Source organism: Paraburkholderia sp. NPDC080076, assembly GCF_050281145.1.
In the GTDB taxonomy this organism is placed as follows: Bacteria; Pseudomonadota; Gammaproteobacteria; order Burkholderiales; family Burkholderiaceae; genus Paraburkholderia.
The window spans coordinates 470,093-527,763 of the sequence record NZ_JBNNWQ010000002.1; the positions used below are offsets into that span (position 1 = coordinate 470,093).

52 protein-coding genes and 1 pseudogene (2 of these 53 running past the window's edge) are annotated in these 57,671 nt (G+C 59.2%); 23 read left to right on the forward strand and 30 right to left on the reverse strand.

What is annotated here, in order from left to right; all coding sequences use genetic code 11:
• Positions 1-1,017, forward strand: partial view of a PAS domain-containing sensor histidine kinase gene (locus ACQKRQ_RS09465; RefSeq protein WP_427476553.1) — the final stretch only. 1,344 nt of this gene lie to the left of the window's left edge; the window shows 1,017 of its 2,361 coding nt (coding positions 1,345-2,361); its start codon lies beyond the left edge, outside the window; its stop codon occupies positions 1,015-1,017.
• Here ACQKRQ_RS09465 and ACQKRQ_RS09470 read toward each other — a convergent pair.
• Positions 1,014-1,412 (reverse strand): cation:proton antiporter, encoded by a 399-nt coding sequence (locus ACQKRQ_RS09470; protein WP_427476555.1) that lies wholly within the window; start codon positions 1,410-1,412, stop codon positions 1,014-1,016. The two genes, ACQKRQ_RS09465 and ACQKRQ_RS09470, sit on opposite strands and share 4 nt — an antisense overlap.
• On the opposite strand from ACQKRQ_RS09470, the gene ACQKRQ_RS09475 reads away from it, so the two are divergent.
• Positions 1,294-1,947, forward strand: coding sequence for a dienelactone hydrolase family protein (locus ACQKRQ_RS09475; protein WP_427476557.1), 654 nt, complete (start codon positions 1,294-1,296; stop codon positions 1,945-1,947). The two genes, ACQKRQ_RS09470 and ACQKRQ_RS09475, sit on opposite strands and share 119 nt — an antisense overlap.
• A gap of 288 nt (positions 1,948-2,235) precedes the next feature.
• On the opposite strand, the gene ACQKRQ_RS09480 is transcribed toward ACQKRQ_RS09475, so the two are convergent.
• The 3 genes from ACQKRQ_RS09480 to ACQKRQ_RS09490 form a co-directional block, all read right to left on the reverse strand.
• Complete coding sequence (locus ACQKRQ_RS09480) at positions 2,236-2,343, reverse strand: hypothetical protein (protein ID WP_427477160.1); 108 nt, start codon at positions 2,341-2,343, stop codon at positions 2,236-2,238.
• A 23-nt stretch (positions 2,344-2,366) separates the two neighbouring features.
• Complete coding sequence (locus ACQKRQ_RS09485; RefSeq protein ID WP_427477181.1) at positions 2,367-2,621, reverse strand: hypothetical protein; 255 nt, start codon at positions 2,619-2,621, stop codon at positions 2,367-2,369.
• Between the two features lie 1,244 nt (positions 2,622-3,865).
• Complete coding sequence (locus tag ACQKRQ_RS09490) at positions 3,866-4,468, reverse strand: copper-binding protein (protein ID WP_427476559.1); 603 nt, start codon at positions 4,466-4,468, stop codon at positions 3,866-3,868.
• A gap of 562 nt (positions 4,469-5,030) precedes the next feature.
• Here ACQKRQ_RS09490 and ACQKRQ_RS09495 point away from each other — a divergent pair.
• The 3 genes from ACQKRQ_RS09495 (at position 5,031) to ACQKRQ_RS09505 (ending at position 6,872) form a co-directional block, all read left to right on the forward strand.
• Positions 5,031-5,759 (forward strand): CBS domain-containing protein, encoded by a 729-nt coding sequence (locus tag ACQKRQ_RS09495; RefSeq protein WP_427476561.1) that lies wholly within the window; start codon positions 5,031-5,033, stop codon positions 5,757-5,759.
• A 160-nt stretch (positions 5,760-5,919) separates the two neighbouring features.
• On the forward strand, positions 5,920-6,102 hold the full coding sequence (locus ACQKRQ_RS09500; RefSeq protein WP_427476563.1) for a hypothetical protein: 183 nt from the start codon (positions 5,920-5,922) through the stop codon (positions 6,100-6,102).
• 332 nt (positions 6,103-6,434) lie between these two features.
• On the forward strand, positions 6,435-6,872 hold the full coding sequence (locus tag ACQKRQ_RS09505) for a response regulator (RefSeq protein ID WP_427476565.1): 438 nt from the start codon (positions 6,435-6,437) through the stop codon (positions 6,870-6,872).
• Between the two features lie 73 nt (positions 6,873-6,945).
• Here the strand turns inward: ACQKRQ_RS09505 and ACQKRQ_RS09510 are convergent, their stop codons facing one another.
• On the reverse strand, positions 6,946-7,110 hold the full coding sequence (locus ACQKRQ_RS09510; RefSeq protein WP_427476567.1) for a hypothetical protein: 165 nt from the start codon (positions 7,108-7,110) through the stop codon (positions 6,946-6,948).
• Between the two features lie 584 nt (positions 7,111-7,694).
• The gene (locus tag ACQKRQ_RS09515; RefSeq protein WP_427476569.1) at positions 7,695-7,853 is read right to left on the reverse strand and encodes a hypothetical protein; all 159 of its coding nucleotides are present in this window, start codon (positions 7,851-7,853) and stop codon (positions 7,695-7,697) included.
• Between the two features lie 487 nt (positions 7,854-8,340).
• Here ACQKRQ_RS09515 and ACQKRQ_RS09520 point away from each other — a divergent pair, with 487 nt between their 5' ends.
• The gene (locus tag ACQKRQ_RS09520; RefSeq protein ID WP_427477162.1) at positions 8,341-9,075 is read left to right on the forward strand and encodes an alpha/beta fold hydrolase; all 735 of its coding nucleotides are present in this window, start codon (positions 8,341-8,343) and stop codon (positions 9,073-9,075) included.
• A 183-nt stretch (positions 9,076-9,258) separates the two neighbouring features.
• Here ACQKRQ_RS09520 and ACQKRQ_RS09525 read toward each other — a convergent pair whose 3' ends face one another.
• Positions 9,259-10,017 carry an IclR family transcriptional regulator gene (locus tag ACQKRQ_RS09525; protein WP_427476571.1) on the reverse strand — a complete coding sequence of 253 codons (759 nt, stop codon included), beginning with the start codon at positions 10,015-10,017 and terminating at the stop codon, positions 9,259-9,261.
• A 145-nt stretch (positions 10,018-10,162) separates the two neighbouring features.
• Between ACQKRQ_RS09525 and ACQKRQ_RS09530 the strand changes: the two genes are divergently transcribed.
• From ACQKRQ_RS09530 to ACQKRQ_RS09550, 5 genes are all read left to right on the forward strand, one after another.
• Positions 10,163-11,434 carry a Rieske 2Fe-2S domain-containing protein gene (locus tag ACQKRQ_RS09530; protein ID WP_408236832.1) on the forward strand — a complete coding sequence of 424 codons (1,272 nt, stop codon included), beginning with the start codon at positions 10,163-10,165 and terminating at the stop codon, positions 11,432-11,434.
• 60 nt (positions 11,435-11,494) lie between these two features.
• Entirely contained in the window at positions 11,495-12,274 is a 780-nt protein-coding gene (locus ACQKRQ_RS09535) for an SDR family NAD(P)-dependent oxidoreductase (RefSeq protein ID WP_427476572.1), read from the forward strand.
• A gap of 11 nt (positions 12,275-12,285) precedes the next feature.
• A complete protein-coding gene (locus ACQKRQ_RS09540) occupies positions 12,286-13,251 on the forward strand; it encodes a PDR/VanB family oxidoreductase (RefSeq protein ID WP_427476574.1) in 966 nt (321 codons plus the stop codon).
• Between the two features lie 97 nt (positions 13,252-13,348).
• Positions 13,349-14,599: an MFS transporter gene (locus tag ACQKRQ_RS09545; protein WP_427476576.1), complete on the forward strand. Its 1,251-nt coding sequence runs from the start codon at positions 13,349-13,351 to the stop codon at positions 14,597-14,599.
• Between the two features lie 92 nt (positions 14,600-14,691).
• Complete coding sequence (locus ACQKRQ_RS09550) at positions 14,692-15,777, forward strand: porin (RefSeq protein ID WP_427476578.1); 1,086 nt, start codon at positions 14,692-14,694, stop codon at positions 15,775-15,777.
• A 467-nt stretch (positions 15,778-16,244) separates the two neighbouring features.
• Here the strand turns inward: ACQKRQ_RS09550 and ACQKRQ_RS09555 are convergent, their stop codons facing one another.
• The gene (locus ACQKRQ_RS09555) at positions 16,245-16,673 is read right to left on the reverse strand and encodes a hypothetical protein (RefSeq protein WP_427476580.1); all 429 of its coding nucleotides are present in this window, start codon (positions 16,671-16,673) and stop codon (positions 16,245-16,247) included.
• 651 nt (positions 16,674-17,324) lie between these two features.
• The gene (locus ACQKRQ_RS09560) at positions 17,325-18,281 is read right to left on the reverse strand and encodes a DMT family transporter (protein WP_427476582.1); all 957 of its coding nucleotides are present in this window, start codon (positions 18,279-18,281) and stop codon (positions 17,325-17,327) included.
• Positions 18,282-18,642: 361 nt separating this feature from the next.
• On the opposite strand from ACQKRQ_RS09560, the gene ACQKRQ_RS09565 reads away from it, so the two are divergent.
• The 3 genes from ACQKRQ_RS09565 (at position 18,643) to ACQKRQ_RS09575 (ending at position 20,744) form a co-directional block, all read left to right on the forward strand.
• Positions 18,643-19,368: a haloacid dehalogenase type II gene (locus tag ACQKRQ_RS09565; RefSeq protein WP_427476584.1), complete on the forward strand. Its 726-nt coding sequence runs from the start codon at positions 18,643-18,645 to the stop codon at positions 19,366-19,368.
• Between the two features lie 114 nt (positions 19,369-19,482).
• Entirely contained in the window at positions 19,483-20,208 is a 726-nt protein-coding gene (locus ACQKRQ_RS09570) for a haloacid dehalogenase type II (RefSeq protein ID WP_427476586.1), read from the forward strand.
• Positions 20,209-20,255: 47 nt separating this feature from the next.
• On the forward strand, positions 20,256-20,744 hold the full coding sequence (locus ACQKRQ_RS09575; protein WP_427476588.1) for an Lrp/AsnC family transcriptional regulator: 489 nt from the start codon (positions 20,256-20,258) through the stop codon (positions 20,742-20,744).
• A gap of 664 nt (positions 20,745-21,408) precedes the next feature.
• On the opposite strand, the gene ACQKRQ_RS09580 is transcribed toward ACQKRQ_RS09575, so the two are convergent.
• The 6 genes from ACQKRQ_RS09580 to ACQKRQ_RS09605 all read right to left on the reverse strand — a co-directional run bounded on the left by ACQKRQ_RS09580 (position 21,409) and on the right by ACQKRQ_RS09605 (position 31,062).
• Entirely contained in the window at positions 21,409-22,881 is a 1,473-nt protein-coding gene (locus ACQKRQ_RS09580) for an NAD-dependent succinate-semialdehyde dehydrogenase (RefSeq protein ID WP_427476590.1), read from the reverse strand.
• A gap of 58 nt (positions 22,882-22,939) precedes the next feature.
• Positions 22,940-24,322 (reverse strand): aspartate aminotransferase family protein, encoded by a 1,383-nt coding sequence (locus tag ACQKRQ_RS09585; protein ID WP_427476592.1) that lies wholly within the window; start codon positions 24,320-24,322, stop codon positions 22,940-22,942.
• 133 nt (positions 24,323-24,455) lie between these two features.
• Positions 24,456-25,061: a hypothetical protein gene (locus ACQKRQ_RS09590; RefSeq protein ID WP_427476594.1), complete on the reverse strand. Its 606-nt coding sequence runs from the start codon at positions 25,059-25,061 to the stop codon at positions 24,456-24,458.
• On the reverse strand, positions 25,058-28,024 hold the full coding sequence (locus tag ACQKRQ_RS09595) for an FAD-binding and (Fe-S)-binding domain-containing protein (protein ID WP_427476596.1): 2,967 nt from the start codon (positions 28,022-28,024) through the stop codon (positions 25,058-25,060). The genes ACQKRQ_RS09590 and ACQKRQ_RS09595 overlap by 4 nt, the downstream gene beginning before the upstream one ends.
• Before the next feature lie 137 nt (positions 28,025-28,161).
• Positions 28,162-29,724, reverse strand: coding sequence for a PucR family transcriptional regulator (locus tag ACQKRQ_RS09600; protein ID WP_427476598.1), 1,563 nt, complete (start codon positions 29,722-29,724; stop codon positions 28,162-28,164).
• 48 nt (positions 29,725-29,772) lie between these two features.
• Entirely contained in the window at positions 29,773-31,062 is a 1,290-nt protein-coding gene (locus tag ACQKRQ_RS09605) for an MFS transporter (RefSeq protein WP_427476600.1), read from the reverse strand.
• Between the two features lie 257 nt (positions 31,063-31,319).
• Here ACQKRQ_RS09605 and gabT point away from each other — a divergent pair, with 257 nt between their 5' ends.
• The 5 genes from gabT to ACQKRQ_RS09630 are packed head-to-tail and all read left to right on the forward strand — an operon-like array spanning position 31,320 to position 36,887.
• A complete protein-coding gene (gabT, locus tag ACQKRQ_RS09610) occupies positions 31,320-32,618 on the forward strand; it encodes a 4-aminobutyrate--2-oxoglutarate transaminase (RefSeq protein ID WP_427476601.1) in 1,299 nt (432 codons plus the stop codon).
• Between the two features lie 3 nt (positions 32,619-32,621).
• Positions 32,622-33,881, forward strand: coding sequence for an aldehyde dehydrogenase family protein (locus ACQKRQ_RS09615; protein WP_427476603.1), 1,260 nt, complete (start codon positions 32,622-32,624; stop codon positions 33,879-33,881).
• A 28-nt stretch (positions 33,882-33,909) separates the two neighbouring features.
• Positions 33,910-34,248 (forward strand): tRNA-binding protein, encoded by a 339-nt coding sequence (locus tag ACQKRQ_RS09620; RefSeq protein WP_427476604.1) that lies wholly within the window; start codon positions 33,910-33,912, stop codon positions 34,246-34,248.
• 45 nt (positions 34,249-34,293) lie between these two features.
• Positions 34,294-35,898, forward strand: a complete 1,605-nt coding sequence (locus ACQKRQ_RS09625; protein ID WP_427476605.1) for an amidohydrolase family protein — start codon at positions 34,294-34,296, stop codon at positions 35,896-35,898.
• A gap of 8 nt (positions 35,899-35,906) precedes the next feature.
• On the forward strand, positions 35,907-36,887 hold the full coding sequence (locus ACQKRQ_RS09630; protein ID WP_427476607.1) for a CobW family GTP-binding protein: 981 nt from the start codon (positions 35,907-35,909) through the stop codon (positions 36,885-36,887).
• Between the two features lie 166 nt (positions 36,888-37,053).
• Here ACQKRQ_RS09630 and ACQKRQ_RS09635 read toward each other — a convergent pair whose 3' ends face one another.
• From ACQKRQ_RS09635 to ACQKRQ_RS09655, 5 genes are all read right to left on the reverse strand, one after another.
• Complete coding sequence (locus ACQKRQ_RS09635; protein ID WP_427476609.1) at positions 37,054-37,635, reverse strand: DUF2442 domain-containing protein; 582 nt, start codon at positions 37,633-37,635, stop codon at positions 37,054-37,056.
• Between the two features lie 13 nt (positions 37,636-37,648).
• On the reverse strand, positions 37,649-38,662 hold the full coding sequence (locus ACQKRQ_RS09640; RefSeq protein WP_427476610.1) for a hypothetical protein: 1,014 nt from the start codon (positions 38,660-38,662) through the stop codon (positions 37,649-37,651).
• Positions 38,663-39,445: 783 nt separating this feature from the next.
• Positions 39,446-39,727 (reverse strand): hypothetical protein, encoded by a 282-nt coding sequence (locus tag ACQKRQ_RS09645; protein ID WP_427476611.1) that lies wholly within the window; start codon positions 39,725-39,727, stop codon positions 39,446-39,448.
• Positions 39,728-39,756: 29 nt separating this feature from the next.
• Positions 39,757-40,302, reverse strand: a complete 546-nt coding sequence (locus ACQKRQ_RS09650) for an HAD domain-containing protein (RefSeq protein WP_427476612.1) — start codon at positions 40,300-40,302, stop codon at positions 39,757-39,759.
• 417 nt (positions 40,303-40,719) lie between these two features.
• Positions 40,720-41,181: a hypothetical protein gene (locus ACQKRQ_RS09655; RefSeq protein ID WP_427476613.1), complete on the reverse strand. Its 462-nt coding sequence runs from the start codon at positions 41,179-41,181 to the stop codon at positions 40,720-40,722.
• 212 nt (positions 41,182-41,393) lie between these two features.
• On the opposite strand from ACQKRQ_RS09655, the gene ACQKRQ_RS09660 reads away from it, so the two are divergent.
• Together ACQKRQ_RS09660 and ACQKRQ_RS09665 are read left to right on the forward strand one after the other, a co-directional pair.
• A complete protein-coding gene (locus ACQKRQ_RS09660) occupies positions 41,394-41,702 on the forward strand; it encodes a helix-turn-helix domain-containing protein (RefSeq protein ID WP_427476614.1) in 309 nt (102 codons plus the stop codon).
• A gap of 916 nt (positions 41,703-42,618) precedes the next feature.
• Positions 42,619-43,221: pseudogene (locus ACQKRQ_RS09665) on the forward strand (ATP-binding protein); the annotation flags it as partial.
• Positions 43,222-43,564: 343 nt separating this feature from the next.
• On the opposite strand, the gene ACQKRQ_RS09670 reads toward ACQKRQ_RS09665, so the two are convergent.
• On the reverse strand, positions 43,565-44,251 hold the full coding sequence (locus tag ACQKRQ_RS09670) for a hypothetical protein (RefSeq protein WP_427476615.1): 687 nt from the start codon (positions 44,249-44,251) through the stop codon (positions 43,565-43,567).
• A 171-nt stretch (positions 44,252-44,422) separates the two neighbouring features.
• On the opposite strand from ACQKRQ_RS09670, the gene ACQKRQ_RS09675 reads away from it, so the two are divergent.
• Entirely contained in the window at positions 44,423-44,953 is a 531-nt protein-coding gene (locus ACQKRQ_RS09675; RefSeq protein ID WP_132376212.1) for a TlpA disulfide reductase family protein, read from the forward strand.
• 62 nt (positions 44,954-45,015) lie between these two features.
• Here ACQKRQ_RS09675 and ACQKRQ_RS09680 read toward each other — a convergent pair whose 3' ends face one another.
• The 8 genes from ACQKRQ_RS09680 to ugpQ form a co-directional block, all read right to left on the reverse strand.
• A complete protein-coding gene (locus tag ACQKRQ_RS09680) occupies positions 45,016-46,368 on the reverse strand; it encodes a sigma-54-dependent transcriptional regulator (protein WP_207915662.1) in 1,353 nt (450 codons plus the stop codon).
• A 17-nt stretch (positions 46,369-46,385) separates the two neighbouring features.
• The gene (locus tag ACQKRQ_RS09685) at positions 46,386-48,386 is read right to left on the reverse strand and encodes a sensor histidine kinase (RefSeq protein ID WP_427476617.1); all 2,001 of its coding nucleotides are present in this window, start codon (positions 48,384-48,386) and stop codon (positions 46,386-46,388) included.
• A 55-nt stretch (positions 48,387-48,441) separates the two neighbouring features.
• Complete coding sequence (locus ACQKRQ_RS09690) at positions 48,442-49,722, reverse strand: dicarboxylate/amino acid:cation symporter (protein WP_132376214.1); 1,281 nt, start codon at positions 49,720-49,722, stop codon at positions 48,442-48,444.
• A gap of 400 nt (positions 49,723-50,122) precedes the next feature.
• Positions 50,123-51,193 carry an ABC transporter ATP-binding protein gene (locus ACQKRQ_RS09695; RefSeq protein WP_408181180.1) on the reverse strand — a complete coding sequence of 357 codons (1,071 nt, stop codon included), beginning with the start codon at positions 51,191-51,193 and terminating at the stop codon, positions 50,123-50,125.
• Between the two features lie 32 nt (positions 51,194-51,225).
• Entirely contained in the window at positions 51,226-52,017 is a 792-nt protein-coding gene (locus ACQKRQ_RS09700; RefSeq protein WP_427476620.1) for an ABC transporter permease, read from the reverse strand.
• Complete coding sequence (locus tag ACQKRQ_RS09705) at positions 52,014-52,952, reverse strand: ABC transporter permease (protein ID WP_132376216.1); 939 nt, start codon at positions 52,950-52,952, stop codon at positions 52,014-52,016. The genes ACQKRQ_RS09700 and ACQKRQ_RS09705 overlap by 4 nt, the downstream gene beginning before the upstream one ends.
• 146 nt (positions 52,953-53,098) lie before the next feature.
• A complete protein-coding gene (locus ACQKRQ_RS09710; protein ID WP_132376217.1) occupies positions 53,099-54,214 on the reverse strand; it encodes an ABC transporter substrate-binding protein in 1,116 nt (371 codons plus the stop codon).
• Positions 54,215-54,316: 102 nt separating this feature from the next.
• The gene (gene ugpQ / locus ACQKRQ_RS09715; RefSeq protein ID WP_408181177.1) at positions 54,317-55,102 is read right to left on the reverse strand and encodes a glycerophosphodiester phosphodiesterase; all 786 of its coding nucleotides are present in this window, start codon (positions 55,100-55,102) and stop codon (positions 54,317-54,319) included.
• 565 nt (positions 55,103-55,667) lie between these two features.
• On the opposite strand from ugpQ, the gene ACQKRQ_RS09720 reads away from it, so the two are divergent.
• Entirely contained in the window at positions 55,668-56,438 is a 771-nt protein-coding gene (locus ACQKRQ_RS09720) for a DeoR/GlpR family DNA-binding transcription regulator (RefSeq protein WP_408181176.1), read from the forward strand.
• 31 nt (positions 56,439-56,469) lie between these two features.
• Here the strand turns inward: ACQKRQ_RS09720 and ACQKRQ_RS09725 are convergent, their stop codons facing one another.
• Positions 56,470-57,671, reverse strand: partial view of a Na/Pi cotransporter family protein gene (locus ACQKRQ_RS09725; RefSeq protein ID WP_427476623.1) — the 3' portion only. 466 nt of this gene lie beyond the right edge of the window; 1,202 of the gene's 1,668 nt are visible here — the last part of the coding sequence; its start codon lies beyond the right edge, outside the window; its stop codon occupies positions 56,470-56,472.

The window sequence follows — 57,671 nt, forward strand, 5'->3', positions numbered from 1 at the left end:
GGCGTGAACATATCGGAAACTCGTGACTTCGGGTATAAAAAGATGATTCACCCAGATGACTGGGAGAGGGTCATTCAAAAATGGACACACGATGTTCAGACTGGTGAACACCACATCAATGTCTTCCGTATGTGCCATATGCATCGCGAGGACGCGCAATACCGCTGGTATCAGGTACGCGCCGAAGCGATGCGCGATGCGGACGGCAACATCGTTCAATGGTACGGACTGAACATCGACATCGACGAACAAAAATGTGCTGAAGACAGCTTGCGAAAAGTACAAACCCAGCTCGCGCGCGCGACCCAGATTGCAACGGTCGCTGAACTATCGGCGTCGATAGCGCACGAGCTCAATCAACCACTTACGTCCGTTATCGCCAATGCTCACGCAAGTCGGCGCTGGCTTGCGGCCAACCCGCCAAATCTCGATGAGGCGCGCACTTCCGTGGAAGCCATACTCCGAGACGGGCATGCCGCCGACGAAACGATGCAGAGCATCCGTACCCTGTTCAAACGAGAGACCCTCAAGAAGGCCCAATGCCGTATTCCTGACATGGTCCGGGACGCAGTGAGATTATTGAAAGAAGACCCTAGTATGCGAGTCGCCGCCATAACGCTGGAATTTCCTGACAATCTTCCAGACATGGACGTCGACCGGATACAAATTCAGCAGGTCCTTATCAACCTGATGTCGAACGCTATTGAAGCCACAGAAAATACCGGCCGCAAACCAAAAGTCGGCATCACCGGCGGTGTCGTAAATGAGCTGGTGGTTACAATCGAAATTTCTGACAACGGAGAGGGTATCGCTGAGCTCGATACTCTTTTCCAGCCGTTTGTCACCTCAAAGGCAAAAGGCATGGGTATAGGTCTGGCAATTTCACGCTCAATTGTCGAAGCTCATGACGGTACACTGACAGCCAGGAACAACCTCGACCAAGGTGCGACGTTTTCTCTAACGCTACCAATTTTTTCCCTTGCTAGTGAACCACAAACTGTAGCCCCCAGAGCTTAAGCAACATCAGGCGCGAGGCGAATAAAAAACGATAACGTCCCGCCCTGGATGACCAAAGTGGAAATGATAAGCGCGAAGGAGGTGAAGACAGTCAGGTCAGGCGCGGGGAAATGATTGGGTACCGCGAGTGCGGCCACGAGACTGACGACTCCGCGTATACCCGCCCACACGAGAATCACAGACTCGCGAAGCGACCAGGCCCGAACTACATTCGTCTTCTTGAGCAGTTGCCCTGGAACGTACATCGCGACGCCGACCCACACCGGTCGCGGCATTGTGAACTTGTTCAATAACCGCGGGGAGCTGGGCTTGCTTGCGCAGTCCGAGGACGCATACCGCGCGCTCGCACTACTGCAAAAGCACCCTAGAATCGACCCGACGAGAGTCGTGCTCATGGGCTTCTCCCGCGGAGGCAAAGCCGCGCTTTACGCTAGTTTGAAGCGATGGCAGCGCATGCATGGTCCGGCTACGAATGCAGAATTCGCGGGGTATATAGCCTTCTACCCCGGTTGTGACGTCACCTTCCGGGACGAGACCGATATCACCACCGAACCCGTCCGCATCTTCTACGGAGGTGCCGACGATTTATTGCCAGTCGCTGCATGCCGCGCCTACGTCGAAAGATTGAAGGCAAGCGGCAAGAACGTACAACTCACTGAGTACCCAGGGGCACAACACCTGTTCGACTCCCGTTCGTTCAGGCAACCGACGAAGCTTCAGCAGGCGCCAACGACAAGGAACTGTCAGTTGGTGGAAGCGGAGAACGGACAAATCATGAATGCCAAAACGAAACAACCGTTCGCCCTCAGTGACCCCTGCGTCGAATACGGCCCGACCGTAGCCTTTGACGACGAAGCCACAAGGGCGGCGAGGCAAGCCGTCAACGACTTTGTGATGAGCATCCTCAAACCTGAACGGCCCCCTTCGTAAGCAGGGCACTCCCGGAGTCTCAGCGAAGGCATGTCCGCAGTGCTTCTCGACGAGCTTGAGGTACCCGGGATACAGGCACCATTTGCTCATCCTGACAACTTTGAGCGCCTGCCGACCGTGTGAGTAGTCGCAAGCAGCGGCAGTTGCAAGACGCGCTTCCCATCATCCATTTCGGCCACTGCGCAGTACGTCAAGCTCTCTGTCTACCGCGTCATTCTCACGACGTTGGACGGGCCGTGCCCTGGGGACGCTGAAAAGCGGTATGTCGACCGACCACCCTTTTGGGCTTCATCTATCGTTGACGTTTTTGAATCCGTCAATGTCGAGGTACAGCAGGCCGGTTCGCCGTAAATCTTCCGCAGAGGGAGTTGCCAGCGCGTCAATGGCAGCAAGCAACCGGCGGCGATTCGGAAGGCCAGTCAGCGGGTCGTGCGCGGCCTCCCGGTCGAGCGCTGTGGAATAGGAATGAATTTTCGCAAACGCGCGTCGCTCGATGAATAGTGTGGTCGCTCGATGAATAGTGTGTAGACCAGCAAACAGCACACCAGAATTGCAACAACTACCAGCGCAGCTGTGCCGTACATCAGCCGGACGTGCGCATCGCGAGTCGCGACCCGGCGCTTTTCTAGCCAGTCATTCAACAACTGGCCGAGGTCGCCGCGAAGGCCATCCATGTACCGCTTACCTTCGCCGGTCTCCACGAGTGCGATGGCCGCAACGCCGTCGCTTGTGCGAGTGGGTTGCGGCGTACTTCAGTTCGTAATACACGCCATTGCCTCTGCGCGTGGCGGAATATGCTCGCCCTCACCGCAGGTGACCTCGAAGGTGTCCGGTCCTGTCATGAACGACCGAGTAATCGCGGACGTCTCGACGATTTCACCGGGTGTGTGAATTCTCAGTTATACCTTGGCTCTCTATCGACCCGGACATTCCAGCGTCAGCGTGCATCGGCAAATTGAGCTTGGCTACCTCCCTCAGTTACCGAAGCTGACGTCATTGCGCGCCCGATGCAGCCGTATCTGATGCACCTTTAGCGTGCGGGTCATTCTGTGGCATGCGGGTCGGCTCCTTTGAGCCCTTCGAGTTGGAAGTCGTGCCGGTCGTCCCGCCAGCGTTCGGCGTACTCATACCAGCGCCCGCCTGTCCGCCGCCACTACCGCCGCCACCGGCCCCCCCACCGCCGGCGCCTCCCGCGCCTTGTGCTAACGCGGTAGCAGACAAGGCGAGAAGTACAGCAGAACAAACCGCAGCTTTCCTTATTGCTTTCATGATTATCTCCCTGATGTGATGAATTGACCTCGCCGGCAACCAGACGCAGACGTCGTGGCGCAGGACAACTCCAATGCGCAACCGGTATGCCCGGCGTGTCCCGACCCGGCAATGTGAATGGAGGCGTTGTGCTCGAAGGAAGTGGCACCCGGTTGCCAAGCGAGGGGCGCGGACCCGCAGCGGCTGTATGGAATGGCGCTCACCTTCGTTCGCGGAATGCATCTTGCTCGCGACGAGCGATTCCAATCAACCGAACGGCGATGAAAGTCTGAGAGAACGTATAGAGCCGGTTGTTGACCTCAGTGACATCCGCGAGGGCCGGCCAAACGATTGGCCGCCGCACATCCCGCCAAGGTCAGCCTTCGCCATCTTGTCGGCACGCGATTCTCTTCAGACTGTCGCATCGAACAGTCATCTCAAAAAATCGATGCGCCCGATTGATGTCGTTTTGGCTGCCACTGATTCAGTGACTTTGCTGTTGTTGCGTGTCTGGTCCGAGGCACATAGACTTCCTGAGCGGCTTATTAACCGCCAGACGATGCCCAGTCCGGGCGCGTCACCCCCGTTTGTTTCGTTCCGGCGCAGTTCGTTTAATCCGAACGAACCATCCGGGCAATCTGCCGGAGAGACAGTTGCCTTGCGACACTGCTCACTGAGAAGCAGTCCCAACGCGGACAACCGAAGAGGCAACGGGGGGGATAAATTCTGCGCGAACGGCATCGCCCACTTTCAGGCTGTCGAGCGATAACGTCGGGGCAACATCGAACTCCTGTGTCTGAGTCGGGCCGCGCAGTGTGACCTCCCGGTTCTTACGGTCGATTTTTAGCACCGTTGCCACGAACTCTACGCTTCGGGTAGAACTGACTTCTCCATCCGACGCTGGCTGCATGACTTCCGTTTCGATTCGCTCGCGGATGCCACTCGATGCCACCTTGTCCATACGAGTCAGTATTGCGTTTCTATACGCAATATTGACCGTATCGCCGATTTGTAACGTCTTTACGTCGGCGATATCCGGGCTGATTTCAAACACGACCATCTCCCCGCCCGCGTCGCGCAAGGTCACGCTGTTGTGCGAGGGGGCTATCCCGGCGACGCGTGCCTGGATGTGTCGAAAGGCTTTTACACCGGCTGCGTGTCCTGTGCGAGGACCTGGTGCTTGGGCACCAGCCGATTGAACTACCAGCACGCCGACCGAGAAAGCAACAGCAACGACGTGTAAGCGGGCAGCGCCTGTTCTGGTTCCATGCATTTCTGGCTCCCCAAAAAAACGTCCAACGATACAAAACTCGCCAGACCGTCACAATCATAAACATAAACTGGACCGTGGCCCTCTGCTTGCACCGCAAACGCGAGGGGAACCCATTTTCCCTGCCTTCGGGGTGTCGTTGTTCGTCAACAGAGATATCTGCTAGCAGCACACAGCCGCACAGAACATTGCAATGGCTGGCCCGCACTAACGCGGTCACCCAGCGTTAGGACAGTAGAGCGCACCCGAGATATAAGTAGTTTCTGCCTCTCGATAAGGAGTACGCTTAATTATCAGGCCGGTCTCCAGACGACGGCGATAACGCTCCGGGCAAATCTGCCCGACCGCGAACCCAGTTTCTGCACGCACGTCTCCAACTGACACCCCGACTCGATTCGAGCTGGCGCGTTCACGCGCCGGGCTCGCTCGGGGCCACTCGTCCATCGGGGCCATCCGATAAATGGCCAGACCCGTGTCCACTACCGCAATCCGCGAGGTGGTTGCGCGCGTGTACCTATTCGCAATTGACCTTAATAAGGGGCATACCATGCTAGTTAGAGAACGGATGAAAGAGGCGGTCTGTCTGGAGCCGGACCAGACCTTGGCCGCGGCAGCGCGTCTGCTCAAGCGGGACAATATCGGCTGTCTTCCCGTGTGCCAGGACGGCAAAGTTCTGGGAATGATTACCGACCGCGACATCGCGATGCGCGGCGTGGCGGATGACCGTGACCCCAGTCGGATGAAAGTGAGCGAAGTGATGTCGTTGGACGTAATTCGGTGCAGCAAGGACGACTCAGTCGAATCTGCAGTGCTGACCATGCGGGCGGCACATGTACAAAGGCTCGCGGTCATCGACGGCGACGGACGTCTGGTCGGTATCATTTCCATGAGCGATGTGGAGGGTGGTGCCTCGGAGCGGCGCCCCTACGAAGTCATCTTCTACAAGGAAGTACTGGATTATGCGGGCCTGCCGCATCACACTGAGCTGATGCGCGTCTCAGTCGCCCAGGGAACGAAACAGGAGGCGGTGGAAGCGGCCATCGCACAATTTGAAAAAACTCAGCACGTCTCGAACTGGGCCACGGTCGCCAATGGATACGATGTCGTGAGCATTCATGCTGATGCAAATGGCGCGCAAGTCGAAGAACTCGAGTGCACTTCCGAACGCGACGCCCGTATCCGCCCCCGCGCGCGAACATTGTGGGAACAGGCCGGTGCCCCGGAAGGACGCGACGCACAATTTTGGGAACAGGCCGCCGGAGAGACGGATGCGGAGTACCTGCCCGCGAAATGACGGCCACCGGCATTAGCTGCTCGGAAGCCCTCCCTTGCGAGCCCGTACCCACTTCTGGCAGCGTAACGGTTCGACTGTCGGCCGCAATTCGTTCAACCCTGATTGCAGCATCGCGTGCGGGTGGCGCACCGAGTTACTGCTGTCCTCTTCGGAGCATGCGATGACGAACCATCCAAAGGAACAGGCACGCGGTGTCAGCCGCAAAGATGACCAGGACAAGCTCGCGGATGATATCGCAGACAGCGACCGTGACCGAGCGACGCCGGACAATGCTGCCCCTATCCTACAGTCCGAGGACGACGACCAGCACGACGAAATGCGCGACGAAGACGCACCCGAATAAGAGGCGAGAGAGATGGGCGCTGCGCCAAAACGGTCGCCTGGCTGCGCGTCGCTGCACAATCGGGGGAGCGGCGGACGGGGCTCGGCATGGTCCTCCTTTTATGGCGGGTTGCAAGCGACGCGGGGTCAATCCTTCTCCGGTTCAGAATGGGTCTCGGAGGTTGCCGGGGCCAACGTTCAGAGTCCCCGTTTGTCCGGAATTGCGAGCGGCTTTGCCGGGCGCCGTCGACGTTGTGGCGTACATCAGTCGCGCCGTGCGCCGCCGACTGACGTGCATCGTTGAGGCACGGCTGTTGCGGCAGCCAAGGGGATACCTACGCGCGCTCACAAGCCATGTCCACAGTCCTGCTCGTCGACGACGACCTCGATAACCTCTGGGCGCTTCAGTTGGCCCTGGAATGCGGCGGGTATCACGTCGTACTCGCGCAAAACGGCGCGGAAGCGTTGCACAAAGTCCGGCGCGAAATGCCACGGCTCATCGTCACCGACTGGCAGATGCCTGAAATGGACGGAGATGAATTGTGTCGGCGCGTGAGGTGCCAGCCCGCATTTGCTCATCTGCCGATAGTCATGCTGTCGGCCATGCCCGAACCCCACGACGGTCCGCCCTGCTGGTCGGCGTTTTTTCGCAAGCCCGCAAACCTCGCCATGCTACTGCGCACGGTCGACACGTTTGTAGCCGGGCGCCTGGCGGCGGTCTCTGCGCGGCCTGGCGCCGAGGACCGGGCGGCTTCCCGGTGGCGGCCTGTCAATCCGCGCTGTTGGCCGTAGCGCTCTTCGTTCGATTTGTCCAGGAATGGCGAGCGCGCTTGAGGCCAGAGCCAGCCGCACCTCCATTAGTTCTTCAACCGCTGCCACCTGAACCCGGATTGGTGGCCGATGCCGGCATGGCGGCGCCGGACTTCTTATGCATCTTCTTGTGCGAAGTAGTACCCGAGGGTGTCATGCTATTCGCCCCCGACGCACCCGACACCGTGTCAGTCGAACCACCAGCGTTCGGTTTGCTCATCCCCGTGCCTCCTTGCCCCCCGGCGGCCCCGCCACCCGCGCCTTGTGCGTAGATACTCCCAGATATACCGACAGATAGTGCTGCAATCAAAAGTCCTTTCATCACTCTCATGGCAAATCTCCTCGAGGCCGAAGCGTTCGCTGGCACCGGAAGGTGTGCGCCCGCGTCCTGCTTCGCGCAATTCCCGTGCCCCGGCGACGCCGCCGTCGGACATGCAGCTCTTACTTCGGGTGACGTGGGGGCCCCTCAGCTCTTAGTCCATGCAAAACGACGTTGACGCGGGCGCCCGGAGATTGAAGTTGAGGCCGAGCTTCAGTTGAAGAGCTTTTTCGTTGCCGCTCAGGTCGAGAGCCAGCATCGTCGGTTCGCCTCCTTTCCAGGAGAAGATGCTTTTCTCGCCTCCCTGCAACTATTTGATGCCCGATGTAACGGTCAAGCACCGAGGGCGTCATCCATTGACCGTGATGCTGGTCCAGGAACGCTTCCATATGCTGCCGGCAGCAGCATGCGCAGTCTATGTTGCACGTCGAACTCATGGACTTTGCCAGCAAATTGAAACGCCCCGTTTCCGGGGCGTTTCCGTTTCAGGCTTTCGACTTGTTCTTGGGGCGCTGCTTGGTTATTTGGGGGCTTTTCTCGCCCTGCGCCTTTCCGGCGGCCTTCGCCGGCGAGGCTACCTTCTTCTTGCTCGACATCTCAGCTTCAGCCTCGTGAGCAGGCGAGGCCTTTCTGGGCGACGGCATGATGTACTCCTTATGTCTTGTGCCGTTATGGCATTTTCCACAATAGGTGGCGTGCTGGCGAGAATCAAGGAGCGAAAGCAACGTACCCTGTGAACGCTCGGCGAAAAACCCGCCGACACCAAGGCCGCTTTCGGGTCGTCGCTCCCGAGTGGCGCAGCGCGTCCCCTGCCCGGGTGGTCAGAGCGCCATAGAGACGCGTTGCGACGAACTCAAGGGCCGAATAAACTCGCGCTGAAGTGCCATCAACGCATAGGAGGCGACGATTCATTTTTCCAGGAGACGGGTTAGCCCTCGACGGTCGTGGGTCGCACCTCAGGCAAAAGAACGGATGGGCCAACGGTCAACTCTGTCGGCTAATCTGTTCGAGAAATGGTGGACGCAGGTCGATGCGTGTCGCTAGAGGAGTTCCCGCTCGACCGGCGCTTTTACCTCCTCTACAGCAAAGGGGACGACCGCTGTTTCGTCGTCGTGCAAGACATTGGAAACCGTGCTGTCGTTACAGTTCTGCCACTCTGGATGTGGAAGAACGGCGCCCTGTCCGAAAGCTCGTCGCAGGCACACGAAGCGACGTCCCCAGCTTCGGTCGTTTCGCGTTCGCCACCATCTTCCAGATGGCGTCCCTGCTCTGAATGCGCGAGTTCTGAAGGGACTGCCCGACGCTATCGACGTGCAAGGTCCAGTACACATTATCGGCAATTCGATGGGTGGCCGCAGCGCAGTCGCCTTCGCGAAGGCCAATCCATCGCGCGTGGGCAAGCTCATCCTGATGGGCGGCGGCACAGTTGGGCCGAGTCAGTTCGTTCCGATGCCGACCGAAGGCATCAAGCTGCTACGGGGTCTGTATCGTGAGCCGACGATTGAAAACCTGAAGAAGATGATGAACGTCTTCGTGTACGACACGAGCAATTTGACTGAAGAGCTGTTCCAGGCGCGACTCGGCAACATGCTCGCGCAGAAAGAGCATCTTGAAAACTTTACGAAGAGTCCCGCCGCAAATCCCAAGCAGTTTCCTGACGTTGGCCACCGCCTCTCCGAAGTGAAGGCGCCGACTCTAATCGTCTGGGGGCGCGACGACCGCTTCGTCCCAATGGACGTTGGTCTGCGGCTGCTATGGAGCATGCCGAACGCTGAGCTCCATATTTTCAATCGTTGCGGGCACTGGGCGCAGTGGGAACACGCCGACAAGTGCAATCGCATGGTGCTGGCCTTCCTTACGCACTGACGGAACGGTAGCGTGGACTGCGGCACTGAGGTCTAGTGGGAGCGTCCACCGGCAGTCGGTGGGCCTCGTAGCAGTAGTCCGCGTGGCACCGTCTAGTGTCTTTTAACTTAAGCGAAAGGCGCATAGCTTCACTCGACACAGACATGCACTCAGAGGTCGACACCATGTTCGAATATCTCAGGTTCAAGGTTTATGCTGTCCAAGCAGTCGCGATAGGTTGCCAGTCGCCTGCTTGAGCAACTCGCCAAAAAAAACAACACGCTGCTCGTCGACGCGGACGCTGGGACCAAAAATACAAAGCGAGCCCGCAACCTGATTCGCGCCATTGAAGAATGGCGCTGCCACAGCGACTGCACCCTCAATCAGTTCGTGTTGACTCGTGCCGAACCCCTTGGTGCGAATGTGCTCGAAGTCACTCATTAGCGCCGACACATCCTGGTCGGGGTCAACAAGATAGCGCCGCAGTTCGTCTGGCGTGAGACGCATCTGCGAAAGAATCGTGCGCCCACTCGCCCCGCGCACGAGTTTCTCGCGATAGCCGACGCCACGTCGAAAGCTGAGTGGCTGATTGCTCTCTAACTCGGCGACGCAAATTCGATACGTGTCGTCGGGAACAAACAGAGCGACGGTCTCCGACGTGGCTTCCCAAAGATTTCGAAGCACCGGTTGAGCGAGCTCCGCGATTCGGTTGTCACTCAGCCAAACGTGAGCTAACTGTGCTACCGACCTACCCAGCTGGAACCGCTGCGGTTCACCCGACGAGGAAAGAAACCCTGCCTGCTCCAACGTATTAAGTAGCCGATACAGAGTTGGACGGCTGAGATTCACTCGAGTGAGTAGTTCAGCAACCGTCAGCGATTTGTCCCCAGCTTTGAACGCCAAAAGTATCTCCAACGCCCGCTCGACCGCGCGAACGCTCTCGTGCGCCTTCTTTTCTTCCATTTTCCTTATCCCTTTGGGCGTTGCCGTCTGCGTCATTGTAGAGAAATCCCCTATCTCTCCATGCTTGAAGTTTACGCTGTCTGTCCGTAGAATGAAATCACAGTCTCATCAGACGGACAATCTCACAGACGATTTGGAGTTGAGCATGGACAAGAACATGTCAGAAACGCTGGTGCGCACCGGTCCGGGCACCGCGATGGGCAACCTGATGCGGCGCTATTGGGTGCCGATTCTGCTGGCGAGCGAAGTCGCCGAGCCAGACTGTCCGCCCGTGCGGGTACAAATCCTCGGCGAAAAGCTGCTCGCGTTTCGCGACTCAGACGGCAATGCGGCGCTGATTGACGAGTTCTGTTCGCATCGTGGCGTGTCGCTGTATTTCGGCCGCAACGAGGAAAACGGCATCCGGTGCTCGTATCACGGTCTCAAGTTCGACCGAAACGGGAACTGCGTGGAAGTGCCGTCGGCGCCGCAGGCGTGCAAACACATGAGCATCACTGCTTACCCGTGTATCGAGCGCGCCGGCATTGTCTGGGCCTACATGGGGCCCAAGGACAAGCAGCCGGCACCACCAGACCTCGAATGGTGCAATCTGCCGGCGGACCACGTTTTTGTGTCCAAGCGCCTCCAGGAGTCGAACTATCTTCAGGCGATGGAAGGCGGCATCGACACGAGCCACGTATCGTACGTGCATCGTTATGAAGTCGACGAAGACCCGATGCATCAGGGCACCAAGGCGCTCGAGTACATCAAGGCCGACGGCAACGTTATCTTCGAAATCGAGAAGCAGCCGTTCGGGCTCACGCTGTTTGGACGACGCAATGGCGAGCCGAACTCGTTCTATTGGCGCATCACCCAGTGGCTCTTCCCGTGGTACACGCTGATTCCTCCGTTTGGCGACCACTCGTTGGCAGGCCACGTCTGGGTGCCGATTGACGACCACAACTGCTGGTCATGGAGCATCAATTTCCGACCGGACCGGCCGTTGTCCGAGGAAGAAATGAACGACCTGAATGCGGGCAAAGGCATTCACTGCGAATACGAACCGGGAACGTTTCGTCCGAAGGCCAACAAAGACAACGACTACCTCATTGACCGTCAGGCACAGAAGGACAAGCGCGCGTACTCGGGCGTCTTTGGCTTCGCGATGCAAGACGCATCGTTGCAAGAAAGCATGGGAACTATCCAGGACCACAGCAAGGAGAAACTGCTTCCGACGGACCGCGCCATCGTAATGGCTCGACGCATGCTGTACGAGGCCGCCACCGCGCTGACGGACGAGTCCCAACCTCCCGCTATCGATGCCGACCAGCAGCGGGTGCGCGCTGCGGGCGCATTGCTTCCGCGCGACCAGAAGCCGCAGGAGTGGGCTGTTATTCACCTCGCGGACGGGAAAGGCCAGCCGATTTACTCCATCTGAGCGAGCACAACGTTCGTCATTCATCTCTATCAAAGGAGGCCGGCATCACGCCGGCATCAGATGCAAGGTTTAAGACTTAGAGAGAAGGTCGCGCTGATTACAGGCGGCGGAGGTGGCATCGGGGCCGCGACTGCACGCATATTCTGCGACGAAGGCGCAGCAGTTGTCCTCGTGGACGCGAATGCACAAGCGCTGGCCAAGCTTCGCGACGACCTGCTCAGCCGCAACTCCGAAGCAAGGGTTCAAACGTATGTCGCTGACGTCGCCAGCGCTGACCAGGCGGCTGCAGCGGTCGAACTCGCCACGCGTACGTTCGGCCGACTTGACGTGCTCGTCAACAATGCCGCGATGCGTAACTACAGCACGCTCGCCGATGCGACGCCGGAAGAATGGCAAAGCATGGTGTCGGTGAATCTGGTGGGAACATCGAATTACTGCAAGGCCGCGCTGCCGTGTCTGCGAGCTGCGGGCGCCGGGAGCATCGTCAACGTGTCGTCCTGCTACGCGGTGACTGGTCGCAAAGGCATGGGTCTGTATGACGCGACCAAGGCCGGCATGCTCGCAATGACGCGTACTCTCGCATTCGAGGAAGCGGACCAGGGCGTCCGCGTGAACGCCATTTGCCCGGGCTCGACGCTCACCGACTTCCACGTCAATCGTGCAAACGCAGCTGGAAAGAGCGTCGAGGTGCTCAGGACACAAAGGCAGGACACGTCGTTGATAGGTCGATGGGCATCTCCGGAGGAAGTCGCATGGCCAATTCTTTGGCTTGCGAGCGACGAGGCGTCGTTTATCACCGGCACCACGCTGATGGTCGACGGCGGTCTATCGATTATGTGACGGTAAAAGCGATGAACGATTCCACAATGACCCTTCGCGTTGCGCGACGAAATGTCGAGGCTGATGGCATCGTCAGTTTCGAACTCGTGAGCCTCGACGGTCGCGATTTGCCCGCGTTCGATGCCGGTTCACACATTGATGTCCACTTGCCTACGGGACATGTGCGGCAATACTCGCTTTGCAGCGCGCCCCACGACCGGACTCGTTACCAGATTGCCGTGCTGCGTGAGCCTCAGTCTCGGGGTGGTTCCGCAGGCATGCACGAGGCAGTCCAGGAAGGAGCGGAACTACGGGTTAGCAGGCCTCGGAATCACTTTGCGCTCGCGCCCGGTCCAGCTACGCATCTCTTGCTAGCCGGGGGCATCGGGCTCACGCCGCTACTTTGCATGGCCCAGCACCTTGACCGGGCAGGCGGAGACTTCGAACTGCACTACTGTGCGCGCTCACGTTCACGCGCAGCATTCGTAAAGCGACTTGCGAACGAATCCTGGTCCGCGCGGGTGCAGTACCACTTTGACGACGAAAACGAGCAACAACGACTCAACCTGGATTGCCTCCTTAAAGAGGCAGGCTCCAGTACGCACCTTTACGTCTGCGGCCCGCAAGGCTTCATGAACGCCGTGCTGGATGCGGCGCGCGCAGAGCTCTGGCCGGAAAATCGGCTGCACTACGAGTTCTTTTCGGCCCCCGCCGTCGACACGTCATCCGATGAGACGTTTGAAGTGTCCCTCGCACGCACAGGGAAAACGGTGGCGATTCCCGCCGACCGCACAGTGACGCAAGCCCTTGCGGACGCTGGAATTGATGTTCCAGTTTCGTGCGAGCAGGGCATCTGTGGAACCTGTCTCACACGCGTACTCGACGGGGAGCCAGACCATCGGGACCTGTTCCTGTCTCCGGAGGAGCAGGCACGCAACGACCGGTTCCTGCCGTGTTGCTCACGCTCGAAATCCGGGAGACTCGTGCTGGACCTTTAACGCTGCAATCCCGCAATACACGCCCTGCGTTCTTTGAATGCCGGATGTCGAACGAAAGAAAAAGAGGGCGGCAAACGCACGCCCGTCTGGAGGAGTCGTGGAAAAGAATCTGACGTCATCGAGTGACGCCCAGGGCGCGGTCTGGGCCGCGTCAAACACCAGTGAAACGGAGGCAAGCCCTTATCGTTGGGTTGCTCTATTTATCGTGTGGGCAGCATTCCTTCTCAGCTACGTTGACCGCGTCGCATGGAGCACGGTCGCAGCGCCCGTTGGCTCATCGCTTGGCATCCAGGTTTCGCTACTCGGCGCCTTCGTGACCGCGTTCTACGCAGGGTATGTTGTAGCAAACATCATCGGCGGCATGCTGACAGACGTCCTCGGCGGAAGGGTCATGATGACACTTGCCTTGCTGCCGTTGGGCGTCTTCACATTCTGCTTTGGTGAGACGACGTCGTTGACAGTAGGTATCCTGATTCAACTGGCAATGGGTTTTGCCGCCGGCGCAGATTATTCCGCTGGCATGAAAGTGATTCCAGCGTGGTTCACACGAGACCGTGGCCGAGCGATGGGCATCTACACGACGGCGACATCGCTGGCTGTGGTGCTCGCGAACGCAATTGTGCCGTCAATCTCAGCCCAGTACGGTTGGTCCAGCGCTTTCCGCATGCTGGGCATTGCCACATTTGCCTGGGGCATCGTCTCCCTTCTGTTTCTCAAGAATCGTCCAGGAGGCGAGCGAGCCCCGACACGGAACAGTGCAAAGGAGATGCTCAGCCTCTTGCGCAATCGCAACCTGATTTTTCTATCGATTGCTGGGTGCGGCGGACTGTGGGCGACCGTTGGATTTGGCGCTTGGGGAAATGCTCTGATGACGCGGCAATACGGAATATCCCCAGTCGTGGCTGGCTCAATCATCGCGTCCTTCGGCATCGGCGCTGTCATCGCGAAGCCGACGCTCGGATGGATTTCTGACCTGCCCGGAATTTCACGGCGGCTGATGTCCATCCTGGTCCTCGTCGCGTTCGCCATCATGCTGGTGATTTTCGGGATGTGCTCGACGGTCACACAGTTTTATATCGTCGCGCCGGTTCTGGGCGCATTCTCATACGGCTACCTGCCGGTGCTGATGGCTCAGGTGAGCGACGCATCCGGAAAACGTCTGGCAGGAGCGAGCGCCGGTTGGACAAACGCCATCTGGCAGTTGGGTAGTGCTGTGTCTCCTTTGGCCGTCGGGCATGTATACGGCGGGACCCACTCCATCGTGCTCGCGGTTCTCACGCTCGCTATCGGGCCAGTCGTCGGAATGATAGCGATGTTGTTCGTGGGCAAGCGCATCGCCCAGGTCTAAACCGCTACACAAGGTGTGACGCGAGTCGAGCAGTTCGGCCACATGCAAATCCATGAATTAGTACACCTACAAATATATACAAGGAGATAAGCTTGAAATCGAACCACACTACCCAACTGGCAAGGACTGTGCTCGCCGCTACGATATGTTCTTCGGCGAGTATCGCGGTGCACGCTCAGTCCTCGGTAACGCTATACGGCATTGTTGACTCGGGTGTCGAATACGTAACTCATGCTGCCAAGCAAGGCCCCGGCAACGTATTTCGCGTAAACACCGGCAATCGTATCAATTCTCGTTGGGGCTTCACCGGAAAGGAGGACTTAGGAGCAGGCCTGCGCTCGATTTTCACACTCGAATCGGGCTTTGCGACGAATAACGGGACATTGCAGCAAGGGGGTCGGCTGTTTGGCCGCCAGGCGTTTGTCGGACTGGAGAGCGACAAGTTTGGCGCCGTCATGGCTGGCCGGCAAATGACGCCGATGTATCGTTTCTTCTTGACGCTCGACCCGCTCAACTATTCCAGCTATGGACTTTCCGCGCAGGATTCGCAGTTTGTTGGACGCGCAGATAATGCGCTCGAGTATCTGGGGCATGCTGGCCCATTCGAGCTCAACGCGCTTTACAGTTTTGGCTACGATTCGACGATTACCAACGGTGCCCAGGTCCCAGGAGAGTTTCGTGTTGGCAAGCAATTTGATGTCGGTGGCCGGTACCGGCAAGGCCCGTTTAATCTGAGTTTGGTTTATGAGCAGCGCCAAGGCACGACTGGCGCCTCGTCCGGAAACAGCGAACGACGCTATCTCGCGGGCGGTTCGTGGACCATCGGTGACGCGACCTTGTACGCTGGTTACGAACTTCTTTTGAACGACATTGCCGCTACGCTTGCCGCCTCCCCGCCTCAGACGATGGCATTTGGAGGCCTCCGCTATAAGATAACGCCGGCATTTCAAGTATCGGCGGCCTCTTACTATCACGCATTTCGAACAGTTTCTGCGCACGCCGTGAGCTCAGGGGTCAACGCAGACTACCTGTTATCGAAACGCACCATGCTGTACACAGATATAACGTACGTCATCAACAGCGAAAAATCTGCTTTGAGTGCAACAGGGTCGACCACCCCAGTCGCGACCGGTGCGAACCAACTTGCGGTTGTTGTCGGAATCGTGCATTCGTTCTAGGCCGGTCCTGGTCGCCGGGACACCGCGGATTGCAAAAGATTGAATGCGTTGGCGGCACGCGTCCGCGTCTAAAGGTAGCCCGAGCGACCACGAGGCCAATCCATTCCGCGACTCCTGGTCACATGTGCTGACACCGGCCACATCATCAACACCGCACCCGATTTTCATCATCCATCGGCGTATCCCCGACGTCCCGGTAACTTGCGCTCCTGTCTCTTGCGCTGGTACCGGCAGACCTAACTCGTCCAGAAAGACACAGTTTTCGGACAGGTTTGCAGTGAATCACACACTGTTCGGACAAGCTACGTCAGTTCACGCTTTGAATCGCGCAGGTTTCGGTCACGTCGCCTGCTGTAGGCCGCCTCGCTTTCACCGTCGATACAACTGGATTTCGGCCTCTAGGTCACGCTGGCGTCGGCTGCAACATTTGCCGCATCAGTTTCTGTCTCCACGCAATTGCCTGAAAACTACGAAAACGGTTCGCTGATGACAATGTCGTAATGCCACGCGCCCTCGTCGAGACCGGATAGTCGCATGTCTGTCGCCAAATTGGGCACAAAGACGCGGGGGCTGCCTTGGATGCCCACCTTCACGAGATAACCACCACCGAAGTTTCGGACAATTTCGACACGCTCAATGAGGTTCGACAATTCGAACCCAACGTTCACGAGGTCAATCTTCTTTTCCACCTGAATGCTTTGAGTCGCATAGCGCGGTGCCAGTAGTATCCAAGGTGGCCCTCGACGCGCTTGCCGAGAGTGATAACTCATGTTCGCCTGGAGGTAGAAGAGGAACTGCGGCTCGCCCAGTTCATGTCCGAACGTAGCTGTCATTGCTGACAGCCGCATGCCCACCTGCTGAGGATTGTCAAAGTATTTGTCCAGCCATGTCTCCATGATGTGCACCTCCGCGATGAGTTGCTGACAACCAAGTGATTGAGGCAGTATCGTTAGACGCTTCGAATGAACGGTGCCCGGAAATCAAGCCGTGGGTTCTCACAAAACATTGAAGTCGCAGAAGCAGCATCCAGTTCAAACGGCATCGACCCTTCAAGGCGCTGTGCCGACTGCTGCGCCAACTTGAAAGTGAGGCGCGTTGTGACCAGTCGGCGCCGCCGGCGTTTGCTGATAGCCAAACGCGTTCCGACTCTACGACGTGCTCGACGGCCAGCCATTCCCCCGGTAGTCGTCTTCGCAAGAAGCTGGGACGCAACCAGGTAGGTGAGAGGTTCAACTCGCGCGCAAGTCAAGACTTGGTGGTCTGCCCATGCGCTTGTCCTCGGCGGGTTCTGGCTAATTTGGATTGTAGTAACGGAATACGGCTATCGTCGGTTTTTTTCGCGGCAGGGGCGCCTTGACTTCGCTGGCGCTCGACTGATGTCAAACGCACGAGAGGTGCCTCCATGCTAACCAGTTGCACGACTGACCTTCGCGTGCTTTCTTGGCGACAGCAGCATTCTTCGCCGGGGCCTTGTTCGCAGCCGCTGGCTTTCTCGCGGGCTCTTTCGCAGCGGTTTTCGGTTTGTTCGCAGCGCAGTTGTCAGACTCCTAGCGCGAGTCGGCACTGGGTCCGTCCGAGCGGCCAGCCCTACCGCTTGGGTTGGTGCTGCTTTCGGCCTCGCCGTGGCCCTTCTTGACTTCCTTGGTCTGAATGCCGGCCCGAGCAAGAATGATTGAGACAGTGACCATCGCAACGCCCCACCACAAGGTTACTGAGAGCGGTTGCGCGCTATGCAAAGCGAGGAAGATTGTCGAGAGGACAGGCGTCGCGTAGCTCAAGGCGGTCGTCATGCTGGTGTTCCCTTTCTTCATGCCGAAGTCCCAGAGGTAGAACGCCAATCCCATCGGGCCTAAGCCCATGTAGACGAGAACCAGCCAGTCTTGCGCTGCCAATGTGGGCAATTGTCCCGTTGAGAAATGTAGCGCCAAGCACGCCAAGCCTGCAGGAAGAGAAAATGCACCGACCGAATGGCTGGATACAGTGCTGTAGCGCTTGCCGAGAACCGAGTACCCGGCCCAAGCGAACGCCGAAAGCAAGGCGAGCGCGTAGGCAACCACCTGCCAGAGCACGTGCTGGCCGATGGAGCCGGATGCATCCGTTGCCTGCAGCGGCTGCTGAACAGACCAGCATGCGACCGCTGCTCCGCCGAAACCGAGCAGAGCGCTGGCATATAGGGTGTGAGGGCTCTCCTCGCGGGGAGACAGAAAACCAGAAAGGCAGACGGTGAGTATCGGCCACAGGTAATGCAGGAGGCTTACACCAATCGGGTCGCCGAGTTGCAGCGCGTAGAAGTAGATGACGTGATAGACGAACATCAAGCCCGCGCCTACGACCAGGAGACCGAGCGGCAGTTTCCAGTGCCGCGCCCATGGTAAGCCGATGAGTCCACCAATCGTCAGCGCAACGCCATTCACGAACAGGGTCGGCGTCCCGTGCAGGAGGTCGACGCTGGTTGCCAGCGTGCTCCACATCAGGACGGTAATCGCAACACCGAGTACGGCCATCTCGCCTCTCCAAATTGCCTGAATCTGCAGGACTCGCCCGGGGTTGTCTTCCGTCGCCAGATAGAAAACTGTTCGAGGCGTTTCGTATGTCTCGTAGCGTCGGAAGAAGGGGAGCAGGCGAAGAAACTCGTGTCACCTTGCTTGATGTTGGCGCCTAGCAGGCTTTTAAGGGTGGCCGAGGCAGGCAACGTTAGGGGAAAATACCTATCTTGGTCAGTCATTCAAAACGCAGCAGCAGAACCTGCCGGGAAGCGGCCTAAAGTCAGTGAAAGCTGCCGTTCGGTGGCGGGATTAAAGTTCTGCTTGCCGCACTTGCTCAATAGACTGTGGTCTCCATCATGGACATCTGAGAGGAGTAACCGTGGAACTGACCGACTTCGACACCCTGACCTTTGACTGCTACGGCACCTTGATTGACTGGGAGAGTGGCATCTTCCAAGGCCTGAGGCCCCTGCTTGAGCGCGCCAAGACGCCGCTCACGCGCGACCAAGTTCTGGAGGCACATGCTCGTCACGAGTCGTCGCAGCAGAAATACACGCCGGCGAAGCGCTACCAGGAGTTGCTGCCTATCGTCTACAAGCGCCTGGCCGAGGAGTGGGGCCTTCCGTTCACGCATGAGGAATGCGTGGCCTATGGTCGCTCGGTGCAGAACTGGCCGGCGTTCGAGGACAGCGCCGAAGCCCTGCAGTACCTGAAGAAGCACTACAAGCTGGTCATTTTGTCGAACATCGACAACGAAAGCTTCACCTACAGCAATACCAAGCTGAAGGTCGAGTTCGATGCCATCATCACGGCCGAAGACGTCGGCTCCTACAAGCCGTCGCCGCGCAACTTCGAGTACATGCTCGAGAAGCTTGGTGACCGTGGCATCAAGAAGGAAAAAATCCTCCACACGGCTGAAAGCCTCTTTCACGACCACAAACCCGCGAACGAGTTCGGTCTGGCATCGTGCTGGATTTATCGCCGTCATTCGCAGTCTGGTTTCGGTGCGACAATGGACCCGGGTTCGCAGCCGAACATCGACTTCCGCTTCAACAGCATGGCGGACCTCGCGAAGGCGCACCAGGAAGCGCTGGCGAAGAAGTAAGGCAATGTTGTCTCGTCAGCAGTGGCGACGCGGCGGTGCCCGTGACCAGGTGCGGACGAGACTACTGTTGTAGGTCCGATATGCTTTCCAAGCGACTGAAATATAGGGGGCGTTGTGGCTTTGACGGATTTCAAGGCACTCACATTTGACTGCTACGGGACTCTGATTGATTGGGAGTCAGGTATCGCATCGGGTCTGTCGGAGTTGGCGTCTCGAGCCGCTAAACCTCTCGCGCGTGATGAAATTCTTGAAGCACACGCGCGCCATGAGTCGTATCAGCAGAAAGTCACACCGGCCATGCCATATGACCGACTTCTTCAGGTGGTCTTCAAGAGGCTGGCCGAGGAGTGGAGCGCGAGCTACAACTGGGACGAGGCGGTCGCGTATGGAGCATCGGTTGGCGATTGGCCAGCATTTCCCGATTCGGCCAGCACGCTTCAATACCTGAAGAAATACTTCAAGCTGGTAGTTGTATCCAACGTCGACAATCGCAGCTTCAAGACGACGAACGAGAAGCTTGCTGTCGACTTCGACGCAATCGTGACGGCCGAAGATGTCGGTTCATACAAACCGTCTCGAAACAATTTCGAATACCTGTTCTCAACGCTATCATCGATGGGCGTTGAGAAGAGCGATACACTGCACGTCGCGGATAGCGTCTACCACGACCATGAGCCTGCGAGCGAATTGCAACTTCGCTCATGCTGGATTCAGCGCCGCTACGAGCAGCGTGGGTCCGGCGCAAACGTGAAGTATTCCGTCGAACCATCCGTTGACTACAAGTTTACGAGCATGGCTCAACTGGTCAAGGCGCACCACGAGGACTTAGCTGGCGGATAGGAAGGTCGCCTTCGATTGACACACCAGCCAATTCGAACAAGCACGATATGCGACAAAAGCTTGACCGGACTGACATCAAAATCCTTGCCGAACTGCAGAAGAACGGCAACATGACAAACGCCAACCTCGCCAGTGCCGTTGGGTTGTCTGCGAGCCCTTGTCTGCAACGTGTGAAGCGCCTAGAAGCAGCGGGAATCATCTCTGGCTACGGGGCGCACTTGAACCTGGCCAAGCTGACCAGCACGGTGACCGTGTTCACCGAAATCATGCTGCATGACCACCGGCGCGATGACTTCACGCGCTTCGAAGCAAACCTGCGGGACTTCGATGAGATTACAGAGTGTCACTTGGTCAGTGGCGGATACGATTACTTGCTGAAGTCCATCGTCAAGAACATCGGGCACTACCAGGAAGTCATCGAAAAGCTGGTTGACCGCAATATCGGAATCGAGAAGTACTTTAGTTATATCGTGATTCGGTCACCCTTCGTCAAGCAGACAGTGCCGCTCGACAAGCTGCTATCTGACGACGACTAGTGGAGCATGTGCGGGATGACGATGGTTCGGTATATTTGCGCGTCTAGCAGCAGGACAATTCACGGCAAGTTGGATGAAGACACGGCCTGGTTCGAGTTTCATCAGGTCGCAAATCTGTTTGGAACTAGGCCTGACAAGGCGGCTAAAGTGCTTCGCCAAGTCGAAGCTACCGGTGAGATTAACGCTGCGCAGGACGTCGTACGAACTGACCAGAGCCAATGCTACCTTAATCACAAGGCAGTTCTTGCGCTCGGTTATCACATGAACTACGGTCGGGCGACAGCCTTTAGGAGGTGGTGCGCCTCCGCGCTGCCAGCTCGGTGCCACTGAATATTTTCTTTCCCCTCTCTTGACAGACGGATGCATCCCCAGTTGAGCACTTGCTCAACCCCCCGTCGGAGACGGCGAAGTACAGTCAGGTCAACCTGTGCTGAGTAACGACCCTTCGAAGCGTACTTCGCTGTATGCAATCGCAGCCTGGAAACATGCGATTGGCACCGATTCGACTGGCAAGTCTGCAGTGGCGGCCATGGCATTCGCGACGCCATCGAGCACGAGTAACCAGGTCCTTGTGCGCGTCGGCGTTCGCCAGACGTTCTGAGGAAGCAAAGATAAAGGCCATCGTCTTTTTAAGACGATGGCCTCACGGCTGAGCTGAGATAGCTTAGTCGAGACCGCCCTGGCAGATGTACTTTATGGACAGATAATCGTCAAGGCCGTACTTCGAACCTTCGCGACCGTAACCCGACTCCTTGACACCGCCGAACGGCGCCGCTTCGCTGGCTACCGCGCCTTCGTTCAGTCCGATGACTCCTGCCTCGAGCGAGCGTGAGACCCGCTCAGCACGTCGCATATCGCGGGTGTAGAAATATGCGGCGAGACCGAAAGGCGTGTCATTGGCGAGGCGAATCGCCTCATCTTCGGATTCGAAGCGATACAGCGGAGCCACAGGCCCGAAGGTCTCCTCGCAGGTAACGAGCATTTCATCCGTCGCATGCGCGAGCACGGTAGGTGCGTAGTAGTTCGGGCCCATCTCGGTCAAGCGCTTGCCGCCGGTCAAAACGGTCGCACCCTTCGAAACAGCATCCGTAATGTGACGGTCAATCTTGTCGATTGCTTTTGCGTTAATCATCGGCCCGATTTGCGCCTGCGGGTCGGTCGCTGGCGCGACCTTCAGGGCGCCCACGCGCGCGGCGAGGAGCTCAGCGAACTTGTCGAAGACGCCCGCCTGCACATAAATCCGGTTTGGGCAGACGCACGTCTGGCCACCATTGCGGAACTTGGCCGCCATCAGCCCAACCACAGCTGCATCGAGGTCCGCGTCGTCGAAGACGATGAAGGGAGCGTTTCCGCCCAGTTCCAGCGAAAGCTTCTTCAGCGTGCCGGCCGACTCGCGAGCGAGATACTTCCCAACCGCCGTGGAGCCCGTGAACGTAATCTTGCGGACGCGGTCATCGGCAAGCCAGTCTCCGACCGCTTCGATGCCTTGGTCGCGTGACGCGCTGAGCATGTTGAGAACGCCGGCGGGAACACCCGCCTCTTGAGCCAGCGCTGCAAGCGCGAGGGCCGTCAGCGGTGTGTCTTCGGCGGGCTTGCCGACGACCGTGCAGCCTGCTGCCAGAGCAGGAGCAATCTTGCGAGCAATCATCGCGAGCGGGAAGTTCCACGGCGTGATGGCCGCGACAACCCCGACAGGCTCTTTGATGGTGCGCATCTGCTTGCCGCGCTGTTGTTGCGGGATGAGGTCGCCGTAGATGCGAGTTGCCTCATCTGCGAACCAGGCGACGTAGGATGCGCCATAGGCTACTTCACCGCGGCTCTCAGCCATCGGCTTCCCCTGTTCCATGGACATGATTGTCGCAAGGTCCTCGGTGTTAGCGATAATGAGGGCGTGCCAGCAGCGGATAATCTCGGCACGTTCGCGGGGCAGACGTTCACGCCAGTCCTTGGCCGCTTTTGCTGCCGCGTCCGTCGCCGCATGTGCGTCGGCCTTTCCGCTGTTTGCAACTTCGGTGATGAGTTCACCGGTAGCGGGATTCGTAACCGCGTACCGGGCGTTATTGGCCGCATCCGTCCATTCGCCACCAATCAGGTTCTGCCGACGCAGAAGTTCTTCACGTTTCAGTCTCAGTTCCATACTCGATACCCTCAAAGAATACGTTGCTTATCACCCGTGCAACTTACTGAAACGGGCGTTAACTCTTAATCGCGCGGCGCACGTCGGCGCTTTCCAGAACGTCATCGAGCGTTTTGCGAACCCGCTCCACCATCATGTCGACTTCGCCCGCCGTGTAGCAGAGGGCCGGCGCGAAGCCGAGAATATTGTCGCCAAACGCCCTGAAGATAATCTTGTTGCGAGCAGCGGCGTCGAAAATCCGGTCGGCGAGGTGCAGCGCGGGGTCGAAGCGTGCTCGGGTCGCCTTGTCCGCAACCAGCTCCACTGCGCCCAGAAGGCCAGCGTGGCGTGAGTCACCAACAAGTGGGTGGTCGAGAAGACTGTCGAGGCCATTCGCGAAACGCAGCGCCTGCGCTTGCCCATTCGCCAGAAGGCCGCCTTCGGTGTAAAGGCGCAGCACTTCGAGTCCGATGGCTGCACTCACGGGGTGCGCGGAGTACGTTTGGCCGTGACCGATTGCTTCGCCGGGCTTGCTGCCGTCGGCGATGCCTTGGTACACGGCGTCAGACATCAGGACAGCGCCCATCGGAGCGTAACCAGCCGTCAGGCCCTTCGCGATGGTCATGAGGTCGGGCTCCACTCCTTCGGTCTCGCACGCGAACATCGGACCTGTACGGCCGAAGGCAGTAATGACCTCGTCCGCGACGAAGAGGATGTCCAGGCGCCGACACGCGTCGCGCATCGCCTTGAGCCATCCCTTCGGCGGCACGATGACGCCACCCGAACCCTGGACAGGCTCACAGAAAAATGCCGCCACATTGTCAGCGCCGAGTTGAGCGACTTTGTCTTCAAGCGCTTTCACCGAGCTTGCGATGATGGCTTGCATATCGTCCGGCGTCCCGCTGCGATACGGATATGGTGACGGAATGTGGTGCTGAGTCCGCAGCGGCACATCGAAGTTCCGATGGAAGCTGGCGATTGCAGTCAGTCCTGAACCAATGGAGGACGAGCCATGATAGCCACGTTCCAGAGCGATGAAGTGCTTCTTGCTAGGCCGGCCGATGGCGTTGTAGTAATGGGTGATGAAACGCAGTGCGGAGTCCACTGCGTCCGAGCCGCCCAGCGAGAAGTAGACGTGTTGAAGACTCTGCGGCGAAAGCTCTACGAGGCGCTGTGCAAGCTCGATTGCTGGCTGAGAGCCGAAATGGAAGTAGCCGGTCGCGTATGGCAGCTTTGCCATTTGCTCCGCCGCAATTTTGACGATGCTTTCGTGACCGTAGCCGGTGTTCACGCACCAGAGTCCCGCGAACGCGTCGAGCAGCTCATTGCCTTCGGCGTCGTACAACCAAGCGCCTTTGCCGCGCTCCAGAACGGTGACGCCACGCTTCTCATGTGCGCGGTAGTTCGCGACTGGATGGATGAGATGCTTGCGGTCTGACTCAATAAGCGTTGCTAGTGACATTTCACAATCCTTGATAGGTTTCGGCCTAGCCTCAGAGTATCTGGAGGCTCCGGAATTTGGTTTCGCCCGTCCGTGTCATCAAAGGGCTCACCAATTCAACTCGGCGTTCTGTGCGGCATTTTCTGCTGTCTGGTCAGGCTGTCGGCACTAGGTCGTCGGAGAACAGCGGCGCGGTCAGTGCGGTCAGCAGCCGAATTTCTTCGGTTATCGCGCTTTCGGGAACGACTTCCGCACACATGAAGGCGAATGCGCCGACCGTCCTTTTGCAGACGACGACAGGAATGTTGATGAGAGTGGCGGTGCCAAGCGACTTGAGCAGTTGATGGTCAGGGAAGTAATGCGCCAGGTCTACGTCGCTGTTGGCCACGAGAATGTCGCCTCGTTCGAGCACCTTCCGAGCCCAATCAGACCCCGAGAGCTGCTTCCATCCGCCCACGGGATAAGCGCTGGGGACCGTTGAGTAAATCCGTCTCACCGCGCCAAGTTCTCTAGGGGCATCTGGGCGTGGGCGCGACACGAGTGCAGTGGCCTGAAGAAACGGCAGTCGCAGCTTGACGACTTCGAGCCACGCTTGAATTGCAGAGTCTCTCGACGTCGCCTGTCGAATCGCGGTCTGACCTTGGGCAAGCGTCGCCGACGGGCTATTGGTATTGACGTTCGTAGCAGCGTTGCTCGTCCGAGAGAGGAAAACGGCCGAAGCGCCCAATGCGGTGAGACAGGTGAAGTTTCTACGATTCATACAGTTTCTTCCAGTGTGGAACGTTTGACGGGGCGTAGTGCTAGACTTTTTCTAGCCCTGCCATCGAGCCACTGCGCGAGGTGTATCGCGGAGCGTCCCGTGGTGTTCCGAATCTGTGAACGACAACTGAAACCGTCGCTCACCAGCACTGCGTTCTCATCGAGGGGTTGGATTTTTGGTACAAGCTCAGATTCGGCAACAGACCGCGCGACGTTTGCAGTCTTCGTGTGGTAACCGAATGCGCCAGCCATCCCGCAACATCCTGTCTGCAGCACTGCTCCTGATTGGGCGGCTTTGCCGACAAGGCGGGACTCTGCTTGCACTCCGCCGCAGGCTTTTTGGTGGCAGTGCCCGTGTACATAGACGCTCTCGTCGAGCTTCGGAACATCGAAGCCCTCTGCCTCGAGGTATTCGGCCAGCGTCTTGACGGAGGTAGCCAGCACGGCAGCTTTTTCGTCTCTAGAAAAAAGCGCGCGCAGTTCGTCCCGGAAGACCGAGAGGCAGCTGGGTTCGAGAACAACCACGGGCAACTTCAGGGCGATGACCTCCTTTAGTTCCGCCATGATGTCGACGAGATTGCGCTTGGCGTGGTCCAGCATTCCGGCGTCGTAGTAGGGACGCCCGCAACAAATCTGCTTGCTCATGAGCCGGACCGTCACACCGTACGACTGCAGCACTCGGACAGACGCTTCCAGGACTTCAGGAGAGAACCCATTGTTGAACGTATCGGTCCACAGCAAGACAGTTCTAAATTCGCCGTTCAGCGTGTGAGTGTCCTGCGCGAGCTGTCTGCAGGTTTCGCTGTTGCGGAAGGCCGATGATGCGACGGCAGGAAACTTGACGTGCGATGCGAGCCCGAATTTCTCTGCTACTGCTCGGAACGGCCGCATCTTCATCGCGGTGTTGACGACGCCACTGATGCGAGTTGCTATAGGCAGCCATGTGCCGATGTGTCCAATCATCGTGTCCATCAGCGGACGCTTGGCTTTCTGATAGTGCTCATACAGGAAGTGACTCTTGTATTTGGCCAAGTCGACATGCGTCGGGCAATCGCTGCGACATCCCTTGCATGCGAGACAGTTGTCCAGCGAGTCCTTGACGTCCGGGTTGTCCCACCCGTCAGTGATGACCTCGCCCTTGAGCATCTCGAACAGCAGGCGGCTGCGGCCCCGCGTCGAATACTTCTCTTCGCGGGTTGCGCGATAGCTGGGGCACATCGTCCCACCGTCAAGGGAGCGGCACTTCCCCATGCCGATGCACCTTTCGGTGGCGCGCGCAAAAGTATCCGGCGTCTGAAGGTTCCCGAACGAGAAGTGGCTGGGTACGTCGACACGACGATAGGTGGGGCCAAGCCGCAGGTTCTCGTCGACAGGCATCGCATCGATGAGCTTTCCGGGATTCATCCGGTTCTTCGGGTCCCAGATGGACTTGAACTCGCGGAACGCATCCATGAGTGCCGGCGAGTACATCAGCGAGAGCAACTCGCCTTTGGCCTGTCCATCGCCATGCTCGCCAGACAGCGAACCCTCGTACTTGACGACAAGCTTCGCCGCTTCTTCCAGGAACTGGCGCCAGGCATGAATGCCCTGGCCGTTGCGCAGGTCGAAGTTGATACGCGAATGAATGCAGCCGTCGCCAAAGTGGCCGTACATGTTGGTCGTGTAACCGTAACGCTCGACCAACGCTGCGAACTCTCGAAGATACGCGCCCAGCAGCCGCGGCTCGACCGCTGCGTCTTCCCAGCCGACCACCGGGTCCGGCTTCGAAGGGTCATCGCCAATGGACGTTGCGGACGCGCCGGTCTCTCGGACCGACCAGAGCCGCTTCATCAAGGTCGCATCGGACACCACGCGCGCATTCGGGCAACCGGGCAGCGAGGAGGTCAGGTCCGCCGCCGCTTGCGCGCGCTGCAGTGCCGATTCGAGATTGTCGGCACCGAATTCGACCATTAGCCATGCATTGCCGTCCGGCAACTCAGCGATGTCAGCAAGCGCGAGCCCTCGTTCACGCAAGCCGCCGACGATGCCTGTATCGAGCCCTTCCATCGCAATGGGTTCGAGCGGCAGCAGTTGGGGAACGCAGTCGGCAGCGTCAAAGATAGTGGGAAATCCGAAAACGGTAAGCACCCGAGCCGTCGGGTTGCGCACGAGGGTCGTCGTCGCGCGCAAGACCGAGACACATGTGCCTTCCGAGCCCACGAGTGCGCGGGCAATGTTGAAGCCATTCTCTGGCAGCAACTGGTCAAGGCTATAGCCCGAGACTCGGCGCTTGAGCTTGGGGAATCCCGCACGAATCTCGTCCGCGTGACGGTCGACCAGGTCGCGTAGAGCCTGAACAATCTCTCGGCGGCGACCGCCGGCGGCCAAATGTGCCTCAAATGCAGCCTCGTCCGTTGGCCCGACCCAGAACCTTTCTCCATCGTAGGTCAGGATTTCCATCGACTCGATGTTCTCAGCCGTCTTGCCGGCCATAACCGAATGGGCCCCGCAGGAATTATTGCCAACCATACCGCCGATGGTGCAACGGCTGTGCGTGGCAGGGTCCGGGCCGAACGTCAAACCCTTGAGCGCAGCAGCGCTCTTCAGCTGGTCGCAGATGACGCCCGGTTGAACCACGGCGGTCCGGCTGTCGGCGTCAAGTTGTTCAATCCGGGTCAAGTGACGAGACGTGTCGATAATCACCGCAACGTTCACGGCTTGACCGCACATCGACGTGCCCGCGCCGCGTGTGAGTACGGGTACATCCGCCTCATGGCATGCACGCATCACAGAGATGACGTCTTCGACTGTACGCGGCAAGACGATGCCTATCGGAACCTGTCGGTAGTTCGATGCTTCGGAAGCGTATGCCGCTCGAGACCCGGCATCGAACCTAATCTCGGCGTCCGTCGTCTGAGCGAGTTGGCGCTGCAAAGAAAGAAGCTTGTTGAGGTCGGGGCGTGAGGAGGACAAGTTCGAATTCATTTGGTCGCGAAAAACGGAAGGAGCGGCGAGAGGAGTCCTTGGCGCAGACCTTACGTCTGTCGAGACATCCCGCGTCATTCCCAATTAAAGCGCGACACAAAGTGGAAGTCTTCCTATTAGAAGTAGGAACGCGCGGGTCAGTCTTCCCGAAGACGGTAGAGGGTCATGGCGACTTGAACCTGGAAACGGACCTTGGGGTCCTCGAGTGTGACGTTGAGAATTTCTTCGATTCTCTCGAGGCGGTAGCGCATCGTACTGATGTGGATGCCGAGCGAGCGAGCCGCATTGACCAACTGAAAGCCTTCATCGGCGAGCGTGCCCAGCGTTTCAAGCAGGGATTCGCCGCGTGGTCGCGTGACGAGGGGTGTGACGAGCCGCTCAATGAGCATCTCGCGTGCGTTCGCGTCGCCAAGAAGCGCACGTGGGAACAGAATCTCGTCGAACCGATGTAATCTCCCGGGCCGCAACGTGGGTAGCAAGGCATCTACGTCTTTTGAACCTGTCGCCATCCCGTCAATGCCCGTGTGAACGCGGCTGACTGCCAGGGCCGCGCGTTGGTCGCGGATTGCGTCCCATAATGCTTCGGGCGATGCATCCACGGGAAGGATGAATTTTATCTGGTTCAACCATATCGCAAGCAATTCGGGCTGCCCGTTCGCGCGAAGCTGATGTTTGAGCGCTCCAACCCAACGCTCGCGGCGGTTGAGACCCTCCGTCGTAAGGGGTATGGGTTCGTCGAGAAGCACGAGACAGATTCGGTACGGGCTTGTCTCACTCCAACCGCATACCTTTGCCCGTTCAAGTGCACTGGGCGTCGCGGTGAATTCGCCGTCAAGTAAACCCGCCACGAGCGCGAACCCCAAGCGGTCTTCCTGTTGCGTGAGTTGTTGCTGGTGCATTAGATGCAACGCGGCTACGACGCTCGCGTGCTCCATTGCACGCGCGTCAAGCTCATCAGCGTCCGAGCCGTCCAAATCAAGCCAAAGAACCGCAACGAGAGAATCGTGGAGGCGAACAGGGAGTCGCAGCCGATAGACAACACGGTCGGCGATTTGAAACTTGATGCGAGTGGGTCTTTGTGAGTTTTTCGCGTCGATGGGCGAATCCGAAAGAGAGGCAACGAATTTCTCTTCCAGCGATTGTGCGTCAGGTTCGGTCGCGGAAGTGCCGAGGAGCTCGCCGGACAGATTCGTGAATGTGACCTCGCGGCCCACGAGCTTTCGCAGCGTGTTCGCGATGTCACTCAGGCTGAGTGCCGTCATCGCCGCATTAGTTAACGCGCGGTGCAACTGCTCCGAGCGCTCGATAATCTCGGCTTGGAAGTAAATTATCTTCGCGAGTATCTCGTGGGTGATTTGGCTGAACTGGACGTCCCACGGCAGCTCCAGGAGAGGCAGGCCGACGCTGCGAGCCTCGTCGATGGCTTCTGGGGGGAAGTGGTCGCGAAAATGCGGGACCGCCAGTACGACGCCTGCGAGTCCGACTTTACCCAGGTCACGTACCAGCCGTCGCGACGTATCAGCATCGTTCGGCCAGTTGTAGCCGGTCGTCAGCAGCAATTCGCCCGGCTTGACCCAGTTGACGATGTCGGGATGGTCGACCATGTGGACCCACGTAATCTCGCGCTGAAGGTTCTCCTGGCCCGCAACGACTTCTGCTTCACGTAAGACAGTTTCACGAATCGCGGTGGCAAGCTTCATGGCGGCGAATAATGTCACCGCGGTATCAGCGCGACACCGCGGCAGCTGTTAGATTTCTTTGGGCTGTCGGTAACCAAGAAGTACGCCGAGCAGGCTGAAGGCCGCTGCGAAAATTACGTAAATCGCGGGCGCCATAGGTGTGCCAGTCGCGCTGATGAGCCACGTCAGGATAAGCGAAGCGAATCCACCGAACGTCATCACAGCCATATTGTAGGCAACCGAGAGGCCGGTCGAAAGCACTTTGCTCGGAAACGTCTCGGACAGCGCGGCAAGGATGGGTCCCGTGTAAATCGCGATGAGTACGCCGAACACCGCTTGGAATACGCACAAGGTAGCGACCGACGGTGCTTTTACAATCATCGCGAACATCGGCCAAGCGAGCACAAGCATCGCTGCTGAAGCCCCGCCGAGAAGCCACTTGCGCCCGACTTTGTCGGAATACCAGCCGGTGAAAGGCGATAAGAAAGTGATGACGCCACCGCCGACCATTGCAGCGATAAACGATGCCGACTGCGGAAGCTTGAGAACCTTCACTGAGAAGGTCGGCATGTAGAAGAGAATCACATAAATGCAGACCGTCCAGAGCACGACCATGGAGAAACTTGCGAAGGCTTGCTTCGGATAGTCGCGAAGCACATCGGCCAACGGCGTCTTCGACTTGTCAGTTTCATTCAAGAAGACCGGCGTCTCTTCGAGGTTACGTCGGATGTAGAAGCCGATAGGTCCGATAAGCAAGCCGGACAGAAACGGGATGCGCCAACCCCAGCTTTCCATGTCAGCTGTGGAGAGCCCAAGCGTAATACCTGTACCGAAGCAGGCACCCAGCAGCACGGCGAAACCGATGCTCGTTTGAATCCAGCTCGAGTAGTACGCTTTCTTGCCCTTGGGCGCGTGTTCCGTGAGGAACGCTGTAGCCGTACCCATCTCACCGCCGGCCGAGAAGCCTTGCAACAGACGTGCGAGAACAATCAGGCAAGGGGCGGCCATCCCAATCTGCGAATAAGTCGGAGTAAGTCCGATGATGGCCGTACCTGCGCACATCAATAGGATGGTCAAGGACAGGGCGGCTTTGCGGCCAGCGCGGTCGGAGTAAATGCCGATGAGGATGCCGCCGAAGGGACGAACGAGAAAGCCGACGCCGAATGTCGCAACCGAGAGCATCAGCGATGTCAGGTCGTTACCGGTCGGAAAAAAAAGCTTCGCGATGGTGATGGCAAAGAAGCCATAGACCATGAAGTCAAACCATTCGAAGCCGTTGCCGAGGACGGTTGCGACAATCGCGCGCCGTCGCGCAGACTTCTCATCCAGGTAGGTTCCTGCCAGATTCACTGTGTTCATCTCCGCTCCCAATGCGTGCTCAAGCTCTTTTCAATGGTCGGCGCGTTCCCGGTCGGGAGCCCTGCCGTATCCCATTGAACTCAGCCAGAAATCGCATAACTACCCACCTTTGGTAGGAACGGAAGCTTCAAGCTTAGTACATCAAGTACTAATTTCGCCAAAAAAGATGAAAGTCTGACTACGAATTCCTACTTTTCGTAGATGTTCCCAGGGTTTGTGGCTACCTACCATGGATTCCATCTCAGGGAGGTGATTTCATGAACAAGGAACTCGACAAGAGCCAGAGCACTGCTGCGCTTCGCGACACGTTTGTCGCGCGCGGAGTTGCAACAGCACATCCAATCATTGCCAGCCGTGCAGCCGGCGCCTACCTCTGGGACGAAAAGGGGCGCAAATACCTCGATTTCGTCGGCGGTATCGGCGTGCTGAACGTCGGGCATAACCACCCGGCCATCGTCGCGGCAGTGCAACTGCAGCTCGAGTCGTTCTCGCACGTGTGCTTTCAGGTCGTCGGCTACGAGCCGTATATCCGCCTGGCCGCGCGTCTATCCGAGCTGGTTGCTCCGGGCCAAGGTTACAAGTCGGTGTTTCTGACCACGGGTGCCGAGGCGGTCGAAAACGCAATCAAGATTGCTCGCGGCTACACGAACCGCCCGGGCGTGATTGCATTCCGCGGCGGGTTCCATGGCCGTACGCTCCTTGGCATGTCGCTCACGGGTATGAGCGCTCCCTACAAGCAGAACTTCGGGCCGTTCGCGCCGGACGTGTATCACGCCCCGTACCCGAATGCGTATCACGGCATCACATCGGACGACGCGCTGAAGGCGCTGCAAACAATCTTCAGCACGCAAATTCAAGCCGACCGGGTGGCAGCAATTATTCTCGAACCGGTCCAGGGCGATGGCGGCTTCCTCGCTGCGCCGGCGGAGTTCATGCAGGCCTTACGCGAGCTGACAAGAAAGCACGGAATTGTGTTGATTTGCGACGAGATTCAGACGGGTTTCGGTCGTACTGGCAAGATGTTCGGCTTCCAGCACTCTGGTATCCAGCCCGACCTTGTGACGGTAGCGAAGAGCCTCGCAGGTGGTTTGCCCATCTCTGGCGTGGTCGGCCGGCCCGAGATTGTTGATGCGCCGCAACCAGGCGGGCTGGGTGGTACGTATGGCGGCAATCCGCTCGCTTGCGCTGCGGCCAACGCCGTACTCGACATTTTCGAACAGGAAAACCTCCTTGAGCGCAGCGTGAAAATCGGCGAGCAACTTCGTGCCGGTCTGGAGAAACTCCAGGTGACGCATCCAGAGATGGGGGAAATCCGCCAGACTGGCGCGATGGTCGCGGTGGAGTTCGTGTCCGACCAACCAGCCAGAACCCCTGATAGCGCAATTGTGCAGCGTATCCTCGACGCCGCCCGCGAAGAAGGTCTGCTGCTGATTAAGTGCGGCGTTGAACGCAACGTGGTTCGCTTTCTGCCGCCTCTCACCGTGTCTGACCAGGATGTATCTGACGCGCTTGGGATGTTCGGGCGAGCAGTCGCTGCTGCGAAAGCTGCAACCTGAGCGATGCGTGACGGCCAAAACGACGCCCCGGAACTCGCCAGGCATGTTTGCCATTCCGGTGCGGGGACAAGTGCGACGCGTCGTTTCGACGTTCTGAGCCCCTATGACGGCACCGTCATAGGTCGCGCGCCGGACATCGACGTTCAAACGCTAGCATCGAGCTTCGACGAGGGTTCACGCGTCGCAGGGAACCTGCAAAACACTCATCCAATTCAGGAACGGCTCCTTAGTTGGGCAGGCAAGATTGGCTCCCAACATGAAGAATTGGCGCGCGTCGTCAGTCTCGAGACGGGGAAGCCCATCCGGTTTGCACGGGTTGAGGTGGCAACTGCTCTGGCGGCGCTGAATGCTTACTGTTCTTGTCCGTCGATTCCGCTCGTGCGCGACTGGACCGCAGCGCGGTCAGCTTTCTCCATTTTGAACTGGCGTGACCCAGTCCTTGCGACAGTTAAAGAGGCAATCGCAGTATTGAGTTCAGGGCGAGCCCTTGTCATCAAGCCGTCCTCGCGGGCTCCATTGGCTTCGCGAACGCTTGCATCGCTTTGGGCCGAGGGCGGCAATCTCGACAAACTCCTGTGCGTTGCGCCTTCAATCAACGCAATCGGTATGCTGCGAACCGCACTCAGGAGCTCGCACGTTACCGAAGTGCGATTCCATGGAAGCCGCGATGTGGGGTCTTATGTTTCGCGTGCATGCCATGAAGCCGTCGTGCCCGTGAAGATTTCTCAGAGCGACCGGGCTCCGATGGTGATAGATGCGGATGCTGACATTGACGCCGGATGTGATGCGGTTATCGAGCGGGTATTCCTCCCCCCTCTTCTCGCTGGCCCCGAGCGCGTATCGTGCCTGTATGTGCACAACTCGGTCGCCGATGCTCTTGTCCCAATCCTAATCGACAGGGCGGCCCGACTTCATATCGGCGACCCGGTCGATGAACAGACCCAGATTGGACCCGTCATAGACGACGTGGCCGCCGCTTTTGTATCCGAGCAAGTCGACGACGCGCTGCTCGACGGTGCAACGCTCGCGGCCGGTCTGGTTGTCTTGGATGGCCGGCTGATTCAACCCATTGTTCTGGACCATGCGAAGCCGTTCATGCGCGTCTGTGTCGAAGAGGCCGAAGGCCCGATTCTTCCTGTCATCAGGTTCGGTCACCAATCAGAACTTCCTCGCACGATGTGCCTCACAACCAATACGCTGACACCGTCAGTTACAGGCGAGCGCGGCGACTGGTCGAGACCGAGCAGCTACAACAGCAACTAGATTGCAAACCTTTTTGAATCGTCCCAACATGAGCGAGACTACCCCTTTCGAAGCTTTCTCAATGGTCGACATGCGTGCTGGTCGTATTGCCCGAGTCGAACTCAACACCGAAGCGCGTAAGCCCGCGTACAAAATCTGGATTGACTTCGGCGAACTCGGAGAACTGGCGAGCAGCGGTCAATATACGGCACTCTACAGAGCGGAAGAGCTAATGGGTCAAATGGTCGTCTGCGCTGTGAACCTTGGAAGCCGCCGTATCGGTGGATTCAAGTCTGATGTACTGATGCTCGGCGTTGAGCAGGCAGACGGCTCTGTTGTCTATCTAAAGCCCGAGCGCGACATCGCACCTGGCACGAAAGTGTTTTAACGACTATCGGATGCCCGCGTAGGGCGATTAAAGGATGGAGACGGCATGAACACGCCCATAGCGGAAATCGAAGTTGGCGAAGAGATGGTCGCGGGTTTTGCCAAGAAAGGGTTAGGTCAGGTGCAGGCGGCAACGACGCGCGACCGTGGCACGGGTCCTTTTCAGAGGCTCGTGCTGCGCGGTGCAATGGTCATTGATGGCACGGGTGCGCCTCCCTGGGGTCCGGCGGACATCGTTGTCGAAGGTGGACGCATTACTCAGATTGCTGCCGTTGGGGTTCCCGGTCTGCCCATCAACCCAGTACGCCGTCCGGAAGCCGGCGACCATGAGATTGACTGTACGGGTAAATTCGTCACCCCGGGTTTTGTAGATTGCCACGCGCATGTTGGGACACCATTCCATGCGGCGAATGGCGAGATGATGCCTGCGGATTACATCTACAAGCTCTGGCTTGCGCATGGCGTAACGAGCGTACGCGAGGCGGGAACCATGAACGGCCTTGCCTGGACCCAGCAGCAGGCTGTAGCCGCAGATGAAGGACAAATCGCCGCTCCGACGTTGTACCCCTACGTCTATTTCCCGGCGGTCAACGACTATCTGAAGACTATCTACACGCCGCAGCAAGGACGGGAGTGGCTGCGCAGGGCGCACGCGAAAGGCGCGCGCGGCGTGAAATTTTTTGGCGCACCACCGGCAATCATGGAAGCCGCCCTGGACGAATGCAAGAAGCTCGGTCTACGCTCCTGCTGCCACCACGCACAGCTTTCAGTCGGACGGATGAATGCTTTGCGGACTGCGCGCTGGGGCCTGACGAGCACTGAGCACTCGTACGGCATTCCGGAAGCGTTGTTTGACGGTCGAACGCTCCAGACGGTCGACGACGACTACAACTACAACGACGAATACATGCGCTTTGCAACTGCTGGGCAGACTTTTCTGCAAGCGGCGAAGCCGGGCAGCGCGAAGTGGAACGAGGTCGTCGAAGCCTTCCTGGAGGCTGGACATACGTTCGTTCCGACAATGAACGTCTATGACAGTAACCGCGACCTTATGCGTGTACGTCGCGCCGAATGGCACGATGAGTACACGGACAGTACGACGTGGAAATACTTCCAGCCGCAACGCGGCGGACACGGCGCGTATTTTTACCGGTGGTCGGTGAAAAACGAGGTTGAGTGGAAGGAGAGCTTCCGCATCCTCATGACATTCCTCAACGAATACAAGAATCGCGGCGGACGAGTCTGCGCCGGTAGCGACTCAGGTTTCATGTATCAAGTCTACGGCTTCGGCTTTGTTCGGGAACTTGAGCTCTTCCAGGAAGCAGGTTTTTCACCGCTCGAGGTGCTGCGCGCAGCGACGTCTCATGCAGCTGAGCTTCTCGGCATTGAAGACGACGCGGGTACTCTGGAAGTTGGCAAGCGTGCAGACATCCTCGTCCATGACCAGAACCCATTGACTGACTTCAAGCTGCTTTACGGCACTGGCACCATCCGTTTGAATGAACAGACGAATGGTCCAGAACACAAGCGATGTCTGCAAAAGACAATCAGAGCAGGTATGGTCTTTGACGTGGATGAACTGCTTTCCGATGTCCGCGAGATGGTCGCTGGCAGCTGGCCGGGTTTGTCAGAGAACCGGCGCGCGCAATGAGGGACAACATGCAATCCGGACCTCAGTTCGTCATCGTTTCGGGGATGCTGGGCAGCGGCAAGACCTCACTGCTCGAAAGCTTGCTTGCAAGCGAGAACGCGTCCGAGACTGCCGTCATCGTCAATGAAGCAGGCGAAATCAACATTGACGGAGCGATTCTTTCTGAATCGGCCCGTGGCATGTCGATGGCGACGCTTAGCAACGGGTGTGTATGCTGCTCATTGACGAACGACCTCGTCACTACCGTCCAAGACCTTGTCGAGTCTCGTCGGCTCACGGGGCAAGGTCCCCTCTCCCGAATTATTCTCGAGTGCAGTGGGCTTTCGCGCCCCGGTCCCATAGTCTCGTCATTGCAGGAACTAGCGGACCTCCGGCTGAAGCTCCATTTAATTACGACCTACGATTGCAGTCGGCCTGCGTTGCAGACTTCCGAATTTGAAGACGCCGCAGCTCAGCTGGCTGCAGCCAACACGATTGTTCTTACCAAGATGGACCTCGTATCAAACGAGAGACGCGACGAGGCGCTAGGAGTGGTTGCGTCCGCAAATCCAGTAGCAAGAATCGTTGACGAATTCTCGTCGTCAGTTCGCGCACGGAAGGCGTTTCTATCCTTCGGCGACACCGGCTCTCCCATTGGAAACGGAGAGGTTAGGCAGCAGGTGCGACGGCGTCTGCTCCATCCGAGAATCCGGGTGTTCCGTGCAAAGTTCGAGGAGGATTTGCCTTGGGAATCCGCGTTGGACTGGCTGGAAAACATAGCTGGCGCGCTTGGGGAGCGACTGTTGAGAATAAAAGCAATTGTGCCGGGAGAAGGAAGTAATGACCGGGTTCTCTTGCAAAGCGTAGGCACGACGTTCTCTGCGCCTCGCCGTCTTAATTCCGACGCGGCGGTGCCGCTCGGAGCAATTGTCATCGCCCGGGACTGCGGAATCCAGGATTTAGAGTTGGTTCCGATGGAGCACCGGGTGAGCTGGTTCAACCTTCAATAAAGAGATTTTGTGATGTGCGTCTTGTCTTCGAGGGAGGCTTCCCGCGTTCGCAAGCGCATGCCCTGCGCTTAGCGCTTGCGAAGATAGCCGCCGCCCGCAGCAGCCAGTTCTCGCACCACACTGGCATCAAAATCGATGCACATGTGAGCCTTCATGCTGTTGCCTGTCACCAGCCAAGCAGGGCCCGCAGCCTTTCCATAAGCCAATCCGTTTCAACACGCTCCGTCCATTTTTTGCCTTCAACCGCTCGTCTAATCCGCTTTAGCGTTACGTCGCGCGAATGCTCAGGGTATTTCGCTGCGTCTTTAAGGGTTTTTGGCACCAGTTGCTGGGCCAAGTCTTCGCACATATCCCAACGGACCCATCGTTCTTCCGCAGTCAAGCCGACAATAAGTCTCCCATCAATCCAACGCCCCGCAAGTTTTGGCTGCGAGCCTGATAGCAGTGCAGGCGTTGGGTCCCACGGAAAATCGGCAGGCACCTGTGAGCTAAGCCGTTCGTCGCGATGACGACGCTCAGCTTCCTGCATCAATTCCGGAACGCTGAGGTTTTCGTCGAGTTGGTTCCAGTGCAAGCCCGCGCCAGACGCGGAGATGCGAACGTCGCTACGTTGCTCAGGGCTTGCCGTCAACAATTTTGGAAACAATCGCAATGGGAGGTGCAGCGAGCCCCCGTGCTTTAGGAGGACACTCAAGCTGTCCTCTTCCACGAGTACTTTGGTTGCAATCGGCCGGATGCGACTTATCATTTGACACCCTTCCTTAGCGGCCCGCGCTCATCGTGAGGAAGTGAGCGATGACACGCTTTGCAACTTCGATAAAGCTCTTGTCCTTGCTACCAGGCACCGTTGATGAATGCAGCACAGCGCCCGGGGCAGCGACGATGCGGACTTGGATGTAATCGCCGTCGACAACGATTTGCACGCAGGCTTCCGGTGTCGGCGTAGCATCTCCAGCTGGTTGTAGCTCAACAAAAAGCGTAAATTGCCGAACGTCGGGGTACGGCCCAAGTGGCCACTGGTATCCATGGACATGCAGCGCCTCCGATGCGCGTTCCCACAGTGCTCTCCGAGGGTCGATTTCTACTATCGCTGTGTACAGAGGTTCAACATCGCCTGGCGCACTTTGGTGCTCACCCTCATACATCTTAACGGCGGTGCGCGACCACTCCGCGGCCCAAGCCTCAGCTAGACGACTCAGCGATTTGAAATTATCGTCGCTATCGAGCATGTCGAGCGGACGGCGGTTACCCAAGCTACCTCGCCGCGACGTCAGAAAATCAAGTCGACTCATCGGTTCAGCAGGAAAGATAATTCGGCAAATTGTCTGCAACCGCTTGCGATTCAGCAACGGGTCGGCCAACAACGCGGGGAAGTATGCAGTCTCATCGACGTCGACGGTAAAGACACTCCCTTCTGCAACCAACCGCGCCAGTCGCTTCTCGCTTAGGCCGATGCGTTTTTTGAATTCAGTCGGTGTCAGCAGTTCCCCATTTGCAATCATTTCGCGCCGCGCGGCCAACGCTTGTTGCCAATAGTGGTCCCGCAGAATTTCACCGCCAACGTCGTCACCGGCCTCAAGGTACGCCTCGAAAACAATGTCTTCTATGCGAGCAATCACCTTATCGGGGAGCTTTTGGAACTTAGCGCGGTCCGCTGTCGGTAGCCGGAATCTGTTCGCGGCGATTCTGCGCACAAGCGCTGACGCTTCGAATTGGGGGAGGTCGAACTCGGCGTCAATACGGCGCATGGCAATGTCCCAGCCGCTGTCACTCATACGAAGCTCCTGGCACGGGAGACAAGATGACTAGCCGCTCAGTCGACTGCTCATCGGTCGATTGGTCCCAGCCGAGCGACAAGCCGTGGCCAGATGGATGATGGGCATCGGAAGTGCTGCCGTCAGTCGCGCGGTGACGTTCGCACGTCCACGCCTCGTGCACGAGGACCACTTCGCAGGTTTCTTCTGCGTCGCTCGCATCAGCCCAAGGTGGTCGCCAGAGCACGACCGCATCGGGGTCCGCGTTTCGCAAGCGACACAGCATGTCTCGTACTTTCACGGTCATTGCTCCTTGGGCCTGCGTTTGCCGTTTCGCTCGTAGCTGATAAACCTGCCGCCGAGAGAAATCCGCCGCGTGATACGCCGGTGCCCGGTATCTACTACTGCTAGCATTGGCACTTGGGTGGTTTTTCCTGCGTTGTACTCGCGGGCGGGCTTGCCATGAGTGACATCAATTCCTAACTTGCGAAAGGCTCCCGCCGCTATTTCCTCAAACGTGGCGGCCGGCGCAAGCTCATGCGTAAACTTGTTTAATCGCGTTTTTTGCGTAAATTCCCACGCCTACTCGCACTAGCCTTTGCGCCTTGACCAGATTGGATAAGACCAGGCTGAGTTGAGCCGGACTTCCAAGGTTGGACAACTCCGAGCGGAGAATCACCACGGATTTCCGTCGGGCGATGGAGCGAGCAACTCGGTCTTCGAGTTTCATGGCGAGTTCTCTCTTTCACCCCATATCGTTGACCGTTAGTGCGCTATGGTCAGCAATGGTGGAGATACTGGCACTTAGCGCGGAGTCGCTTCGACTGGTGCAAGCAACATGACCGACACGTTTTCGTAGGTGACCTGTTCGCTGTCGGTGCGCAGGTCGCGATGAGGCTCGCCGGGGTAAAAGAACTCGTATGGTCGGCCCTTATCCATTCCGCTTTCACGAGTCCATTGAACGGGACTCGGTGAAACCAGCTTGACCTCCTGGGCATCCTCTTCGCTCTCGCCAAGGGGCACAAACATAACCGAGGCCCCTGGGTCGGCGTTGCGTAGAAGTGCAATCAGTTCGGCTATCTTCATGGTGCGGGCTCCTCTCCTCAAACATCAACTTACGATGGTCGTTGAGACCGTCCGGGATTTGCATTGGTAGCAAGCCATGCGCGAAGCGCCTCCAGAGTGCCGGGCGTCGCAAGTCCGGTTTCCGTTGACACGCGCAAGAAGTGTGATTCTGCGTCTCGAGGCACACCATACAAGTCATCGCCAAGTGCCAGCCATGTCCGCATGCCCGCCGTAGCAGCATGCCTAAAAATCGACCCGACGCGGGCAGTGCCATCGCGAAGCTCGCCAAGCCGAGGTGGGAAGCGCAGAGTAGTGTCAACAACCCGATTTCCTAGTTCTTTTGGCAACAGAGCGACCGTTTGTTGTTCGCCCAACTTTCTGACCCACGCAGTCGTTAAGACAAGCTGAACGTCGGGGTACGGCATGAGGACGTCAATCAGCAAAGGTCCATAGTGGAAAGGCGGCTCACCGGAGTCCAAAGTAACCGTGCCCAAATCGTCAAGGAGACCTTCACCTCGATGCAGCACGGAGCTGAATCCCAAGTACACGGCTGGCCTGTGTGGGTCAATCTGTGCCCCGTCATTGCGTTCGCTCATTTGTGCCCCTTTCGCTGTCGCACCCGCGCTAACTCAGCAGGTGCTCCCGCAAGTTGCAAATTCCGCGGTACCGATGCCGCAGCCAGGATGTAGGCAAGGACGTTGCGCTGCTTCGCAGATTTCTTAGTGGATGCATGCAGCAACGCATCCCGGAAGGACTTGCGAAGCAACGTTCGGACGCGTTGCTTGAAATGGTTAGTGGCTTGGTGTTTGAAATCTCGCCTATATCGCCTGCAATGCCTCAGCAACCGGCGGCGGAATTCCTTTGAAACATCCGCAAGTGCAAACTCAAGCGCGCGGTCGGTCACAGTGCCCATTCGTCGAGGGTTTTTGCCGCTCCGCCTCATGGGCCCTCACCATGAACAGTCGACCCATAGTAGCTTCCGCCGCGGGCGCGTTGCCCAATCCGAACGGTCATCAGCGAGGCGTGCTACTGCGTGGTGACTCGACGCTGCTGCGAAGAATCTTGGCGTACCGCGCTTTAAGTCCATCCCATTCGACCTGAACATGCCCCGCGAAAAGAGGGTTGCCATTGGTCATGTCCTCATACTCGTCGGCAGTCAATCCGCCGAGCAATGCATACGCCTCCTGGACAACCGTTCGCGCTTCCAACGGATGTAGGCCCGTATGCACTATTAACTGCAGCTCGATGGCGCCGTCAAACTCATCTCGCTGCTGTACAGGCGTTCCGATGTAGTCGCTCACACATTTGCGAACAAGCCACTTCAGTAAGTCAGCCCGCCATTCGACCTCGCCCGGCAACACTTGAGGCGGCAGTTCAATGCTTTCGCCCTCAATCTCTATGGTGACCGGAGCGCCGATGCGAGTAAGAGCGGCACGAATTGTCGCCGGCACGTAGTGCACATGAACGATTTCCAAGTTACTTCTCCCGCGGTTTTTGCAAAGAGGCTGCAGATGCCCGAGAAGGCCAGCTCAATTTTCGACGAAGGTGACCCGTGTTCCCCTAGGAGGAACGTCACTTGCCGATGCAGTGTAGAGGTAAAACATGTAGATGTAAACTCTGTAGATTCAAACTGCGTCGACGCTTAAGCTGTAGATACATTCGATGCGTTGGGCGATGCTTCAGCCATATGAAAGAAGAGCTGAAGCCCATACAGGCCCAACTACGGAGTCGGCTTTCGAAGAATCTAAAGCGACTACGGGCCACGCAAAAAATCTCGCAGGAGGCGTTGGCCGACTTGGCGGGATTGCATCGCACCTACGTTAGCCAAGTTGAGCGGATGATTACGAATATTTCCCTCGACAACATTGTGCTGCTAGCGGGTGCACTTCAAGTGGACCCAGCGGAATTGCTGGCAAAAATTGAGGGAGAGGACGAGCCTGTCGCGGCTGAGAGTCGGACCGTCAAAAAAGCTCGGCGCACGTCATCTAAAATTTGACCGACTCGCTCAAGTTCTCGGCGAGCCATGATTCAACGACGTCCTGTCGCCAGCGGAATAGGTCGTGGTCGTAGACGGTGGCGCGCGGTGGTAGCAGCCAAGGGCGGTGTCTTGCTCGCAGGGTGATTGTGCGCACGGAGAGGCCGAGGATGTCGGCAAGCTCGCTGGCGTCAAGGTAGCGGTGGTTTGCTAAAGGTTGGGTAGAAGTCATCTACCGTTTAGTCAGCAAATTTATGCGGCTCGCCATTTCGGGACGGCTTCGACAGCATTTGAGGTTGCAGAGGACGAATTGACCGCACCAACGACAGAACGGACCACCTATGTCTGCTCATTGCTAGCAGTTAAAGTCCTTTCTCCACCAACATCCGGACAGCGTCGCCGAATCGAACACGAAATAGGTGAATGGTGAGGTCGATTGCGCCCCCGCCGCCTATTCGGGCTCGAGTGTCAAAAAATTTCCGCCCTCTCACTAGTAGTTCAAAGTCGCGGCCACCCGCATTTACATGGAACCGTTCTGTCTCGACGTCCGTGATGGGTTGAAACGAAGTGTCACGCTTCATGTAGACCCCTAGCACTGTGAGTACGGTCAGCACGTCGAGCCCGCGCAATCGAGCCAGTTCACGTTCCGAGAACCGTGTAGCCACATCCGTCCCCTTATCGACTACCCGATATTACACTCCGCGATTCACACTTCGGCGTCAACGGGCAGGTCGCGCCCACAAACCCGCTACTCGTCTTTCAAATAGAAAGACTGCTACTCGACACCATCTCACTTGCCACCGGTGTTGTAGCAACAGCTACCCGATGGTTTGACAGGCACGCCGCGGCGCTGAAAGGTTATTGATATAAATGAAAGCTCTGATGCCGAGCCGAATGCAACTTGAACAACAAATCGGCCGAAAGTGTGACTCAACGCGAAATTCCTGAATTCGATCGCCAAGCCCTGGAGACGCTGCGTGAGCCGCTTGAGGCCGGGCGCATCACAATCTCACGCGCCGCCTTGCAGGCGGATTTCCCGGCAGCCTGCCAGTTAATCGCCGCCATGAATCCTTGCCCATGCGGCTGGCGCGGCGATCCCAACGGCCGCTGCCGCTGCACACCCGAGATCGCTGCGCGCTATTTGCGCAAGCTTTCCGGGCCGCTGCTCGACCGGATCGACATCCAACTTGAGATACCAGCGCTCACGCCGGCGGAACTGTCCGCCCGTTCAACGGCGGCCGGCGAGACAAGCGCGGCCATTGCGGCACGCGTCAGCCGCGCCCGCGAGCGGCAATTGAGCCGTCAGGGCAAAACCAATCGCGAACTGGGAGGACGAGAAGTGGACGAGGTCTGCCGCCCCGACTCAGCGGGCGAAGCCTTGCTGCGCGAAGCAGGCGAGCGCTTCGGCTGGTCGGCGCGTGCTTACTACCGGGTTCTGAAGGTGGCGCGCACCATCGCCGACCTCGCCGGCGCGCCCATGCCGAGCGCCGCGCAGATCGGCGAAGCGATCCAATATCGCCGGGCTTTTGGCTCCCTATGAGGTGAAAAATCTGCTGTCAAGACTTGACTTATGCACATGCGCACGTTCCAGATAGATTTTGAAACAACTGAAAGGTACGTCGCGGGCAGCATCCGAAAAGCATTGATTCGATTGACTTTTTTTAACGACCTTGTACGAGCCGAATCTGACAGAGTGCCCATAGAATGGGCATCTCCGGCCAATTTGCCCGAGTTCTCAACAGAGTTATCCACAGGGGCGGTGAGTAACAGGAAAACTTCAACGTAAACCGGGAATTAGCGCGCGATGCTGCGAAGGAACTTTCACTGTGCGCAGCGCCTCAGTTGAGCCCCATCACGCGCCGAATCGGACAAAAATACCGCTCTCAATACAGTTGGAACGACGAAAAAAATTGGTCGATCTGTTCCTGCTGCATCGGCTTGGATGCAATGATCGCCGCCTGATAGACGTGCCGGCCGCGCGCGACGAGTCGTGCGTAGACGGTGCGCGCTTCGTGTTGCGAACCCGCCTCGCCGCTCAGCTGCATTTCCAGGCCAAGCACCTGGCCGCCGGCCGCCAGCGGGATCTGCACGGCACGCGCTTCGGGCGCGGCGCCCACGTTGCGGGCCAGGCCGTTGCGCAGGAAATCGAGCGCGGCGCGTTGCGTGACCGCGTCGTCGTTGGGCAGCATCACGGTGCCGACCGCGAAGACGGCGTCGCCAGCTTCGGCCGTCTGCATCGCCATCTGCATCGGCGTGCCGTTGATCTGCACAGCCCGCTGATCGTTGCCCGGCTTGGCGGGCAAGTCGACGGTATAACCGTTGTCGTTATTCATGATGGTCCGCCAGTCGAAGGTCGGCGAGCAGGCGCTCAGCGCGGCACCCAAAACCACCGTGCAAGCCAGCGTGCCGAGGATTGCACGCGCGCTCGACAGCCGAGACGTGGAGTCGGCCGCCACACAACGCGAAGAGCGCTCCGTTGAGCGGCTGGCAGAAGTAAGACGGGACGGAATTCGAGCGAGGAAGTGACTGACGCGACCAACGCGACTGACGCGAAAAACAGTTCGGAACATGGGGACAGAAGATCGGACTGACGAGAACGTAAAACCCTATTATCCGCTCCCTGCCGACGTCCTGCCTCGCCGCCGGAATGGGGCTACAATAGCGACGCTGTTCAGCACGGGCCGAAAGCCCAAACCGACGCACTGTCCCGCGCGTACCGCGCGACTCTCGAGGTTCCGTTCATGAGCTCCACCCCGTCCACCGCCGCCCGGCGCGCGAGTCCGCTTCGCTACATCATCATCGCCGCCGTGGCCGTTGCGATCGCCATCGCCGGTTATTTCGCGTTTGCCGGCCAGCAGCGCGTGCCTGATGCGACCTTCACGTTGCTGTCCGGCCAGAAAGTCTCGACCGCCGACCTGAAAGGCAAGGTCTACCTCGTCAACTTCTGGGCAACGAGCTGCGATACCTGCATGAAGGAAATGCCGCAGATGGTCCAGACCTATAACCGCTTCAAGGGTCAAGGTCTCGAATTCGTCGCTGTGGCGATGAACTACGACGCACCGATGTACGTGGCCAACTACACGCAAACTCGTCAGTTGCCGTTCAAGGTGGCAATGGACGACGGCTCGGCCGCCAAGCAGTTCGGCAACGTCCAGCTCACGCCGACCACGTTCCTCATCGACAAGGACGGCAAGATTCTGAAGCGCTATGTCGGCGAACCGCAATTCGCGGAACTCGACCAGTTGCTGGAAAAGGCGCTCAAAGCGGCTTGACGGGATTCAGTTGATTCAAAAAAACGCCGGCCTCGCATCTCAAGGCCGGCGTTTTCATATCCTCACCGTTCCCCTTCCCCTTTGGCCGCGAGGCCATATCGTTTGATCTTTTCGTAGAGCGTCGCCTTGCCGAGTTGCAGCTTGTCTGCCGCGACCGCGACCACGCCGCCGGTCTGCTCCAACGCCTCCGCGATCACCGCCCGCTCGAATTGCTCGACGCGCTCCTTCAAGGGCTGCGTGTCCGTGCCGTCGTCGCCGAAAGACATGACCGGATCGTCGGCGATGCCGAGCACAAAGCGGTCGGCGGCGTTGCGCAACTCCCGCACGTTGCCCGGCCAGTCGCGCTGCATCAGGCTCGCGCGCTGACGATCGGTGAGGATCGGCGCGGGACGTTGATAACGCACGGCCGCGTCCAGCAAGAAGTGCTCGAAGAGCGGCACGATGTCCTCGCGACGCTCGCCCAACGGCGGCAGCGCGATCGTCACCACGTTCAGCCGGTACAACAGATCGCGCCGGAACGAGCCGTCCGCGACATGCTCGGCCATGTCGCCCTTGGCGGCGGCGACCACGCGGCAATTCACGCGAATCGGCTGATTCGAGCCGAGCCGCTCCAGCACGCCGTCCTGCAGCACGCGCAGCAGCTTGACCTGCAAGGCGAGCGGCATGCTTTCGATTTCATCCAGAAACAGCGTGCCGCCCGACGCATGTTCGAGCTTGCCGATGCGGCGTTTCGCCGCACCGGTGAAAGCGCCCGGCTCGTAGCCGAACATTTCCGACTCGAACATCGGCTCCGGCAACGCGCCGCAGTTCACCGCGATAAACGGTTTGTCACGGCGCGGCGACAGTTCGTGCAGGCTGCGCGCGATCAATTCCTTGCCCGCGCCGGTGTCGCCGTTGATCAGCACCGAGGCGTCGGTCGGCGCGACATTGGCGATCAGCCGCCGCACCTGTTCGATGGCCGGACTCCTGCCGATGATGCGCGGCGCCACCGAGTTCTGTTCCGCCAACTCCCGTCGCAGCGCGAGGTTCTCCAGCACCAGCTTGCGACGCTCCAACGCGCGCCGCACGGTTTCGATCAGACGTTCGGACGCGAAAGGCTTTTCGATGAAGTCGTACGCGCCGTCGCGCATCGCCTGAACGGCCATTGAAATATCGCCATGGCCCGTCACCAGAATCACCGGCACGTCGGGCGCGCGCTCGTGGCATTGCGCGAGCAAATCGAGGCCGCTTGCGCCCGGCAGGCGAATGTCGCTGACGATCACACCGGAGAAGTCCGCGCTGATCGTCTTCGCCGCGGACTCCACCGAGGCATGGCCGATCACGTCGAAGCCCGCCAGTTGCAAACTCTGCACGCTGGCGCGCCGCACCAGTTCGTCGTCTTCGATATACAGCACTTGCAGGCCGTGGTTCAGCATGGCGTCTTCCGTGTGATTCAGGAGCCCGTGGTCAGCGGGTCCGATGTGTGGTTCGTCTGCACGCGCGCACGGCGCAGCGTCAACACGAATAATGCACCGCCGTCCTGCGCGTTGCGCGCCACCAGCGTGCCGCCGCAATCGCGCGCGATCGACGACGAGATCGCGAGGCCGAGCCCCAGCCCGTGGCCCATTTCCTTGGTGGTGAAGAACGGTTCGAACAGATGCGGCAGGACCTCGTCGGGAATGCCGGGGCCGTTATCGCTCACGGCGAACGACAGATTCGCATCGGCGACTTCGATCTCGATCGAAATGCGCGGCGGGTGCACGTCGGCGGTTGCATCGAGCGCGTTGCCGAGCAGGTTGATCAACACCTGTTCGAGCCGCAGATCGTCGCAATGCGCGATCAGTTCAGGATGATCGTCGGCGAGATTCAGCGGCGTGCGCATGCCACTGTGCGCATCGAGCAAAGCAAATTCGACCTCGACGCCCTGCAAGCGCTTTTGCAACAGCGCGACGACATTGCGCAACGCCCGCACGATCGGCGCGCGCGCACTGCGTGGCCGCGCGCGTCCGACGAACAGTTTCAACTGATTGGTGATCTTGCCCATGCGCTCCGTGAGCGCGGCGATCGCCTCGAGATTTTCGCGCGCCGACGCCTGGTCGCCGCGCTCGAGTAGCACACGCGTGTTGTCCGAGAAACCGCGCAGCGCGGCGAGCGGCTGATTCAGTTCGTGCGTGATACCGGCGGCCATCTGACCGAGCGCGGCGAGCTTGCTCGCCTGGATGAGCTCGTCGTGCGCGGCGCGCAACTCCTGCTCGGCGCGCGTGCGTTCGGCCACTTCCTTCTGCAACTGTTCGTTCGCCTGAGAAAGATCCGCGGTGCGCTCGGCCACTCGCCGGTTCAGTTCGGCATAGGCTTTTTGCAGAAGCGCGCGGCTGCGCATCACCTCGCGCACGCGCGCCCGGCGCATTCTCCAGTAGAACGCGAGCAACACCAGCGACACGTAGCCGAAGGCGGTCACGATGGTCGCCTTGCGCGCGTCGGCGTCGACCGGATCGACGGGCGACAGGGTGATCAGATGCCAGTCCGGCTCGCCCATGCCACGCCGCGACGCCAGATAACGCGGAGCGTAGCGGCCGCCGCCAATGCGCACGATCTGCGCGTTGCCTTCGAGTGTGCGTTCGATCGACACCGGCAGCGCCGCGATCGGTTGCTGCGCGTATTGACGCGCCTGGTAGATCGAATCGGCGATGGGCCCCGACAGCGGCCGGATCGTATGGTATTTCCATGCCGGCACCGACGACAGAAAGATCACGCCGTGGTCGTCGGTCACGACGAGCGGCTCAGACGCATCCGCGCCCTGAAACCATTCGAGGTCGAGTTTGACGACCGCCACGCCGACGATCTTGCCCTCGCGCCGCACCGGCTGCGAGATGTAGTAGCCCGGCGCCTGCGAGATCGTGCCGATGCCGAAGAAGCGGCCCACGCTGCCTTTGACCGCATCGAGAAAATACGGCCGGAATTGATAGCCCGCGCCGACGAAGCTGCCCGGCCCGCGCCAGTTGCTCGCCGCGACGCAGAAGCCGTCGAGCGGAATGATGTAGGTGACCGTGGCGCGCGCGTGGCGGTTCAGATCTTCAAGATAAACATTGGCGCGCGCGACATTGGCCGGAGTGGGACTAACCAGCACGTCCTGCACGATGGGATGTTCGGCCAGCAGATAAGGCAGCGATTCGTAGCGTTCGAGCGTGCTCTTCAGCGCGCTGGTCGTACGGTCGACCCGTACCGAGGCGTTGCGCCGCAAATGGTCGATGCCGCTTTGCCACGCGATGCTGTACGTGAGCCCGCACGCCACCACGAGCCCGGCGACGAGCGCGAAGAAGATCAGCAGGCGTCGCGTCACGTTGGCAATATCCGATCGATGAGGATCGTTTATTGTGGCATAAGGCGACGCGTCGTCGGCGCTAGCCTCGTCGGCCGACGGCGCGGGAGTCTGGCCGGCGGGCACCGGATTCATACGCTGGTGTCCGCGGCCGGGAGGGTTGCGTTACAAGACGTTGCCGATGCGCGGCTTAAACGCCGGCCGGCTCTTTGACGGTCACGTCGCCACGCAAGGCGGCGTTCAGCTTGTTGCGGTCCAGTTCCTTTTCCCATGCCGACACCACCACCGTCGCCACGCCGTTGCCAACGATGTTCGTCAGCGCGCGGCATTCGCTCATGAAGCGGTCGATACCGAGAATCAGCACCATGCCCGACAGCGGAATGGTCGGCACCACGGCCAGCGTCGCGGCCAGCGTGATGAAGCCCGCGCCGGTCACGCCGCTCGCGCCCTTCGAGGTCAGCATCGTCACCGCCAGCAGCGTGAGCTGCTGCGTCCACGTGAGGTCGGTGTTGGTGGCTTGCGCGATGAACAGCACGGCCATCGTCATATAGATGTTGGTGCCGTCGAGGTTGAACGAATAACCGGTCGGCACCACGAGGCCCACCACCGAACGCGAGCAGCCGAGTTTTTCGAGCTTCAGCATCAGTTGCGGCAGCGCGGCTTCGGACGAGCTCGTGCCGAGCACGATCAGCATCTCTTCCTTGATGTACGCCACGAAGCGCAGGATGTTGAAGCCCACCGCACGCGCGATGATGCCGAGCACCACTACCACGAACACGATCGAGGTCAGATAGAACGTGCCGATCAGTTTCAGCATCGGCAGCAGCGAGCCGATACCGTACTTGCCGATCGTGAAGGCCATCGCGCCGAACGCGCCGATCGGCGCCAGCTTCGTAATGATCCGCACGATGCCGAACAGGATATGCGAGAGCCCGTCGATGAAGTTCGTCACGACCTTGCCCTTCTCGCCGGCCGTCGCGAGCACCGCACCGAACAGCAGCGCGATCAGCAGAATCTGCAGGATTTCACCCTGCGCGAATGCCGACGAGAGCGTGTCCGGAATGATGTGCATCAGGAAGTCGACCGTGGTCTGGCCGTGCGCCTTGGCGGCGTACGACGCGACCGACTTGCCGTCGAGAGTCGCCGGGTCGATGTTGAAGCCGACGCCCGGCTTCAGCACGTGCGTGGCGATCAGGCCGAGCACCAGCGCGAAGGTCGAGACGATTTCGAAGTACAGCAGCGCCTTGCCACCGACGCGCCCGACCTTCTTCATGTCTTCCATGCCGGCGATGCCCGTCACCACCGTACAGAAGATGATCGGCCCGATCACCATCTTGATCAGCTTGATGAAGCCGTCGCCGAGCGGCTTCATGTCGACGGCTAAATTCGGGTAGAAATGCCCGAGCGCGATGCCGATGATGATCGCCACGATCACCTGGACGTACAGCACTTTGTGGATAGGTTTCTTCACGATGGTTCCTGCGATGTGGATGAGCTCAATGGCCTGCCACGCTGCGCATCATGCGAACGAATAGTCGTCACGCCTGTGCACGGCATTAGGCCGCGACAAGACGACGAATTCAGAAATACCGGGAAGGGAAATCGGACATCGTTGTCTCCTTGCTTTAGTTGTCGGACCGTTGCGGCCGCGGCTTCTATTTCGCAAGGTCGATGCCAGCTTGATGCCGGGCTCGACGCCTTGATTCTTATGGGTTTTCTGGCGCTTCATCAAATGTGCCGTCCGGGATTCCGGAAATCCGGACAAGGGCTGTCGGGGAATCCGGAATCCATTGTGGCGGCAGCCTCGGGATAACCCGTAGGCTTTATACGGCGTGCGTTGCCGGAAGCAAGCGCCGCCTGACTCGTATCGTTTAGACGCTACCCTCTTCCAGCACCAGCAGATTCTCGTGCGAGAAACCGAGCGACACCGGCTGCCCGCGTTCGGGCAAACCGCGATTCGGGTCGTTGAATATGTCGAGCGAAATCACGGCGTCTTTCACGCGGGTTCGGATGCGCACTACGGCGCCGAGGAAATTCACTTCTTCGACGGTGGCGTTCAACGTATTGCGGCCGGGCGCGGCCGGCTCCAGCACGATAGCTTCGGGCCGCAGCGCGAGCAGGCGCTTCTTGCCCGCATCGTTCGACGGCAACTCCTGCGTGGTGGTCAGCTCCTGGCCGTCCACGATCATCTTGCCGGTCGCCGGATCGACCACATGTCCGGCCAGGATATTCAGCGTGCCGACGAACGACGCAACGAAGCGTGTGCGCGGAAAGTTGTAGATCTCCGAGGGCGTGCCGATCTGTTCGACGCGGCCCTCGTTCATCACGACGATGCGGTCGGAAATCGACAGCGCCTCTTCCTGGTCGTGCGTGACGAAAATCGACGTGATGCCCAGTTCGCGTTGCAACGCGCGAATGTCCTGGCGCAACGAGATGCGAATCTTGGCGTCGAGTGCGGAGAGCGGTTCGTCGAGCAGCAACACCTGCGGCTTGCCGGCGAGCGCGCGCGCGAGCGCCACGCGCTGCTGCTGGCCGCCGGACAATTGCCACGGATAACGCCCGCCGAGATGCGGCAGCTTGATCAGTTGCAGCATCTCCTCCACGCGCTGACTGATCTCCGCCTGCGGCCGATGCGTGATCTTCAGTCCGAAGCCGATGTTCTCGGCCACCGTCATGTTCGGAAACAGCGCATACGACTGGAACACCATGCCGACCTTGCGTTGCCGCGTGCGAAGGTGCGTGACGTCCTTGTTGTCGAGCCGGATGATGCCGCGCGTCGGCGTCTCGAAGCCCGCGATCATGCGCAGCACCGTCGTCTTGCCGCAGCCGGACGGTCCGAGGAAAGTAATGAATTCGCCGCGTTCGATCTGCATGTCGAAGTGATGCAGCGCAATGTTCGCCCCGAAGGACTTATGCAGATTTTCGATCTCAAGAAATGCCATGATTCGCCGCCTCAGTCCGTCAAACTCATTGGTCACACTTTCTGGCCGCTCATCGCGCGGGCCGAGCCGAATACCTGAATCAATCCCATCGACGCCCACGTGATCACGAACGCGATGATCGCGAGCGCCGACGGCTCGTACGCGCGGTTCGCACCGATCAATTGCAGGTACGGACCGAACGCGGGACGGTCGAGCAGGCTCGCCAGCGTGAACTCGCCGATCACCACCGCAAAGGTGAGAAACGCGCCGGACAGAATGCCCGAGCGGATGTTCGGGAAGATCACCTTGAAGAGAATCGTCGGCCAGTTCGCGCCGAGACATTCGGCGGCTTCGGTGAGCGAGCGCACGTCGACCGCGCGCAGACCGGCATCGACGGCGCGGTACATGTACGGCAGCGAGAGCGTCACATAGCCGAACACCAGCAGCAGATCGGTGGCGCGCTCGTTGCTGGTGAGCGGCAGAATCGAACTGCTGTTATAGATGCGCAGATAACCGAACACGATCACAATCGCCGGCACCACCAGCGGCAACAGCGTGATGAATTCGACCAGCGGCCGCAGCTTCGGCAAGCGCAACTGCACCCAGTACGCGGTCGGTACAACCAGCAACACGCCGACGACGATCGTCAGCAGCGCCATCAGAATCGAGTAGCCGAACGAGGCCTGAAAGCGCGGATCGCCGAGCACGACGCTGTACGCTTCGAAGCTATAGGTGCCGCGCTTCATGCGCAGGCTGAACTCGAATGTCGCGATCAACGGAATGAGAAAGTACAGCGAACCGACGATCATCGCGGTCCACGCACCCACACGCGATTGGCTTTTCATCGACGTCCCCTTTCAGCGCGCGAGCGCAGCCAGATGTAGCCGCCATTCGAAAGGCCGGTGACAAGCACCATGCCGAGCGCGAGTGCATAGCCGAGATTCTGGTTGTGCATCACGTCGCCGCGAATCTGCGCGTACAACAGGATCGTCACGATGTTCAGCGAACTGCCGGTCAGCGCATAGGCCGTGGCGACCGCGCCGAACGAATTGGCGAACAGCAGCAGCGCGGCGCCGAGCACGCTCGGCCACAGCACCGGCAGCGCGACGTAGCGCCAGTATTGATATGCGGTGCCGCCGAGGCAATCGCAGGCCTCGCGCCATTCGCGCTTCAGGCCGTCGAGCGCGGGCGTGACGATCAGCACCATCAACGGAATCTGGAAATACAGATAGGTCAGCGTCAGACCGGAAAAGCTCAGGATGCTGAAGCCGGTCGAGTACAGATTGAAGCCGAGGTATTTCTTCAGCAGCACGGTGACGAGCCCGACCCGCCCCAACGTGCAGATGAAAGCGAACGCGAGCGGCACGCCGGCAAAGTTCGACGCGACGCCCGAAAACGTCATCAAGGTCGGACGAATCCATCCGGGCAATTTGCCCTGCACCGCCGCCCATGCGAGCAGCGAGCCGATCACCGCGCCGCCGATCGAGGAGGCGGCGCTCACCTTGAAGCTGATCCAGTACGCGTCCATCACGGTCGGCTGGAGCAGGTCGCGGAAATTGGCGAGCGTGAAATGGCCTTGCGAATCCTGGAACGCGCCGACCATCAGGAAGCCGGTCGGCAGAATCAGGAACAGCAGCGCGAACGTAAAGAACGGCACCACGCCGATCCAGGCGAGCAACGACGACGCGCGGCTTGGACCGTTGACGCGAGGCGTTGGGGTGGGCACAGGCGGAACCAGCAATTCCGGCTGCACCGATCCAGCATCCGATGAAGCGCTCATAGCTCACCCTTGAGGCAATCTGGCAAACGCACCCGGCGCGCAGCGCTCATCACGAGCGGCGGCGCGCCGGGGCGACAAAACTTCAGGCTTCGGTTCGGCGTCGCGGCGCGCGTGCTGCGTTGCCGCCGCGACTCACGCTATGCCGCTTACTTGACGTTCGCGCCGACCGCTTCGTCCCAGTGCTTCGTGATGGTGTCCTTGTACGCGTCCTGTTGCGAGAGCGTCGGGAACACCACGTTCTTGTAAGCCGACGGCGGCGGCAGCTTGTCGAGCAGCGCTTGCGGCACTTTCTTGCCGCTCACCAGTTCGTTGTAGCGCATCGGATGGCAGTAACCCTTCAGCCAGCCGATCTGGCCTTCGTCGGAGTACAGATACTCCATCCACAGCTTGGCTGCGTTCGGATGCGGGGCGTAGGCGCTGATCGCCTGAACATACACGCCGGCGACCACGCCCGTTTTCGGTACCACCACTTCCACCTTCGGATTGCCCTTCAGTGTGTCGCGGTCGGCCAGCGCGTTGTAGTCCCAACGCACGATGATCGGCGTAGTACCTTGCGCGAGCGATGCGGCCTTGCCGATCACCGGCACGAAGTTGCCGCTCTTGTTCAGGTTGGCGAAATACGTGAGGCCGGCCTGTCCGGCTTTGCTCGCATCGCCCTTGCTTTGCGACAGACCGGCGGCGTACACGGCTTGAATCGCCTGGTTGGCCGAGCGCGGGTCGCCGGCCAGCGAGACAGCGTTCTTATAGTCCGGCTTGAGCAGGTCGCTCCAGTCCGACGGCGCCTTGTCGATCATGTCGGCGTTGACTTCGAACGCGAGCACGCCGTAGTAATCGCCATACCAATAGCCGTCGGCATCCTTCGACTCTTTCGGAATCGAGTTCCACGTGGCGACCTTGTACGGCTGCAGCAGACCTTCCGCCTTCGCCGACGGACCGAACGACAGACCCACGTCGATCACATCGGGCGCCTGCGGACCCTTGTTGCCCTTGTTCGCCTTGATGGCTTCGATTTCATCGCCCGAACCCGCGTCCGGATTCAATTCGTTGATCTTGATGCCGTACTTCTTCTGAAAGCCGGCCACCAGTTCACCGTAATTGCACCAGTCGTGCGGCAGCGCGATCACGGTGAGTTGGCCTTCCTGCTTGGCGGCGGCGATCAGTGCGTCGAGCGGCGCGGCCGAAGCGCTGCTGCTGACGCCGGCGGCGGTGACACCCGCAACGGCCGACATCGAAAGTATGCGAGCTAACGCGGTGCGGTTCATAGTCTTTCCCCATCCTCTGCCGAAATTGCTACGTTTGGAAAATTTCTAATTCGAGCTTCGGGGCGCGTCGTGCACTCCTGCACTTGCGCGCCCGCGCCATGTTCAGGCCGGATTGGCCGGCGCCGAGAACATGTCGGGTCGCAGTGTATCGATGCGATCTGTACAAATCATGTCGACGCCCCATTGCGCGAGCAGTTGCGCGCGCGCCGTGTCGTTGACCGTGTAGGCGAGCACGCGCAGGCCGGCGCAGTGAATCTCCGCAACCAGCCGCTCCGTGAGATAGCGTTGGTTCGCGTGAAAGGACACGCAGTCCAGTTCACGCACGATGCGCAGCCAGTCGTCAGGCACCTCGTCGAACAGCATGCCGCGTTGCACCGACGGCGCGGCGTCGCGCGCCGCGGCCAGCGCCTCGAACGAAAACGACGACAGCAACGGCGGCGTCTGGCCTTGCCATAACGTCAGCGCGCCGCTTGCCACCAAAGTGCCGGTGATCTCGTCGCGGCCCGGACACGGTTTGATTTCGATGTTGGCGGCGATGCCGTCGCGCGCGCAACGCTCGGCCGCCTCGGCGAGCGTCGGCAAACGCGTGCCGGCGAACTGCGGTCCGTACCAGGCGCCGGCGTCGAGCGTTGCCAGTTGCTGCCATGTGTGTTCGGCGGCGGCGCCGTGGCCGTTGGTGGTGCGCTCGAGCGTGTCGTCGTGCAGCAGGAAGAGTTGGTTGTCGGCGGATAGCTTGGCGTCGAATTCGACCATGCGGTAGCCGTAGCGCACGCAGGCGTCGAAACCGGCTAGCGTGTTTTCCGGCGCCAGCGTGCCGCCACAGCGATGCGCAGCCAGTCGCGGATAAGGCCAGTCTGCGGATAAGGTGCGATTAATCCCGTTTCCCACGTCTCGTTACCTTTCAGATAGAGCGGGTTGACTATGCTCTCGACACGTTCCCGGCCATCACTGCTGCCTCGGCCATCATGATCCAGCGCGGCCTCATGCTGTCTCCACGCGCGAGCCCGTGCGTAGTATCGCGCTAAGGCGAGCGCGGCGATACCCGGGCGTACGCTGCATGTTCTCATCGCGCCGCACACTGCAATGTCATTGTCAGGATGACGAAGCGTGGGGCCATCCCACAGCGCGAAACATCACCGGCCTATCGCCCGGACGGCAAACCCCAAGAGCCATTATGGCGGCGGCACGGGTCAATCAAATTGCCAAAAACGCCGCGAAATGCTCGGAACCGGACATTTCAATTCCTTTTCGAACATTTGATGTTCGAAATAGACTCGGCGCTTCGATCTGCGAAGGCTAAGTTGAAATACACAAACTTGCAAGCTGCCAAAAAAATACAACACAATTCGGCTAAAGTAGTACGCTTGACATCCTCCGGACACACATTCGTGACCACGATGTCGCAGTTAAATACAAGCTGAATCAACGCGCGTACGCATCCAGGGAAAAATGCATGTGGCAGGAAGACCGGCATCAAAGAATTCGCGCGTTGCTGTCCACGCTGCAACGTGTGTCCACGGAACGGATCATGGCGGATCTCGGGGTGTCGCGCGAAACCGTGCGGCGCGACCTGCTCGATCTCGAAGCGCTAGGTGAACTGCGGCGTGTGCACGGCGGCGCGATCAAGCCCGCCGACGAAGCGCCGATCGCCGAACGCGCCCATATGCGTGTCAAATCCAAAACGGCAATTGCGAAGGCGGCTACGCGTTTGATCGCGAGCGGACAGACGCTTTTCATCGACGCCGGCACCACCACCGCCGCGCTAGCCGAAGAACTGGCGAAACTCGCGAACCTCACCATCGTCACCAATTCGATCGATGTCGCGTTGAAGATGCGCGGCGCGGTCGATCAAACCGAAGCCGCCAACGAAGTCATTCTGCTCGGCGGCTCGATCAGCGACCGCGCCATGGCGACCACCGGCGCCACCACCGTGCTCGACATCCAGCGCTATCGCGCGGACCTCGCGCTGCTGTCGCCGGTCGGCATTGATCACCGGCATGGCGCGACCAACTACGATCACGCCGAAACCGAAGTCGCGCGCGCCATGGTCGCCAACGCGGACCGCGTGGTGATCCTCGCCGACTACAGCAAGATCGGCCAGCGCAGCCGTATCTCGTACTGCCCGGTCGAGCGGATCGACGTGCTCGTCACCAACAAAAAGGCGGCCGAAGCCGCCGAGTTTGCATCGCTGAAAAAGAAGCTCGAAGAGATCGTGCTCGCTTAGGGCTCGGGCCTTAGGTCAGAAGACTCGAGGTCTATTCCTTAACATGCATCGTGTCCAGCGAACGCTTGCGCAAGCGGGTGTCGTGCAACGCGCCGGCTGCGTCGAGTACCGGATAGGCGGTCGAGCAGAACAACGAGTTGAGCCGCTTCATGTCGCTGATCAGATCGAGATGCAGCGCACTGGTTTCGATGCTTCGCAAGGTCTGTCCGGTGAGCCGGTCCAGATGCCGGTATGAATACGCGCGCTCCAGATCACGAAAGCGCTCCTTCTCCGCGAGCAGGCGCTCGGCACAACGCAGATCGTTGTTCAGAAAAACCGACAAGCCAAGCTGCAAATTGCTGACGAGCCGCGTCTGCAAGTCGTCCAGTTCACCCAGCCCTTCCTCCGAAAACGACAGACGGTGGGCGATCTTCTTTTCCTCGATGTCGCGCACGATCCGCTCGATGATGTCGCCCGCATGCTCCAGGTTGATCGTCAATGAAATGATGTCGGTCCAGCGGCGGCTGTCGGCTTCGTCGAGTTGCTCGCGCGAGATCAGCGTCAGATAGGTTTTGACGGCGGCGTAGAGCTCGTCCACGTCGTCGTCCATGCGCGCCGTTTCGCGCGCTTTGTCCAGATTGTTGTTATGGATCAGGTCCGCGACGTTGTCGAGCATAGTGCGCACAATGTCGCCGATCCGCAGCACCTCGCGTGCGGCATGCGCGAGCGCAAGCGTCGGCGTGGACAGCGCCGCGGTATCCAGATGGAGCGGCCGCAGCTCGCCATTCGGCATCGGCCGGTCGGGCAAGATGCGCACACAGACGCGCGCCACCGGATCGATCAGCGAGAGGCACGCGCAGCAACGCAGCGTGTTGTAGATCAGATGGAAGCCGACCGTGGCTTCACGCGGATTCGCGATCAGCACCGGCAGACCGCGCGCGAGCAGCGTAGTGAACGGCAGGATCAGCAGCGCGCCGGCCAGCTTGAACGCAAAGCTGCCCAACGCGAGACGCCGCGCCGCCGCATTTTGTGCGACGGTGCCAAGGAGCGCGAGCAAGCCGCTGCCAAGATTAGCGCCGATCACGAGGCACAGGGCGACCTTCAGCGAAATCACGCCGGACGAGGCGAGCGTCGCGGTCAGCAACACCGCGGCAAGGCTCGAATAGGACAGCATGGCGAACGCGGCGCCGACCAATGCGTCGAGCATGGTGTCGCCAGTCAGTGCACCGAACATCACGCGCACGCCGGCGCCTT

Coding starts and splice junctions, on each gene's coding strand:
- ACQKRQ_RS09470 (WP_427476555.1), bottom strand. CDS start 1,412: ATGAGCACGACTCTCGTCGGGTCGATTCTAGGGTGCTTTTGCAGTAGT.
- ACQKRQ_RS09485 (WP_427477181.1), bottom strand. CDS start 2,621: ATGGATGGCCTTCGCGGCGACCTCGGCCAGTTGTTGAATGACTGGCTA.
- ACQKRQ_RS09490 (WP_427476559.1), bottom strand. CDS start 4,468: ATGCATGGAACCAGAACAGGCGCTGCCCGCTTACACGTCGTTGCTGTT.
- ACQKRQ_RS09495 (WP_427476561.1), top strand. CDS start 5,031: ATGAAAGAGGCGGTCTGTCTGGAGCCGGACCAGACCTTGGCCGCGGCA.
- ACQKRQ_RS09500 (WP_427476563.1), top strand. CDS start 5,920: ATGACGAACCATCCAAAGGAACAGGCACGCGGTGTCAGCCGCAAAGAT.
- ACQKRQ_RS09505 (WP_427476565.1), top strand. CDS start 6,435: ATGTCCACAGTCCTGCTCGTCGACGACGACCTCGATAACCTCTGGGCG.
- ACQKRQ_RS09510 (WP_427476567.1), bottom strand. CDS start 7,110: ATGAGCAAACCGAACGCTGGTGGTTCGACTGACACGGTGTCGGGTGCG.
- ACQKRQ_RS09515 (WP_427476569.1), bottom strand. CDS start 7,853: ATGCCGTCGCCCAGAAAGGCCTCGCCTGCTCACGAGGCTGAAGCTGAG.
- ACQKRQ_RS09525 (WP_427476571.1), bottom strand. CDS start 10,017: ATGGAAGAAAAGAAGGCGCACGAGAGCGTTCGCGCGGTCGAGCGGGCG.
- ACQKRQ_RS09530 (WP_408236832.1), top strand. CDS start 10,163: ATGGACAAGAACATGTCAGAAACGCTGGTGCGCACCGGTCCGGGCACC.
- ACQKRQ_RS09535 (WP_427476572.1), top strand. CDS start 11,495: ATGCAAGGTTTAAGACTTAGAGAGAAGGTCGCGCTGATTACAGGCGGC.
- ACQKRQ_RS09540 (WP_427476574.1), top strand. CDS start 12,286: ATGAACGATTCCACAATGACCCTTCGCGTTGCGCGACGAAATGTCGAG.
- ACQKRQ_RS09555 (WP_427476580.1), bottom strand. CDS start 16,673: ATGGAGACATGGCTGGACAAATACTTTGACAATCCTCAGCAGGTGGGC.
- ACQKRQ_RS09560 (WP_427476582.1), bottom strand. CDS start 18,281: ATGGCCGTACTCGGTGTTGCGATTACCGTCCTGATGTGGAGCACGCTG.
- ACQKRQ_RS09575 (WP_427476588.1), top strand. CDS start 20,256: ATGCGACAAAAGCTTGACCGGACTGACATCAAAATCCTTGCCGAACTG.
- ACQKRQ_RS09580 (WP_427476590.1), bottom strand. CDS start 22,881: ATGGAACTGAGACTGAAACGTGAAGAACTTCTGCGTCGGCAGAACCTG.
- ACQKRQ_RS09585 (WP_427476592.1), bottom strand. CDS start 24,322: ATGTCACTAGCAACGCTTATTGAGTCAGACCGCAAGCATCTCATCCAT.
- ACQKRQ_RS09590 (WP_427476594.1), bottom strand. CDS start 25,061: ATGAATCGTAGAAACTTCACCTGTCTCACCGCATTGGGCGCTTCGGCC.
- ACQKRQ_RS09595 (WP_427476596.1), bottom strand. CDS start 28,024: ATGAATTCGAACTTGTCCTCCTCACGCCCCGACCTCAACAAGCTTCTT.
- ACQKRQ_RS09600 (WP_427476598.1), bottom strand. CDS start 29,724: ATGAAGCTTGCCACCGCGATTCGTGAAACTGTCTTACGTGAAGCAGAA.
- ACQKRQ_RS09605 (WP_427476600.1), bottom strand. CDS start 31,062: ATGAACACAGTGAATCTGGCAGGAACCTACCTGGATGAGAAGTCTGCG.
- gabT (WP_427476601.1), top strand. CDS start 31,320: ATGAACAAGGAACTCGACAAGAGCCAGAGCACTGCTGCGCTTCGCGAC.
- ACQKRQ_RS09615 (WP_427476603.1), top strand. CDS start 32,622: ATGCGTGACGGCCAAAACGACGCCCCGGAACTCGCCAGGCATGTTTGC.
- ACQKRQ_RS09620 (WP_427476604.1), top strand. CDS start 33,910: ATGAGCGAGACTACCCCTTTCGAAGCTTTCTCAATGGTCGACATGCGT.
- ACQKRQ_RS09625 (WP_427476605.1), top strand. CDS start 34,294: ATGAACACGCCCATAGCGGAAATCGAAGTTGGCGAAGAGATGGTCGCG.
- ACQKRQ_RS09630 (WP_427476607.1), top strand. CDS start 35,907: ATGCAATCCGGACCTCAGTTCGTCATCGTTTCGGGGATGCTGGGCAGC.
- ACQKRQ_RS09635 (WP_427476609.1), bottom strand. CDS start 37,635: ATGATAAGTCGCATCCGGCCGATTGCAACCAAAGTACTCGTGGAAGAG.
- ACQKRQ_RS09640 (WP_427476610.1), bottom strand. CDS start 38,662: ATGAGTGACAGCGGCTGGGACATTGCCATGCGCCGTATTGACGCCGAG.
- ACQKRQ_RS09645 (WP_427476611.1), bottom strand. CDS start 39,727: ATGAAGATAGCCGAACTGATTGCACTTCTACGCAACGCCGACCCAGGG.
- ACQKRQ_RS09650 (WP_427476612.1), bottom strand. CDS start 40,302: ATGAGCGAACGCAATGACGGGGCACAGATTGACCCACACAGGCCAGCC.
- ACQKRQ_RS09660 (WP_427476614.1), top strand. CDS start 41,394: ATGAAAGAAGAGCTGAAGCCCATACAGGCCCAACTACGGAGTCGGCTT.
- ACQKRQ_RS09670 (WP_427476615.1), bottom strand. CDS start 44,251: ATGTTCCGAACTGTTTTTCGCGTCAGTCGCGTTGGTCGCGTCAGTCAC.
- ACQKRQ_RS09675 (WP_132376212.1), top strand. CDS start 44,423: ATGAGCTCCACCCCGTCCACCGCCGCCCGGCGCGCGAGTCCGCTTCGC.
- ACQKRQ_RS09680 (WP_207915662.1), bottom strand. CDS start 46,368: ATGCTGAACCACGGCCTGCAAGTGCTGTATATCGAAGACGACGAACTG.
- ACQKRQ_RS09685 (WP_427476617.1), bottom strand. CDS start 48,386: ATGAATCCGGTGCCCGCCGGCCAGACTCCCGCGCCGTCGGCCGACGAG.
- ACQKRQ_RS09695 (WP_408181180.1), bottom strand. CDS start 51,193: ATGGCATTTCTTGAGATCGAAAATCTGCATAAGTCCTTCGGGGCGAAC.
- ACQKRQ_RS09700 (WP_427476620.1), bottom strand. CDS start 52,017: ATGAAAAGCCAATCGCGTGTGGGTGCGTGGACCGCGATGATCGTCGGT.
- ACQKRQ_RS09705 (WP_132376216.1), bottom strand. CDS start 52,952: ATGAGCGCTTCATCGGATGCTGGATCGGTGCAGCCGGAATTGCTGGTT.
- ACQKRQ_RS09710 (WP_132376217.1), bottom strand. CDS start 54,214: ATGAACCGCACCGCGTTAGCTCGCATACTTTCGATGTCGGCCGTTGCG.
- ACQKRQ_RS09720 (WP_408181176.1), top strand. CDS start 55,668: ATGTGGCAGGAAGACCGGCATCAAAGAATTCGCGCGTTGCTGTCCACG.